Genomic DNA, 45,926 nt, shown 5'->3' on the forward strand with positions numbered 1-45,926 from the left:
TCAGCTCGATAGGCTTGGCCCCGCTGCGGTAGACCATCCGCGCGTCGGAGGAATAGCGCGCGACGCTGGTGAAGGGCTGGCCGTAGCGAGCGGCGAGCACCTGCGGCCAGCGGTCGGTGACATCGGTGGGGTCGGAGAGACTGTTGCCGATGATCGCGAACGGCTGCTCGAGCGAATAGCTGGGAAAATCCATCCGCCGTGCCTGGCCGTCGAGCGTGATCGCGCGACCGCCCCAGGAGACGACGTGAGACGTCGGCTGCCCCGCCGTTGCCCATTCCACATAGCCACGCGGGTTGGCCGCGCTGGAGAGCGCGACCGCACGCGGCGAGAGGATCTTGACCGCCACGGCTGCGGCATCGGCTTCGCGCAGGGCTTCGAGCGTGCCCGGCAGGCCATAGACCTTATCCTGGGACAAGCCGCCGTGCATCAGGTCGAGGCGGGACAATTCCTCCTCAGTGCGCAGGCCCAGCCATGCGCCGGGCGCGAAGAGGTCGGAGCGCCATTCGAACGTCCGCTCGGCTTCCAGCACATGCACCCGCATGCCCGCGCCACGCTGATCGAGGGGGATCGCCTCGCGTGCGCCATAGGTCGCGACGGAACGGAATCCGGTGCTGGCGATCGCCTCGGTGCGCGTTGCCGCATCGAGCGCGCGTTCGGCCGCTGCAGTGCTGGTCACCAGCATGTCCGAAAGCTCGCCGGCACCATCGATCACCAGCTCGATCACCTCCTGGTCGACGATCGTCACCGTGGCCCCGGCATCGAGCAGGCCGCCGGCGCGCGTCTGCGCCCCGGCCGCCAGCTCACGATCGACAGGCGCGGTGTTGCTGTCGATCGCCGAGCCGAGCACCTCCAGGTCGCCGTGCAGGCGGGTGATGCCGCCCCACTGCAGGCCCCAGGCCATCACCCGCGTCTCGCCCAGTGCGCCGTACGGGAAGGAGCCTGGGTTGATGGTGGTGTCGCGGTCGAAGTGGATCCGCAGCATGCAGGCGGGAGCGCCGCCCACTGGCTCGAGCGGGCTCACCATCAAACCAAGGCGGAAGTCCTCGGACGTCACGACCAGCTCGAGGTTCGGCGTGCCCGGTGCATCGAGCGAATCCCGGATCTGGATGCGCGGCGCGGCCGCGATCAGCGCACCGGCCGACAGACCGATGATGCGGACCAGATAGGTACGCGGCTCATTGCGCCGGAGGCGAAGCCTCAAGCGAGCGTCGATTGCCATAGTGTCTCCTGTGGATCAGCGGGCGCCGCGCCGCGCCGTAGAGGCCGGCATCAGCGGCCCATGTCCTGCTTGATGTACCCGCCGGGCGCGGTGGGCTGCTCGGGATAGGTGCCGTCGGCCGCTTGCGTCGCCAGGTCGTAGAACAGCACCACGAACGCCGGTGAGGCGGTCTCGGCCGTCGCCGGCAGCGGAACCGCCGCCCAGATCTGGTTCGCGATCGAATAGACCAGTCGGTAGCCTGACGCTGGCGCCAACCCGCCGAGCACCGCGCCCGGAAAGGCAATCTGACGCCCATCGTCGATGGTGGCGGTGAAAGGCTGGACCGTGATCGTGTCGGCCGAGCTGGAGGCCGGATAGGCCGGCCCGACGTCGATCGAGCGGATCGTGTGCGAGGACCGGGGAGCTGCTGGCGTCGAGAGGTTGCCCGACGTCACCGGCCCGAGCACCAGGCGCTCGCTGACATTGCCCCGCACCCGGTACGAGATCGCCACCTCGTACCCGGCCTCGGGTGCGATACCCGCGATCTCGCGGACGGTGGTGGTGGGCTGGTCGGTGCCGGCCATGATCCATCCCCCGTCTGCCGCGCCACCGGTGAATTGCCGATATTCGAAGATCACCGCGTCCGCGCTCGCGTTGTTCACGGCGCCCGAGATCCGGAGCGCCGGCGTTGCAGCGCCGGCCGTCCCAAGCGAGACGCCGGCGACGCTCCAATCGCCCACCGCCGGCGCAGCGGCCGACGGATCATAGACGATGTTCGCGGTCGGCGGCGCGACCCCGGTCTGTCCGAGCGCATAGGGGTGCTTGCTGTCGGTCTCGGTGCGGACTTCGTACGTCACCACGCCGCTTGCCGGCTCTATGCCCCGCCCGGTGATCATCACCTTGGTTGACCAGCCCGGCTCAGGCTGGAACGTCACGCAATCGCCCAGCTTGTAGTTGAGCCACCACGGACCGAGCGGGATCGATCCCGGGCCCGCTTCGCGTGCGTCCAGGATCTCGTACGCCGCGAGCTGCGCGACCTGGTCGACGTCCTGGACCAGCGGGAAGGCGATCTCGCGCGTACGCTCGTCGCCGTCGAGGGCCACAGCTTCGGCGATCCGCACCACCTTCGCCGGTACCATCTCCCAATCGTGAGCCTCGGAACGATAGCTCGGGATCACCCCGTTGATCCGGTTTCGGCGCATCTGCGTGCCGGAAAAGGTGCTCTTGCCGCGAATGTCGGCCGCGGTGATCGTCGCCAGGCTAACCCGGGGCGCCTGGTTGATGCAGGAGAACTGGCCACCGGTGATCACCGGCTTTGCGCCTCCCGCCTGCAGCATGGCCTTCATGCTGTTCCAGGCGGTGTCGGGCCGCGTGACCACCTGCCCGCCGAGGGTCCAGCCCCGGACCTTGTTGAGGTTGCGCCCTTCCACGAACGCGGCGACGTCGATCTGCGCCAGCGGTGCGCCGATGCCGGCGACGCGCTTGCCGTTCATCCAGCGGCCCAGGCACCAGGTCAGCGCATGCAGGTGGGGATCGTCCGACCAGACATAGGTCTCTTCCTGCAGCGCGCGGCACGGCCCCGATCCGCCCGGATAGGTATCGTCCTGCACCGGATCCCAGACCAGCGCCCAATGCCCGATCCACCCCATCTTGGGCTCGGTGGTAAGCTGGCCCTTGCCCTTGTTGTCGTAGACCAGCGTGTTCATCACCGCGGGCAGGCCGGACAGCTTGTGCTGCGGCGTCCAGCCCGGGGGTGCGCCGAGCGGCGGTACCAGAGCAGTGGGTTCAGGGCAGCGGCCGAGCTGATGCCGCTGGTAGATCAGGTTGCGATAGGTGCCGATCGCGTTGCCGGCGCCGTCGAAGGATACCGTCGTGCGGTTGGCAAACGTCGCGTCGATCGACGCGGCCCTCGTCAGCGCAAGCACGGTGACGATCGTCTGGTACTTGTTGTTTTCGCCGCCGTGGCCGCGGCGATAGACGATGTTGCCCGACACCAGGGTCCGGCCCATCGGGTACGGCAGGCCGGCGTAAGGATCCGCCTTCCACTTCGTCTGCGATCCGCCCTCACTCGGCCGCGGCATCACCGCCTGGGCAACCGTGGAGAGCGTGAACAGTGCCGATCCCGCCAGCACGGCGCCGAACGTGCTCGCGCCGATTCCGGTTGCTGCCGCGCCCATTGCCACGGTCGAGCCGAAGGCGCCGGCCAGCGAGGCGCCAGCGGCGAGGCCGATACCGGTGGAGGCGATCGCCACGGCGCCGATCACCAGGGCTGCGGTCGAGAGCGCCTTCACCAGAGCCCTCCGTAGACCCGCCAGCTGGCGAGCACCTCGAGCGGATCCACCACGACCGCGCCGGCGACGCTTTCGTGAAACGCCAGCGCGCGGCCGTTCCCCACGCAGATGCCGATCGCATCGAGCTTGCCGGTTGAAGGCAGCGAGATCACGTCGCCGACGATCGCCTCGGCCGGAGCGATCCGCGGATACCGCTGGTCCAGTGCTTCGGCCAGGCTGGCGACGCCCATGCGCCGGAGCGCGCGCGTGGCGCCGATCGCCGTCTTGTAGCTTCCCAGCTTTGCCAGGCGCAGCTCGTGGCCGAGCTGGCGAAGGTGGAAGGCCAGCATCTTGCCACAGTCGGCCTTACCCCAGGCGAACGGCACGTCGACGAATCGGTCAAGGGTCGCCTGCGCAGCATCGCGCAGGACGACCAGCGGCGCGCTTGCGCCGGCATCAATCTGCATCAGGTGCGATCCCGGGTGATGCGGCCCAGGGCCGCGTTATTGGTGCGGGTCTCGACCGCGGTCAGGTCGATCTTCTGGCCCCAGGGCACATAGGTCTCGACCTCGCTGACAAACTCGAGCCCCAGCTCGCCTGGCCACACGCTTTGGTGCCACGCCAGGCACAAGCGCAGAGCTTCCTCGACCGCGAACAGCCGCTCGGCCACGCTGCCGATCCGATACTCGAGCCGCCGATCGCGGGCGTCCCAGGTGATGGTCGGCACGTCGAGCTCGCCGGCGAACAGGACATAGGCATGCGGCACCGCGAGCCCGGTCACCATGTCGACGCACCCGATCGAGATCGTCACCGGCGATCCCTGGACGGCCGGATCGACCAGTGCCGCCAGCGCGGTCGCGCTCGAGGGGATCAGCCCCAGCGAGACGACCGGCGCCTTCTCGCCGACGCTGTCGGTCAGGCCCTTGATGGTGTCGAGCGCGCCATAGACAGGATCTCGGCCGACGAACTTGCGGTTGCCGATCATCAGCTCGGCCGCACCGTCGACCAGCAGCAGGTCGTGCCCGGGCAGGTTGATCTCGACCGATCCGTACAGCAGCGGGCGCTCGCCGCGGAGAGCCGCGGCGAGTTGCGGGGACAACTGGCTCATACGCTATGCGTCTTCGGTGATGGTGATGGTGCCGAAGTCGAACATGCCGTCCTTGGAGCGATCCCAGGCCACCTCATTGCCCGACAGGCTGCCCTCGATCTTCAGCTTCTCGGCGAACTCGATCACGTCGCCGTCGTCGGGAATGACGCGCAGCATGGGAAAGATCGACAGGACGCCGGCGCCGGTCAGCAGGGTTTGCGGCTCGGCGACGAAGTGCAGATATCGGCGTCCGCGATGGACCAGGCTGATTGCCTCGCCCTCGCCGAAGTGGGCGCGGATGCCGGCACCGCGGACCGCAAGCAACGAGCCTGCCTGGCCCGCGCCGTTCACGACGGGCGAGCCGTGGATCCGGGAGGTGAAACCATCCTGGGTGAAGCGGACCAGCGCCCCTGCGAGCTTGGCTTGGCGCAGTCGCGAGGACCAGATGCGCCCGTGCGGCTCCGCCCGCATCGCCGGCGGCGTAATGTCCAGCGCGTGGCGCGTGCCGAGCCGAAGCAGCGTGAGTGTTGGCCCGCCGTTGGGCGCCTCGAGCCGGCCGCCCCAATCGAGCATGCGCAGCCGATCGCTCCGGAGCGCGGGCTTGTTCGGCAGCAGAATGGGCCCGCTCATTGCGGGATCGCCTGCATGCGATCGTCGGCCAGCTCGGCCTGCGCCATTTGGCTGCCGGTGACGATCGCCACCTGGGAATGTCGGGCCATCAGGGCGTTCACCTGCTGCATGAACTCGGCAGTCGTGATGGACTCGCGGAGATCGAACGTGATCGAGGAGCCACCTGCGCGAACGGGCGCGACGGAGTGTGGCGCCGGTGGCGCGCGGCGGTAGATACGCTCTGGTGAGACCAGGCCGCCGGCGGCGAAGCCGGGAAGCCGGCCCTTGTTCATGGCGTCGATCAGCGGCCAGTAGCGACGGGTCGCCTCGGCCGTGTTGATCGATTCCCCGTTCGACACCGCGATCGGCTCGTTCCCGCCCACCATCGCGAGGATGCTGTCCGAGGTGCCGGTGCCCGGGCCCGAGATCATGCGTCCGCCGGTGGCGAAGCCGCGGATCTTGCCGCCGCGCGCAAACCCGAGCGGCATCCCGATCATGGTGAGGATCCCGCGCTGCAGTGCCAGGCGCGCGAGATCCGCAAGCACCGACTTCACCATCTTCCCGACGGCGCCGGCGACGCTCTCCGTCCCGTCGAGGATCCCGAGCAACCCTTCCTGGAGCCCGTCGAGCGCGTTGACCTCGATATCGCCCAGCGCCGCGTTGAGATCGCCGACGTTGTCCTGAAGCCGCTCCCGATAGTCCTCCATCGGGTCGCGATCGCGCGTCTGCCGCTCGATCTGCCCGACGCGGTAGGGATGCTCCTCGTCGATCTGGCGCAGCTGGGCTTCGCCCTCTGCCCAGCTCGCGGGATCGTCGGTCTCGATCAGGCGGATTGCCCGGTTGCGTGCCTCTGCCTCCTCGTTGGCGAGGATCTGCAGCGCGATCCGCCGGCGCTCGGCCGCAGTGGTCGCGACGTCCGCCTGCAGCTGCAGGATGGTCGTCGATCGGCGCAGATGCGCGTCATCGGCCGCGAGCTGCTGGTCGAGCAGCTGCACGGCCTCTTCCTGCCGAATGGCGGCCATCTGTGCGGCCGCGTTCGAGCGGTAGATCTGCTGCACGACGTTCGCCTGCGCCTGGCTCCAGCGCTTCTGCTCGACCCCGGTCTGCGCCTCGGCGATCAGTCGATCGCGCGCCAGCTCGACGCCTTGCACGTCGAGGTCGGCCGCGGCGGCGATATCGGTGGTGCGGTCGCGGGTCAGCTGCAGCTGTTCCTGCTGCGCCTTCGTCAGCAGGTCCGCGTACGCCTCGCGGTTGCGGATCCGCTCCTGGTCCTTGGCCTCCTGCTTGCGCTGGATGCTCTCGGCCGACGGACCCTTGCCGCCCCAGGCGACGTGGAAGTGCTTCCCTTCATCGAGCAGCTCGGAAATCTCGACGCCCTGGTCGGTGAAGGCCTTGCGGATCTTCGCCAGCGTCATGCCGCGCGTTTTGGCGATGTCGATCGCCTGGCCGCGCTCATGGTTGCTGGTGCCGGGTGCCGCGGCGAGCGGCCCCTTCCCAGCGAGATAGGCGTCGTACAGCTCCTGCTGCTTCTCGCGGCTGCGCGTGGTGCTAGTGACGGTGCCGCCGATCCCGCGCGCAATCCCGACCGCGTCGTCGACGCTGATCTTGCGCCCGGTCTGCCGGTTCGGGTTCGACGTGCTGGAAGCTGCCGATTGGCGCTTCCGCTCCTTCTCGAGATCGGCTTCCCGCTGGCGCTCGATCGCGCCGAGCTGTCGGGTAAGCGCGGTCGTGACGGTCGCCCCGCCCTTCGCCGCTTCGCGCGCAGCGTTCCGCGCTGCCAGCGCCTGGTCGTCATAGAGCTTGTTGATGCGCGCGATCGGGTCGGCCATCCGCCTGGCGGCGTCCTGCGCGAGATCCACACGCGACTTGTTGATAGCGCGCTCGGCCGCTTCGACCTCGGTCTGCGCCTTCGCCAGTTCCACCTGAAGCCCGGCGACATCCTCGTCCCGAACGCGGCGCGCTACGGCGGCGCTGCGGGGATCCATGTTCGCGAAAGCGCTGTCGCCCAGCGCCTTCTGTGCCGCCAGCGCCTCGTCGAGCCTGGCCTTGATCGCCTCCCGAATGGCGAGAACCTCGTCCCGCTTGTTCCTGGCGGCGATGTTCGATCGCTCGGCCGCCGCGCGCTCTTGCTCCGCGGATTCGTCCAGCGCCTTGTTCTGGTCGGCGATCGCCGCGCTCAACCCGTCCAGCGTGTGCGCAAACGCATCTTTGGCATCAGCCGCGCGCTTGGTGTCGATGCCGTCCTGGCGCAGCTTCTCGATCGAGCCGTCCAGCCCCTCGTTCTGCTCGAAAACCTTCGCCACGAACGGCGTCAGCGCGACCATGCCGACCGTGAGCGCCACGCCCAGGCCACCGCTCAGGAACGAGCCGACAGCGCCCAGCTTGCCCTCGAACCCGGCAAGCGCACCGGCGGCCTGCGGCATCTGCTGCGCAAATGCGACGAACGCGCTTTGGCCGCTCACCACCTGGACGGTGAAGTCCTGGAACTGGAAACCCAGGTTCTGCATCGCCGCGCGCTGCTGCCCGGAAACCGCCGTGTGGCGCACCTGGGCCACGCCCAGCTCGCCCAACTCACGCTGCACGTTATCCAGTACCAGCGCCTGGGAGCGCAGCGCCTCGGCCTCATGCAGCGCGCCCTGCGCGGCTGCCTCGGCGGCGACGGCGTAGACCTGCGCAGCGGCAGTGTCGCCCTTGGTGGCAGCGGCTGCTCGAGCAGCTGCGTCCGCGACCAGGCGCAGGCCGTGCGCACGCGCCTCGGCCGCCGCGGCCGCTTCGCCGGCGGCGCTGGCGTTGATGACCTGGAACGCCGCGGATCCGTTCGGCGCATCGAGCACCGCACGCGCATTCTCGCGGATCTTCTGGAACGTGGCGGCGTAGGCGCGTTCCATCGCCTTGGCCGATGAGGGCGCACCCGCGCCCATGTCCTTCAGCGCCTTTTCCACCTCGGCCGCGGTGTCGTTCGCCGCGGTGCCGAAGGTGTTGAGCACCGAACGGCCGGCCTTCATGGCGGCCTCGAGCCCGGTGACGCTGCCGTTGACCGAGAGGAACAGATCGCGGCGGTTTGCTTTCGCTGCCATGCACGCCTCCTCTCAAACGCGAGAGGGCGACCCGCAGGCCGCCCTCTTCGCTTCTTCTACTGCCCGGCGGCGATCCGCCGGTTCGCTTCCTGGCGGGCTTCGATGACGGCCCAGACTTCGTGCGGCGTGGCGGACCAGTATTGGTCCGCCGACCACCCGAAGCTGTCCATCATGATCCCCATCATGCGGCGGTGGTGTCGGTCTCCGTCGTCGTCACCGCCGCTTTCGCTTCCCCCGACGCGGTGCGCCCGCCCGTCGCCGCATCGAGTAGGCAGATCGTCAGCCGAGCGCTGGCCGTGGCCGAGCCCTCTTCGAAGATCAGCTCGCCCAGGCGATCGGCACTGACCGCGCGGGTCATCGCATCCTGCGCGCCGGCGCGGATCAGCTCGGCCGCGATGATGCCCATCTGCTCGTTGGTCAGCTCGCCGGCGTTGCCGAGGCGGACCAGCGCCAGGTTGGAGCGGCCGGTCTTCTTCTCGATCGCCTTCAGCGCCGGGTGCGACGGCCGCAGGCAATAGGTGACGCCGCCGAGCGTGAGTTCGTGCTCGCCGCGGTCGGCGATCGCGACCGGCTGTTCGGCCGGCAGTTCCTGCGGCGCTCCCGCGCCAGCGGTCTTGCGGATCCGCTTCACGCGCCGGCGCCCGCACCGCCAGCAGCCACGCCGGTCAGGTTGTCGATTTCGGGGGTGTCGGCGTTCTTCATATCGGCGCTCCAGGTCGCGACGCCGACCGGAAACTCCGCACTGAAGTTGCCGACCGCTACGAGGCCCTGGAAGCGCGTGACGCCGCCCTTGGAGATCTCGACCTCCACTTCCGGCGGGTTCGCCTTCGACGCCGCCTCGAGCGCGACCAGGCCGGGATCCGGCAGCTTCAGATTGCCCGAGACCGAGATGCTGATGTTGGTCTGGCCGTACGTGCCCTTGCCACCATCCTTGTCGGAAGTGTCGAGGTCGGCCGAGTTGCGCTTGTAGCTGAAGGTGGTCTCGCCACCGATCGGCACGAACGCCGCGCCCGACTTGATCTTGACGCGGGTGTCGCGCCCCTGTTCGGTTGCCATGTTGCTTCTCCTTGTTCCGGCTCAGGCCGGCTCTGCTGTGAGGGTGAAGGTCTGCACGCCGGCGAAGGTGACGCCGTCCGGCCCCGCCCCGCTCACGGATCCGCTGACCAGGCGGGGCCGACTGAACACGACGCCGTCGGCCACTAGCTCGGCGCCGCTAAGGGCGCCGCCAGCGGCACCCATCATTGCGATCAGCTGGGCGCGATCCTTGCCGCGGTAGACGGTGATCAGCTCCAGCGTGATATCGAGCAGCGGATCTTCCTTGCTGCCCTCGTTCTCGAAATCGATATCGCCGAGCATCGTGAACGGCGGCTGCGTATCCTGGCGCACGAAGTCGAGGACATCGGGCACCGCGGCCGCGATCGCTTCGAAGGCAGCGCCCCGGGTCGCTTCGACCAGGTCCATCTCGGTCATGCAGCACCTCCCGCTGTCGAGATCGTCGCGCTCCAAAAGTTCGCCAGGCGCTGGGCCACGTCGATCTCGGGGCGCTCCTTCCGGACGAACGGCCGCTCGGCCATAGCGCGCACCCGCATCTTGTACGGACTGCCGACCGGCGTGCCGGCGTTCGGCCCCCGGCGCCGCATGCGCTTGCTCTCGCCCAGGTACTGGACCGTTCGCTTGCTGGTGCGGCCGTTGCCGCGGATCTTCCGCTTCAGATTGCGCGTGACCAGGACCGTCTGGCCGCGACGCCCGAACTCGATGATGCGGCCGTAGAACAGCTTCGATCGACCGCGCCGCAGGTTCAGCAAGCCGACCCGCACCCGAAGCTCGTCCATCTGCAGCTGGAGTTGCAGGCCGGCCTCTAGCTTCCCGGTACCGTTCGGCGCATCGCGCTTCTGCGCCGCGAGGATATCGCGGCTGATAATCGCCAGCTCGACGCCCAGCTGCTCGCGTGCCGCCTGGGGAACCTCGCCGAGCATCGCATAGGATGCGGCGAGACCCTTCACCCGGTCGGTCACGGTAGCTTCTGCACGCTTTCGGTGCTGGCCGTGATCACCAGCTCCTTGCGCAACCCGTCCGGATCGACAGGGGGCGCGGTGATGTTGAGGATCCTGCCACTCCAGCGCAGCTGATCCGACGCGAGCACGTCGTCCCGGAAGCGTATCGTGATCTTGTAGACCGCGATCCCCTGCAGTGCCTGCTCGAGCACGGCTTCGCGCCCGGGTTGTCCAAGGATCTCTGCCCGCGTGGCCGCGATCATCTGCCAGTCGTCGGTAAAACCGCCCCGGCCGTTCTTCGTCTCGACGGATCGCCAGATCTCGATGCGCTGGCGAAGCCGGCCGGCGCCGAGCCGCTTGCGGCCCGCCATCAGCCGATGCTCACCCGAACGTGCCGGCCGACCAGGACACGTACGACGCTAAGGTCGATCTGCACCAGCTCGCGGTTGAGAAAGAACTCGCCCAGGACGAGCTTGATGGCGTGGATGACGTTCGCCGGAACGTCTGCTGCGGTGGACCAGCCATCCTCGCCGAGCAGGGAACGGCCGAGCACGTCCTCAACCGTTGCCTGAGCGGCCAGGATCAGGTCGGAGAGGTGACCTTCCTCCCCTTCATTCTGCTCGAGCCCGAGGTGCTCTTTCGCAGCGTCGATCGTCACCAGAAGCATGGCGCACCTCCATCGGCGTTGGGGAAGAGCCCGGGTCGGCGCGCGGCCGACCCGGACAGGATCAGGCGGCGGACTTGTCTTCCGCCTTCGCCTTCACTGGTTCGGCGAACTTCTGGTCAACCAGGCGCTTCTCGGTGGCGGCATCGAACGAGGCGATCTCGTCCTTGTTGTAGAGGGTGCCCTGCTGGCACTGACGGAGGAACTTCACGGCCATTTTCGGCTCTCCAGATGCGCGAAGGGCGCCCCGTAGGACGCCCTGGCGCGGGTTGTGGTCGTGGTGTCAGCGGAGCCTTACGGCTTCCACTTCACCCCGGTCAGGACCGCAAAGGCGCTGTCATAGCGCAGCTGCGTGTCGTGCTCCTGGATCAGCCGGATCAGCGTCTCGTCCTGCGAGAATGCCGACTTCACCTGGCCGTCTTCGACGTAGGCCGCCTCGGTCGAGGCAGCGAGCGTCACCTGGAACGTGTCGCCGATCAGGAACTGCTCGAAATCGCCGAAGTAGATCTCCGACTCGTCGCCGGCAGCGCCTAGATTGTCCGGTACCGACGTGGTGATGCCGATCGGATAGATCCCGAGCCGCCCTTCGGCTACCTCCGGAAACGCCTTGTTGCCGTTGCCATCGCGCAGGTTCTCCAGGAACATCGCGACCGTGGGGCTCATGATGTAGCCGCACTTGGCCATTGGCACGTTCGCGTTGATCACCTTCAGCCGCAGGCGGCCGAGGTCGGAGGTGACCGACTCCAGCGACGTGTCTGCGGTGATCGTGAGCTTGTTGCCGGCCGGGATCAGCGAGCTCAGGCCCGCCGGCGCCGTGGTCGAGCCGGCACCGCGGAGGAACTGCTGGTCCTCCTTGATCGCGGCGCTGGTGACCAGGTCGTCACGCACCATCGCGTCGACGCCAAAGCTGGCGCGACGGATCAGCTGATTGGTGATCGGCACGATCGCGCGGAGCGTCTTGGCCGACATCTTCAGCTCGCCGACCGGGAAGCCGGTCGTCGGTGCGGGCTCACGCTCGCCGACATAGCCGGCCTGGCTGGTCCCGGTCTGCTTGCGCATGCTCAGGTTGCCGTCCGGCATCGGCACGGATCGCGCGCCCATGTTCCGGATGGTCACGCGCGGGCGCAACAGGCCGATGAAGTCGCGGCTGTAGGCGGTGTCGACCAGGTAGCCGCCCTTGGTAGCAGTGGACTGCTCCATGTTGGCGACGATCTGGCCGGTCTGGTCGCCCCAGATCCCCTGGGCATGGGCGGCCATCGCGCGCTGGTCCTGGCCGCCGGTCGCGGCGATCGCGATCGCTACGCGGCCGACCATTGCACCGGGCTCGATCTTCTCGGCGACGGCAGCCGGCACGGTACCGGGCTGGCCTGCGGTGGTGGTGCCGCCGGGTACGGTCACCGGGGTTGCGGCCGACGCCTTGAGGGCGAGCAGCTGCTCTTCCGTGGCGATCTTGGCCTGCAGGCCCTTCGCCTCTTCGGCCTTCGCGTCGAAGGCGGTCTGCTCTTCGGCGGTGAGGTCGCGGCCGTTATCGTTGGCGGCTGCCTCGAGCATGCCGTCCATCGATGCAACGACGGCCGCCAGGCTGGTCTTGAGCGCGGTAATGCGCATGGACACGTCTCCTTGGTGGGTTAGCTCGCGCGGAGCTGCGCGAGCGTCAGGGTGTTCGCCGCGGCCGTCCGCCGTGGCGCTGCCGGTCCGGCCTTGGCGAGCCGGCGGATCGCACCGTCGAGGCCATCAGCCTCGATCCGGTCGACCATACCGGCAGCCTTGGCCGCCTTTCCGGTGAGGGTGCCGCCCTTGCCGAACTCGCTGCGCACCGTTGCTTCGGTCACGCCGCGGCCGCGGGCCACAGTCTGGATGAAGATGTCCTCGATTCCGTCGAGCATCTGCCGGACGACTGCCTGCCCTTCGGGCGTGGACAGGTCCGGACGCTTGTTCGGCGCGTTGGTGCTCGCGATCTCAAGGTCGCGGCGGCCGTTCGCGTCGGGATCGACCTGGTAGGAGGTGGAGATCAGCACGCCGATCGAGCCGACCACGCCGGTCGGATCGAGGCTGATCCCGCCGGCGGCCGCGCTGCCGATCCAGTAGGCGGCCGAGCAGCACAGGCCGGTTACGTGAACCGAAATGGGCTTGGGCGATGCTGCGACCAGGCGCGCGAAGTCGTTGACCTGGGCGACCGCGCCGCCCGGGCTGTCGATCACCATCAGGATCTGGCGCACCTCGGGCGATGCCTGCAGCGCGCGCAGATCGGCGGCGGCGATATCGAGCGACGCGGCGCCCGAGTATTCCGTCATGATGTTCGACCGCGGGAATACCGGGCCCAGCAACGGCAGCATGCCGATACCGTCGCGGAGCATTGCCTTGCGGGTACCAGGCGCGCGCTCGCCCATTGCGGCGACCGCGGAAAGCTGGCGCTCCTGGTGGCCATCGTCCTTCAGCGCCAGCACCGCCGGGTCGTCCAGGACGCGCAGCGCGATCGCTTCGATCGCCTCGAGATAGCCGGGCATGATGGCCCACGGCTGCGACCGGATCGCAGCGAGAACATGCTGGTTCATTCGTCTTCCTCGGACTCGCGCGCGGGCTCGGCCGGGCGGCTTGCGGGGGTGGAGGGCGCAGCGCCCTCGAGCGTGGAGCCGGATCCGACGCGATACTTGTCGCCGCCGGGCCGCTTGTTGCGGTTCTCCATGTCCCGGACCTCGTCCGGGTTCAGGATCCCCTTGTCGATGCCGATCGCATAGGCCTCGTATCGGCTCTTGAGGTCGCCCTTCAGCATCGCCTCGGGCATGAACTCGAAATAGCACCCGGGCTCGGCGAACTGGTGGTTCAGGTGGGCCGCCGCCCGTTCGAAGTGCGCCAGCATCGAGTGCAGGTACAGCTCGAGGCTCTGGTGCTCGATGTTGGTGAAGGTCGCGCGGCTCAGCTCGAACAGGACGTGGGGCGGAACCCCGAAGGCGCGCGCCACCTCCACAACAGAGAAGGTGCGCGTCTCGATGTATTGCGCGTCCTTGTTGTTGTGGGAGAGGAACTCGGCCTTCATCTCCTGGTCGAGCACCGCCGTTGCGCCGGCGTTACGCGGGCCCGAAAAGCGCTGCTGCCAGTCGTTGCGGATCCGCTGCTTCTCGTCCCGGTCGACCTTCGCCTTGGTCGTCAGCACCGTCGACGGCTGCGCGTTGTTGTCCCAGAACCGGGCCGCAAACTCGTTGGTCGCTGCCGCACCCTCGAACGCATCGGCGAGCAGCTGCAGGCGGTTCACGCCGACCAGGCCGTCGCGGCTGAAGCCCGGCACATACCAGATCTCGTTGCGGGTCAGGCGCCGGCGCGATCCGTCCGGCAGCTGCGCGTCGTAGAACATCTCCAGGCCGTCGGTTTCGTCCCAATGCTGGACGGGCTCGAGGCCCTCCGGGATCAACCGGCTAAGCGCCTTGGGCCGGTAGAGCTGGTCCCGGTGAATGTACGCACCGAAGCGGCCGCGCATCAGCAGGTCGCCCATCATCAGCTCTTTGAGCAGGAACGCGGGCTGAACCGCGTTCGCGCTGGTGAGCATCATCTGTGCCTGGGGCGCATCGTCGACGCGAACCTTCCCCTCGGCCGTCCGCCGGTAATAGTGGCACGGCGTCATCGCGTAGAGGCCGCACAGCACCTCGAGCGCGCGCAGCACCGCCGGTACGGTAAGCGCCCGGCTTTCGCCCATCGGTGCATGGCCACGCTTCCCGCCGAGCAGGTTCAGCACGGTCATGCCGCCCGGGTCGTTCAGGCCATCGGCCTCGCTGACGATCGTCGTGCCGGTGCCGGCGGTCGAAGCCCGCCACGCCTGAACGGCCGCGCGAGCACGGTCCATCATTCCCATGCTCAAATCCCCGTATATTCGAAGCCCTCTTCGGCCTCGCCGGACAGCGCCACCGCCAAAGCGGCGATCAGCGCGACCGGGTTGTCGATCTTCGCCTCGGCCCGCGGTTTGCGCGGGTAGACGTTGTCCTTGGCGTCGAGCTGGGCGACGACGTTTGCGACTTCCCATTCCATCACCGGACAGCCGGCGTGGGCGATCAGCTCGGCCCGCATGAAGGCGTCGAGCTGCTTCATCGGGTCGGAGAAAGTGACGACGGTCGGCCGCACCTCGAGAACCGGCGCACCCTTCTTCATAAGGCGGGTGACCAGCATCGTGGCCTGGGCGGGATCGTAGGCGATCGTCTCCACGTCGAAGCGCTCCCGCGCCTCGTCGATCGCCAGCTCGATCTCCTCGTAATCGGTGATGTTGCCGGGCGAGACGTCGAGCAGGCCCTGCGCATGCCAGCCCTGGTAGGCGCTCACATCTTCCACGGTTCGCTCGGGCAGGAAGTACCTGCCCAGGCGAACATAGGGATCCTCTTTCGTCGGTCTGTCGCCCAGCGGCGGGAACAGATACTCGAGCGCGGCGATATCGAGTTTACTGGCGAGATCGAGGCTCAGGATGCAGCGGCGCCCCGCGAAGCGCTCGAGATGCTCGGCGTCGATGAAGCGCACCGGAATGTCCGGATCCGCGCACCGCCGCCATGCCTCGATGTCGAAATAGGCGCTCTTTGCCGCCACCCATTGGTTGAGGTGCTTCGTCTTGAAGACGCCCCGCTTGCGTGGCCGCTCGACCGCGTCGCGCTGCTGGGCGAGCAGATACTCCAGCTTGACCGAGATCCCGACGTTCGGGTTGGCCTTCGCCAGCGTCTCTGGCGACTTCCAATCGTCGCCTTCGTCTGCCGCATATTCGGCGAAGAAGGTCGCATCCTCCAGCGGCGGGCCGCCGCTATGCCCGATCCCGGCGAGCTTCTCACGCTCCTCCAGGACCATCGCGTAGCAGGGCCCGGCCAGGTTCTCGCCGGCAGTCGTGATCAGCAGCTGCAGCGGCTGCGATCGCGCGCCCATGCCGGTGATCATGGTGTCGACCTGGCCGTCGTCGACGTGCTCGTGATACTCGTCGTGGATCGAGCAGCTCGGCGATTGCCCGTCCCCCGGGTCGCCGATGATCGTCTCCATCTTGGAGCCGTCATCGGGCCGGTGCAGCATCTTCGCCAGCAGCTCGATCTGAAACCGCTTCCGGAGCGGCTCGAGCCGCTGGACCATCAGCCAGGCGGGTTTGAACACCTCCCATGCCTGCTTTTCGTTCGTCGCGCCCGAATAGACCTCGGCACCGAACTCGTCGTCGGCGCACAGCATGTAGAGCCCGACGCCCGCTGCCAGGGCCGACTTGCCATTCTTGCGCGGCACCACCAGCAGCCACCGGCGGAACCGCCGGCATTCCTTCTCCGGGCCGGCCTTGTGAAGCCACCCGAACACCACGCACAGATTCCAGATCTGCCAGGGCTCGAGCGTCAGCCGCTTCTTCAGCCGTGCCCATTCGCCCTTGGTGTGGGGCAGCTTCTCGATAAACCGGCACGGCTTGGCCGCGCGCGCCTCGTCGAACCGGTACGGGAACAGCGCCGTCTCGGACAGCTTCAGCTCGTCCAGGAACCGCTTGCACTGCAGGCGAATGAACTTGCCCGCAGGGATCGTCCCCGCGACCACGTCGGCCGCATACTTGCGCGCGATCGCCGGATAGTCGCGCTGGGACGGCTGCGCCGCCGGGGCACGGACCATCTTAGAAGTCGTCGAACTCGCCGGCGCCTTCCGCCTTGCCCGACGCGATCTTGAGCGCGGCCGAAGGGTTCAGCATCAGCTCGCCCAGCAGCGATTGCGCCTGGCGCATCGCGTCGGACAGCATCGCCACTTCGGGCCGAGCGCGGATCATCTCCTGCACCACCGGCTCGCCGTCGACCTTGCGCACCGACCGGCTTGTGCAGGTGTCGCCCGCGGTTTCGAGCACCGCCTGGAAGCGCTGGACCTGCTCGAGCCGGATCGCCAGCAGCGCGACGTGCTGCGCGAAGCGCGGCTCGGCGCGGCCTTCCGCATGCAACAGGCCGGCGACCTCGTTGAACAGCAACTGCGCCAGATCCGACAGGTGGATCGGCGGAACCATGCCACCGACCGTCGCAGGCAGTTTCGCCCGCTCTGCTGCTGTCATCGCCAGCGCCGGCGACTTGCGTTTGCGCCCGGCTCCGGGGCGCGATCCACCGCTCCCCATCCCCGAACCTCCGTACAAAAAGGGTTTTGATTTCGCCCGCGTAGAAAGAAGCCTGACAAGCGGTGTCCGGCCTCGGGCCGCCCCAGGGATCCGACCCACCCCCCCTGCCCGGCGACGCCAGCGGGTCCGGCCGGCTCGGCCGAGGGGCTGGCCTCGCCTGCCGCCCAGGGCGGCCTAGGAGGCCCTCAGAGCGCCTCGCCGGCGGTCAGGCGCCCAGCGCCCGCTCTCGCTCCGACTTCGCCTTGTGGCACGGCTCGCACACGCCCTGCAGGTTCGCCCTCGCGTTCGACCCGCCGCGGCTCAGCGGCACGATGTGGTCGATCTCTTGTGTCGCCCTGGTCCGGCCGTTCTCGAGGCAGGTCCGACAGAGCGGCTCCTCCTCGCGAACCTGCTTGCGCAGCTTCACGCCGGCGCGGCCGCGGATCCGCTTGTGCTTGTACGGCCCGCTCGGCGTCCACGCTTTGCGCGGCTGCGATCGCTTCGCTCCGAACTTCGGCGGCTGCACCGCCATGCGTTAGCTCGCGGCGCTGCCGACCGTGCCGGCCTGGGCCACACGCTCGAGGAAGAACACGGGTTGGCCGTCCTGCTTGGAGAAGCCCAGCTCGCTGAGCTGCTTGGCGTGCGGCCCGTCGAGCGCCTTCAACGCCGCGGCCTTGTCGATCGCGTGCGTGGTTCGAACGTAGGGCTTTGCCCAGCGAGCGGCCTGCAGCTTGGTAAGCACGGCTTCCACCTCGCCGGCGATCGCCAGCGTCGTGCGGCCGGTGCGGGTGCCGAGCATGCAGCCGCCCAGCTCGGCCGACTTGCGCTTGCCCTTGGTGATCTCGGCCTCGGCCGTCTTCCACCAGGCGGCGATCGCAGCCTCGATCTTCGCCAGCTCGGCGACGATCGGCGCGGCCAGGACGTCCGCCGCGGCGTTGATCTTCGCGATCTCGGCATTCCGGTCGCCGTTGGTCTTCTCGAGCGCGGTGCTGAGGGAGGCGAACCGATCGAGCAGCTCGGTCGCCTTGGCAACCGTGCGGGGAGTCTTGATGGCGGGTGCCAACGTCATGCCGCTTCTCCTGCGGCTTGCGCCGGCGTGTTCATGTTGTGGTGGCGGACGCGCTCGACCGGGAGGGTGGCGAGGATCTCGCGGACCAGGCTGACCGGCAGGCCGATCAGCGCGTCGTCCGGATGGCCCTGGACGGCGCGCTGCATGGCTTCACGGGGAATGCCCATCACCAAGTGCCCTTCGTGCCGTCAGCGCTGAGGTGGAGCGGCGCGGCGACAGGGCGCGCGCCGCGTCCGCGGAACGGCGCGACCAGTTCGCGGGCGATCGCCTGCGCCTCTTCCTCGAGATCATTGAAGTCGGATTGTGAGAGGTTGCCCAGCCGCGCCCGCTGGGTCAGCGCGTCGAACCGCGGTGTGATGCGTTCGAGCTGATCGGCCAGGCTCGGGCGCGGCTGGGCAGTGGCCACGGTCAGAAGCTGCCGCAAAGGCCGAGCTGCGCCTTACGGTGCAGTCGGCGGGGCAACTTGGAACCGCGGACCAACTTCCGCAGCTGCAGGGCAGCGCAGCGGAGGAGCGGCTGATCCCGGGTCAGCTCCACGATTGTTTTGCGGCGGTAGGCGCTGAGCTTCAGCGCGGTAGTCCGAAACGGGTCGGCAGCGTTCACGGTCACATGGGCTCTCCCCGATAGCACGGCGCCCGCGCACCCGGGGCGGGTGGCGGGCGCTGGATGCAGCTGTGGCGGGGTCGACTTGCCGGTTACGTGACCGCTTTTCGCCGTGCCCTTTGGGGCACTGTCCACAAGGGCACGTCTAGCGGTGCCAGCGCTGCAGGCCGGTGACCAGGATCGTGCGGGCCCGACGATTGGACATGCGCCAGCGCCGCGCGGCCGCCGTCACGCCGAGGTCGTCGACGATGATCGCCAGCAGCATCGGGGCGTGGGGATGCATCGCTTCGCGCCACCGCGTGTAGGCACGCTCCCGGATCACTGCCGAGATCCGCTCGGCCGCAGCCGCGTCGGGCCCGCCGCTGCCGCGTGGCTCCAGCTTGGCGGTCCGGACCGACACGTCCGCGACGATCGAGCGGTGCGCCTCCTGAATCTCCTGCGCGGCCGCGAGCTGGTGCAGATCGATCGCGCCGGTCTGCACCAGGCGGGCGAGCGCGCCCTCTCGACTTGCTTCGGCGGCCGCGTGTTCATGCGTCTCCGGCGTGCCTTGCGCCTTGCGCGACCACCGCTCGCGCAGCGCAACGCGCTCCTCGATGCCGGGCGCGAGCGGGATCACTGCCGGCGCCTTGCCCTTGCGGACCCGGTTGGCGCCCGCCTTGGGACGTGGCGCACCCATGACCAGGTGCGCGACGCGTTGCCGCTCCCGCTCGTCAGCAGTGAAGGCCGGCGCGAGCGCCGCGCTAGGCATCAGGGGCTTCGGCATCTGGATCCTCACTTGCTACATCAGCCACATGGTCGATGACGGCGACCAGCGGCAGATGCCCTTGTGGGAACGGGAGGCGAGCCTCCTTGATCTCCTCGTCGATGACGTAGCCGGCCCTGCGCAGCTCCTCGAGCGCGAGCTGACGCGCGTACCCGGGCACGACAATGCCGCGCTGCGCGCCCGGGGTGCGCTCGATCATCTGATCCACCGCAAGTTGGTGGACCAGCGCCTTCGCCCTGGTACGGCTGACGTCCAGGCCGCGCGCGATCTCCACGATCGACGGGCTATGCCCGGCGCGCTTCATGAAGTCGGTGATGAACTGGTACGCTTGGTCTTTGCGGCTCACTCGAACTACCGGCGCCGCAGCTACGGACGCCTGCATCGGTCCACCCATGCTTTCCCCTCAGTCCCCCCGAAGAGAACATAGGGCGAATACATGGTTCTCGCTACTCAGTTACCCCGGCGTCACGTCGGGCAACTGGTGCGCGCAACTCTCCACGGCCTGGGCTACCAATTGCACTCGCTTCTTTAATCCGTCGATCCTGACCGGCTCCACCGACTGCGCGATGCGGGAGAGAGAAACGGTCTTGGCAGTGACGGGCAGATCGCTCGCTGCAATGACGTAGAAGTCCCACTGCGTTGCGTCGCGGTGATCGGTCGTATCGTCATACCCCTCATGCCGCGCTAACACGTAAAGTTGCGCAGCTCTCCCGCTCAGCGGGGACCAACCGTCGTCGCCATAACTCCAGGATCGTGCGGCAACGTCGAATATGGCCTTGCTGGGTTTGATCGTCTTCCACGTCTGCTTGGCGGAAGACTGCTTTACCTCGAGCTTCAGCCCGTCTGCCCGTTCGAAGTCCCAAGACTTGTAATCAGCGCCGCACCAATCCCACTCCGGGGCAAGAGCCGTGGCGACCATCGCCTCAACCAACTGTCCGCGCCAGACGTTCGTCACGACCGGGCTCCCGTATGCTGCCCTCACCGCCTTGAGGACGATCTCCTCAACTGCAAACGGGTTGCTCTGCTGACCCGGTGTATCGAACGGCATTCTTCACTCCGTACAGTGGTAAGATCAGGCGGCTTAGCGACGAACACGGCGGAGGGGCCCTCCGCCGTGGTCCAGCAGACACTGCGGATATCGTGGGATCAAGGGCCTTCGACGCTCATCGGTACCCCCGCCGTACCCCCGAACGGCAACGGCAGGAGTCGCCCGAATGCCCGTCATCCAGAGCGCTGCTATAGCGACCGAAAGCCGTCGTTCGTTCATGGCCGTAAGCCCCGCTTGCGGAGGTTCGTCGGCTGTGAAATCATCGGGTGATGCGGCGTTGCACAATTCAACTAGCGAAGGGCATGGCGGCCTTACTCGTTGTGGCGATTGCTGGAAGTTGCAGCAGCACTGTTAAGCGGTTGGATGCCTCAGAAAGCCGCACCTGCGTCGCCCAAGGCGGATATGAAAGTCGCAGCGCCTTCGGCTTTCCGATATGCCAATACCGGTATCGAGATGGCGGAAACTCTTGCTCCGACAAGGCAGATTGTCAGGGTCAGTGTCGCTTGAGTGTCGACGGATCGCCGCAGGTTTCTATTCCCCGTGCGGGCGAGATGGCGAAAGGATTGTGCCAAGCAGAACGATACAGCCCCGGATGCTTTGCCACCATCGAGGGTGGTAAGATAACGGCAGAAGGCGCGGTGTGCGAAGATTGACATTCTGTCCGCGCGACAATTTCGCCGTCTGGAAGCGGACGGCCACTTCCCACCCAGACTGCGACGTTCCGGACCCGCAAAGCGGACCCTAAGAGCTGACCTTCCGCTTGCGCCCCACTTACGGACATACCGATCGCAGTCGGTTGATCCTGATTGCGGACGTTCGTCGATCCGGTAGGTTCAACTGATGCGTATCCGTATGATATTCTACTTGACCGTCCTCCCCGGCCTTTCGGCATGCGGACGATGGCACCAGACAGACCAAAAAACGTCGCCTGACGGTCGCGCAGTGGCCACTGTAGAGGTACAATTGCGGGGCGCATCAAGCTCTAACACCACGCGGATCAGCGTCGAGAATGGCAACGGAGGAAAGCTGATCTCGCCGGGAGAAATCGTCTCTGCTGACGCCGCTATTGTGGATGCGACACGCGTGACATGGGCAAGTCCAAACGATCTGCGGGTGATCTTGTGCGAGGCAACAGCTTATCGGGTTCGCGCTCGTCTTCTGCGCGACCCTGTGACGCTCCAAGATGGCTCTGAAAACGCTGTCTCAGTAGCAATTGAGAACTGGCGCTATTCAGAACAGAAGAAAAGGTGCGTGCGGAGCTAAGGCCCGCTTGGCGGCGTTCCAGCCCGAAACCGGACTGTCTCATAACCACCCACTTCCAGCCGTTCGCGGCGGAGACACCCTCCGCCACGATCCAGCGGCCACCGCAGAAAAGCGAGGTCCAACTGCCGCTGACGCGGCGTCATACCCCAACGGCACCCCCCGGCGCGAATGGCAGCTGGCGCCCCGATTGTGTTGAAGAAGTCGGTGGTGGGTAGGGATCAGGGCTGTCGCTAACTGGCGCTGAGGAAGCGCTGATCGGCTCAAGCGGGTAGCGGCGGCTGCTGCACCGGGATCAGCTTGGCGAGCTTGCGCAGGTTCTGGGCGGTGGCGGCGAGGAGGAACTCGTCTTTGGCGCCGTTTGGTCCTCGCAGGCGCAAGCGGTCGAGCTTGAGGATGCGTTTGAGGTGCGCGAACAGCATCTCGACTTTCTTCCGCTGGCGGCGTGAGGTGACGTAGGCATCGGTGGTGGCGATGTCTCGGGCGAGGTCACGTGCGCCCTCGTGGATCGAGCGGGTGACCTTGCGCGCTGGCATGTTGGGCGTGCAGCGTTGCCGCAGTTCGCAGCCGGCGCAGTCCTGCTGGCGGGCGCGGTAGCGGATGAAGCCGTCCTGGCCGACATCGCTGCGCGGGTTGGCGAAGTTGCGGTTCCTCGGCCGCAGGCGCTTGCTGCCGGGGCAGACGTAGCTGTCGTCGTCAGGATCGTAGGTGAAGGCGCTGCGCTCGAAGGTGCCGTCGCGCCGCGCCGACTTGTCGAACACCGGGATGTGCGGATGGATGTCGCGCTCGTGAACCAGCCAGGCCAGGTTCGGCGCATCGCCATAGCCGGCGTCTGCCACCAGCCGCTCGGGCCACAGGCCGAAGCGCTCGTGTGCGCGCTCGATCATCCGGCGCTGCGCGGTGACCTCGGCCTGACGCACCGCCGTGGTCGCCTCCACGTCGACAATCACGGCATAGTCGAGGTCGATCAGATAGTTGGTCGAATAGGCGAAGAACGCCCGCTCGCGTGACGCGGCGGTCCAGCGCGCGGCCGGATCGGCGACCGCCAGCTGCTTGGGCGTGACCGGCGTCGCAGCCCCGAACGCGGCATCGTCAAGGACAGCGAGATAATCGCGGACCGCGTGGCTGCCGCTTCCCGGCGGCAGATCGTCGTGGCTATCAACCGTGTGCTGCCGGCTGACATCGGCCCGGATCAGGCTGGCATCGACTGCGAAGCCTTCCCCGCCGACCAGGCCTTCGGCCATGCAGCGCGCCACCGTGGTCTCGAACAGCCGGCGCAGCAGGTCGCAGTCGCGGAAGCGACCGTGCCGGTTTTTGGAGAAGGTCGAATGGTCGGGCACGTCGCCCTCCAGCCCCAACCGACAGAACCAGCGATAGGCGAGGTTGAGATGTACCTCGTCGCACAGCCGGCGCTCGGAGCGAATGCCCATGCAATAGCCGATGATCAGCATCCGGATCATCAGTTCCGGGTCAATCGAGGGCCGCCCCGTCTCGCTGTAGAAGGGCCGCAGCTGCTCGCGGATATCCGACAGATCCACGAAACGGTCGATCGAGCGCAGCAGATGATCCGTCGGCACATGCCGCTCCAGACTGAAGCTGTAGAACAGCGCCTCCTGCGCCAACGTCCGCTCGCCCATCATCGGCTCGTCTCCAGCACCTGCGGAAACATTGAATCAGCAGTCGACGACTACTTCAACCCTGCCTTTTTCAACACAATCGCCCCATTTCCGGACACTCGAAATCAGTTTATGATCGGGTTATGGAGCCGAGAAAATATCGCCGCTTGCGGTTCAATCATCCCGGTGATTGGTTTGTAGAAGGGCGCGGAAAGCCATATTTCCCAGCGACATGGGAAGGTTGGGTCATCTTCCTTGGTTTACTGCTTGGCCCGTTCATCGCCACCGCGTTTAGTTTAGGCGGCTAACGGCAGCTTTCCACCAGACTGCGACGTCCCAGGCCCGCGAAGCGGAGCCTCAGAGCTGCCCTTCCGTTTCGGCCCCATTAGGTAACGCTCGCGGGCTATTTGACGCGCACCCGGACAAAGCCTTGTTCATGAAAGAGACGGTGAACGTCGTCGAAGTCGTGCGGTGCCCGAGGCTCCCCGACGATTGTCACGTCTATAGTTGGGAAGAACCGAAGCCATCGACTGCGCCCTTCGAGCTGCCGGATCAGATCACCCGCGAACGATGCTGCGCCTTTCTTATCGGCTATTATCTGATCTTCTGACGAAAAAGGCTTGGATGCTGCTCGCGCGAGAGTCTCGCCCGTCGACATATTGATCAGGCAGATATGATTGCGCGAAATCGCGGCGCTGTAGCGGACAGTAAACATCGGTAGTCAACACTACACGAGCGAATGTCTGCTTCCCACCACTTCCGGCATAACGCGGCGGAGAGACCCTCCGCCGTGCTCGAGCAGCACCCCAGCCGCCGTGTGATGTATTCTGCGCGGGTCGTACCCCCCATCTACCCCGGCAAATCCTATAACTCGGGAGTGCATGGAGCCCGCGCGTCACAGGCTGACTGAATGATGGCGCACTGATGCGCACTTGCGTCAGTTTGAGGGCCTTGCTGCGCGCGCGCCTACAAGGTCAATTTGCGCTTCGTAGCCATGCCGCTGAAGCAGATGCAGAAGGTTAGCCCCATTTAGGAGGGTGAGCGGCTTGTCGCTCGCGAACCGGTAGGCATCAGGGCCATAGTCGGCAGTCGTGACCAGAATTCCTTTAGACGCGCCTTCATTCATGACTGTGCCGTAAAGATCTCGCACAGCTGCGACTCCAACCGTTCTGGTGTAGCGTTTAGCCTGGATCACAATCTTCCCGCCACTGATAGGATCGGGATCGAAAGCAATCGCGTCCACACCGCCATCGCTACTAGATTGGGTCACTTTCACCTCGCCGCCTCGGGTCAAAAATTCCTTCTCGAACAACTCTCGGACGAGATGCTCGAAGTCCTCCCAAGAAATCGACGCCAAATTCGTGGTATGGTCGAGCGTCGAACCGACGTCGCGAGCGTCAATGAAACGACGGTCTTCACGATCCATCTCAACGACCGGGGGCACTGGCGCCAGTGCAGCGAGGCTGGCCGCGGACACTCCCTTCAGTGCTTTGAAGCAGACCTTAGGATCGACGCGGCCGAGATCGATGCGGCAGAAGTCATCACGCTTCGCGAGAACCGACATAATGCAGGAGCGTCGCTCCAAGCCGGTTGCCGGATCGACTGCCTCTACAATCCCGTTAAACAATATCGCATCGAGGTTCGCGTTAACGTCCGCCTCAAACAGTTCATGCAGCGTTCTGAGGCATATTTGATAGCAAGCTGATTCAAAATTGTTTTTGCGGTCTCGCTCGGAGATCTTTGTCTCGACCAGCTCTCCCGTCGCTTTGACATACCTAACCGCCTTTGTCTGCGGAAGGCGGTCAGGAGCGGGAAGACCATAGGCAAGGAGAAGTAACCGGGCTTCCGGACGATACTGAACCTCAAACGACTTCTCGAACAACCCTCCGTAATCCGAGTTCTCCAGAACCAATGATGCATGCTCGATCACGGCATCAGGCTGGCCTTGTGCGACTGCGTCACGCAAAGCATCAACTTTCTCGTGGGAAGCAGCTTGCTCGGCCTCGAAGGCGGCTTTCTTCCCGTGATGCTCAGCCCAAAACTGCGCCTCCCGTTCTTCCCAGTTTTCAACCTGAGCGGCATGGGCTGCCTTCCGGAGGATCTCCGACTGCCGCCAAGCCGCAACCGCTTGGGCGTTCCGACTCTCAGCTTCTTCGATAAGGGCACGCTTGCGCCCCAGGAGCACGTCCCAGAGGCCGACCGCAGGCTCTTCGTACATTGGCTCTGGGACAGACTCTGTAGTCGGTCGCGCCACCGGGAACGCTCGGGGCATTGGGTAGCTGCTGCCGTCCTTTAAAGATTCCCAGTTGATCGAATCGTCGACGTGAAGCGTGTGAGTCAAAATATTGGCTAGCTGCTCCTGGCTCCTGATAGCTTCGGCCGTCAAATCTTCTGCCGCACCTTTGCCGGTCTGGAACAGCCGTTTAGTTTCGAACGCAATCAACTTAGCGTCCCAATCAGCCAGTAGGGCGTCAACCTTACTTTGAAGGATGAACAGCTCTGGCGCGCCAAGTTCACGGTGCAGGTTCATGGTCCTGTGCCGAATATCAATGTAGTAGCGGAGAATCCGGTCACCCCGAGCACTCCATTTCACGCTAAGCGGCCCCGCGTCGATCTTATCTAGATTGGCGGACCTTAAGTTGATGCTTCTCATGCTGCCTCTGCCCCCCGTTTGGTGCTAACGGCGCCAAACAAGCGATATTCAGCACGCGATTACCGCGTGTGCAACTCCGCCAGTGTCAACGGAGTACTTCTGGCCCTTCGACATCTCGGGCCGGTCGCGGCGGACAGGCCCTCCGCCGCGCCCTGACGGACGCCGCGGAAATCCTCGGGCTTCCAAGTCGCGTGACAGCGCGATACCCCGCCAAAACCCCCGCTTAAAGCGCCGCGGGCGGCCCGGCACAGAGCCGGCCACCCACTGCCCTCGGCACCATTACACGAGCTGAATTTCAAGAATGCGGTTTCCGATGTCCTCAACTGAAGAAAACGTCGTCAAACGCAGCTCCTCCTGATCCGCCTGCTGCTCAAGCTCCCGCCGCGCTTCCTCTACATTCCGTAGTTGAAGATCGGAGAATTGTGGATCGCCGAAATTAGGAACCTGTACGAGTAGCTCGTATTTGCGGTTGAACATTGCCGCCCGATCTCGATCGACCCTCAGATCCCAGAGGCGGTTTTTGATAAGCCGCACTGACGGAGCAAGCTTTCCCGCCTGCAAGGTTCCAAAATTAGCCGCTACGTTCCCACTCGCGAAGTCGATGGTAACTTCGTAGCTACGCCGCTTCCGTGCTGAATGCCCTCGAAGGTCAGGTCTGAAGTAAGACGCTAACCCTGGCGCCTGCTTCAGGATGTAATCGTATACGAGAATAGGTAGGCGATCCGCAAACGCGGCGGAAACTTCGGCGGGGTGGATGACTTCCACAACCTCGCCGTCGCCATGCAACGCCCGTGCGCGCTCGCTATCATAAAGCGAAGAGATCGCTCCCATCCAGGAGGAACCAATTGCAGAGAGGGTAGCACCCTCTCCCTTCCTCAACCCTCCGGCAGCCGCACCCTCCAAGGGAGGGTCGAAGTCAGTTAGCGCTTCGGCGCCGCGTGAAGCGATGTCGCCTTCTAGCTGCGCTAGGATAAGAGTGGCCGCATGCCGCACTATCTGCGCCTGAGCACCATAGAGACAATCTAGCTTCTCGAGAGCATTGGCCCGTTCGACATGATGGCCTTCGTCAGACACGACGGCAACGCCGATGACGAGACGCTCCTCCGATCCGGGGATAGGCTCCAAGTAAATGGGGCACCAAGAAGCGATCGCACGACTTGCGAGACGAGGAAAACTAGCTGTGCTAAATCCTGAGCCGCTCATACAATCCGAGCCTCTCCGAGCGCCTTGCTCGCGTAATATCCTGTAAAAATCAGCCGGCCGGCCAGGAAGTCACGGGCAGCTTCAACATCCCCGGTCGGGAGGATCGATGCGATGTGGCTCGCGGCAATGACCGCGTCTACGTCCACATGAGCGAGTGCGTGCTCAAGCTTGTACGCCTCACTGATGGCTCGCGTCACCTGATCTCGGGACAAAAACGGTGTCAACCACTCTCCTAGGCGGTGTGGGTATTCTCCGTTGGCGCTTAGGCCGGCAGGCGTCCAGGCAGGGGAGCCGAGAATTTGGCCATGATCGATCAGCCATGCCTCTTCAGGCCCGCCGTAAAGAAGATTACCGGCATTGCGGTCAACATTGGCAATCCAACTATCGAACGCGTAGTACCGACCAATCATCGGCAGCGCGGCAACTGCAGAAACAAGAAACCTTTGCCGCTCCGGATCAGCTCCCAGGTACTGAAAGCGGACGCTCGGAACACTCATGTCCGAACTCGCAAAAACCAGCCGTTCACCTTCTACGCTCACAGGCGCCTTCGTGGCGGTAAACGCGTCCGGAGGAACAGCGGTCAGGTAGGCGGCTGGGCAGGGAAGCTCAAGGGCGCGCGCGAGACTGGCGCCTAGCAACTCATTCGCCAGCTCCCGTGCATCAAGATCTTTCAGCACCGCGGTCGTGGTTGATCCGGCATCATCCAAGAGGATCAGGCCGCGAAAAGTGGCATTCATATTATCTTGAGTAAATGGCTTAGCTCCGGCGAGCGCGCGCGCGAAACCGATCGGCTCAATCATTGATGTTACCGGTCCAAGCCCTGTGCACAAAATTCCTCATTGCCCCTCCGTTTGCGATGCAACGCCTCCCCCCCACCGCCCCTCAGTGTGGACTGCCGCCCGTTGGTACTGCGCTACCACCGCCCGAAGCTTTGCGGTCCTGGCTCGTTCCTCTGCCAGCTGCCCTTCCAGGATTTTGATTTGCGCTGTCGCGTTCATCAGATCCTCCGACAGGTCTGGGTGGCACGCACCAAGGAGCCAGCGCCGTGATTGCGGGTGCTCGAAGCGCCAACTTGCTGATTTTCTTCCCTCTGTCGTTGGGCTCCGAAGTATCTTTGGGAGCAAAGAAAACCGTGACTGTGCCCGTTTTCCGTTCGACGCCTGGTTGCCGAAAAGAATGTGTCCCCTGCGAAGTAATGTGCGCCGTTCTCACTGCGGTTCAGGAACAGGCTTGGGGCGAGGTTCGGGAGGCGTGGGATCTGCCGCAGTCATCGGAGCGGGCAGCAGATCTCGCAGCTGCGACAGGCCGATGGGCAGACGTCGCGCGAGCAGCAGAGCTTGTTCGTCCAGCGGAAGAGACCGATCCATCGCCCTCAGCAAACCCTCGAACATTCGAGCCAAGGCCGCCTCGCCTGGCAACAGGACCTGCAGGTTGATCGTCTGGTACGGGGACGGGGGCACCGGCGGTGGCGCGTCCTGGTCGGGATCGTCCGTCTCGCCGCTGAGGTACGCCGGCGTGGTGCCCAGTTCCCGCGCGATGCGATGAAGGTGGACGGAACCCTTCTTATTGCTGTGGATCAGCTTGAAGATTGTCGGCTGGGCAACACCCACCCGCCGAGCGAGTTCGGCTTGGCTGAGGCCTGCTGCCTCCATGCGCTCGCGAACTCGTTCTCCAAGGATCATGAAGCCTTTCTATTCCCTTGGGTATTGACGGCGAGAAACTTGTGAGTATTGATTAGCCTATACCTCTGGGTATTGGAGCGAATCGTGTTGGCCATAACCAGGAAGGCAGCGGACCTGCCCACCTCCCCGGATGCGGCGCTGCGGCAAGCAGTGGCTGCGATAGGTTCGCAAGCAGCGATGGCGCGCCTTCTGGGCATCGCCCAGCCTTCGGTGTGGAAGTGGCTTCAGGCCGAAAAGCCCCTGCCTGCTGAGCACGTCCTGAAAGTCGAGGAAGCAACCGGCATCTCTCGCCACGACCTTCGCCCCGACATCTACCCCCGTGATCGCTCAGCCGACCGGGCGCTTGTGCAGAACGGAGGCGGACAAGCATGATTGCGTTCTCCCTTCCTTCAACCTTTTTCCCTTTCGGCCGCTGGCAGACCGGCCGGAACCCGCGCGGTCCAACCCTCCCGACGCCGCGCGGTAATCGACCTTGTCTGCCGTCTTCTCGTACCTTGGCCGGCGCCGATCCTCTTGCCCAATCGGCGCCGGCTTTTCGGGTGACCTCGGCATGACGAAGCTCCGCGAGCCCGTGTCGATCGAGAATGCATTGATGTCCGTGCTCGGTCGCATGACGATCGAGCGCGCCGCCGAGGTGACGGGGCGCGAGGTTCATTACCTTTACGCGCTCGCGGATCCGGACAAGCCGACCGTTCTCAACGTGGCCGATCTGGAGGCGCTCGACCTGGAGGCACACGCCAGCTGGGGCGAAGGCTTCCCGCTGTACGAGGCGCTCGGCCGCCGCCTGAACAGCTCCAAGGCGGAGCGCTTCACAGATCAGGTCGAGATCAGCCGGGTCGCCGCGATCCACGCAAAGGAGGCGGGTGAAGCAAGCGCTGCGATGATCCTCGCCACCATGTCGAGTGATCCGCGCGTGCTTCGCGAAGCACTCCGCCAGGCAGAGGAAAGCGATGCGGCCGCGGATGCCGCCGTGACCGTCCTGCGCGATGCCCTGCGCCGCGCGACCGAGGGCCCCAGCTGACCCACCTGCACGACTGACCCAACGCCACCACGAACCCGCTGCCGCTCGTGAACACCGTTTCGCGAGGCGGTGAACTGCTGCCCGGAGACATCGCGTGCCCCTCACCCCCGGCGCCTACATCAAGCGAAAGCGCGAAGCGGCCGGTCTCTCGATCGCTGACGTCGCCGCGCGCCTAGCGACCGAACCGCGCACCGCCGAACACGCCCGGGCGGAGTGGATCGAGTTGATCGAGGCCGACGAGACCCCGCTCCTTTTCATGACGGTGGTCGCGCTGAGCACCGCCTTCCCCATCGATATGCGCGAGCTGGTTCGGTTGGTGACGGCGCAGCTTCGGGACGGACCCGCGTCAGTCCGCGAGGCGCGCTGATGAATCGCCCCCCGCGTCGTTCCCCGGCTGTCCGCCGTCTCATCGTCGCCGCCACTCTGTTGAACGGCGCCGGCCTCCTCACCGCCCTCATCGGTCGCCCGCAAGTGGCCGTCGTCCTCGTCTCGATCGCGACGATCGCCGTCCTGGCGGTGCTTCGCCACCTCACTCGCTTGGAGGAATGCTGATGTCTCGTCCTGCTGACACCACTCCGCTTTGGCACACGCTGAACTGCAGCTGCAGGACGTGCTGGCCCGACGCGCCCAGCGTCGCGCCAGTAGAGGCATCGCTGACGGAAGTGGTCATGATCACCGTCGTCGGCATGGCGATCGGCTGGGCCATCGTCTTCGTCCTGGACCGTCTGACCGACGGCCCGGGCATGCTGGTGGGCTTCGGCCTGTGAGCGACAACATCTCCGCCGAGCAGCTGCGGCTGCTGATCGAGCGCATCGAGCGCCTCGAGGAAGAGAAGAAGGGCATCTCCGACGACATCAAGGATGTCTATGCGGAAGCGAAGTCGACTGGCTTCGACATCAAGACGATGCGGACAATCATCCGCCTGCGTCGGCAGAAGAAGCATCACCGCGACGAAGCGGACATGCTGCTCGAGACGTACAAGCAAGCGCTCGGGATATGACACGGGCGACCGCCACCAGCCGCGATCTTCGCGCGGGGTGCTTCACCTGCCACGGCAGCGAGGCGCAATGGCACGGCGGTAACGTCCAGGGCATCGCCGCGCGTCATCACGACCTGACCGGCCATGCGACCTGGTGCGACGTCTACATGAGCGTCCGGTACGGCACCCATACGCCCGACAATCGCCAGATCGACATCGAGGACGCGATCGGCGCGTCCGCCGCTCCCGAAGGGCAACACCCATGACCCCCCTCATCGTGCGCCTGGATCAGCGCCTCAGCAGAGCTGTGGCCACAGGCAAGGGCATTCGGCTCGAACCCCAGGATCTCGACCTGCTCGCCAGCCTCGGAATGTTCCGGGACATCCACAAAGCCAAAGCAGAATATATCGAGGAACAGACACGATGCCGGATCGCCCGCCGCAACTCTATCGCCGCGGAAAATACTGGGTCGACAAGCTCCGGAGCGGCGACGGGACCGAGCGGTCGCCGCGTTGGTACATCTTCTGGTACGATCCCGACACGCAGCGCCGAGAGTGCGTCTCAACGGGCACTGCGGACGACGAGCAAGCCATCCTAGCTTGTGATCGCCGGTACCTGGCCGATCGGGGCGAGGCGGTCGCCTTCTGTCATGCTTGCGGGCAGTCGCTCGCATCCGCCGACGCTTACCTGCTGACGGACGCTATCGCCGACTACCTGCTTGAGCGGGGCGAGCTCCAGCCGTCAGCCGACTCGATCCGCGCGCGTCTGAAGCACGTCGTCGACTTCATTCACGCGGAGCAGGCCAGCGGCGGCATGTTCGGGATCGAGACGAGCTGCGCCGTCGCCTGCGGCGTTCCGTTCGCAACAGCGCTCCGCGCCTGGTCGAAGGAGCAGCCCGTCGTGTGGCGGAACAAGGCGGGGGTGATCACCACCTCGCGTCCACGCTCCGCGGCCAGCACTGAGGAATCGGTGCTGCAGCTGATCGCCGCGCTCAACCACGCGGCCGAATCGGATCCGCCCCGATCGGAACGACGACCCGCTTATAAGCCGCTGCCCCGCAAGCAGGTGTCACGTCCCCGCCGTCACCGAGTCGAGGTACCGGTGCTGGCTCAGATGCTGCGCTATGCGTCGGAAGCCGGACAGCGGCGTGCGTCCCTGCACGCATTCCTGGTGGCCTCGATCTGCACCCTCGCACGACCGGACGCGGTCGTAGACATCTGCGTCGCGCCGGAGCGCGAGCAGTGGTTTCCCGGCTCTCCGACCCTTGATCTGAACCCGTTTGGCCGCGCTCAGACGCGCAAGTATCGGCCGACCGTACCGGTCGTTCCGATCTTAGCCGAATGGCTGGAGGCCGAGTTAGCTAGATACCAGCGACTCGATCGGGAGAAGCGCCGGGGCGCCGGGTACCTGGTCAACTACTACGGTCGGCCGATCCAGGACGTGGATCGGTCGTGGAGCACCATGCTGGTGGAGTTGGGTCTCCCGACGGGTCGCGAGTGGAAGCCATACCTGCTTCGCCACAGCCTCGCGACGATCCTGCGGAACCGCGGAGTGGCGAAGTGGGATCTGCAAGGCTTCATGGGCCACGCCCGGAGCACGACCGAGACCTACGCCATCGGCCGATTCGAGACGGTTCGCGCGGCGGTTGAAGAGATCATCGGGGAGATTGAAGCGGCGGCGCCAGGAGCGACCCGCGCAACTTCCGCGAAAACGCTGTTATCCGGCCCCTCAACCGGGAGGTCAAAAATGACCGGATAACAACATCTTAGCTGGTGGGCGCGGCTGGGATTGAACCAGCGACCCCTGCGGTGTGAACACAGTGCTCTACCACTGAGCTACGCGCCCGTGCGCCTTTCGGCGAAACGGGAAGCGGGCCTTTAGGCGGTGGAAATCGGCCTGTCCAGACCCATCTCCAAAAACCCGCCCGAAAACCCGCGAACGTCGATTAGTTGACGGAGTCCTTCAGGCCCTTGCCCGCCTTGAACTTGGGCTGCGAGGAGGCCTTGATCGTCATCGGCTCTCCGGTGCGCGGATTGCGACCGGTGGACGCCTTGCGCTTGCTGACCGAGAAGGTGCCGAAGCCGACGAGGCGAACCTCATCCCCCTTCTTGAGCGCGGTCGAGATCGACTCGAACACCGCCTCGACCGCCTTCGTCGCATCACCGCGGCCCAGCCCCGAAAGATCGGCGACCTGACCAATCAGCTCCTGCTTGTTCATTCGTAAACCCCTTTATGTCGTAGGGGAGCAGGGCACGGAGCTACCGGCCGAACCGCCCCCCCGGCAGCGCGGGCAGTTAATGCGCCTCGCGCCGATACTGTCAAAGCAAAATCGCCAGCACCCTGTCCCGGTGTTGCGCCATTCGAGCGCATGCCGAGGGGACGGGCGGGCACATTGCTGCCACCCGCCCGCCCCTTATGCAGGCATGATCAGTGGTGGCGAACCTCGCCGATGCCCGGAACGGCCGCCGGCGGCTGCACCGCCAGTTCGTCCGCATCCGTCCAGTCGATCGCCTCCAGCGGCCCGGTGAGCGCGAGGCGCAGCACCTCGTCCACATGGCTGACCGGCACGATCTCCAGGTTCTCGCGGATGTTCGCCGGAATTTCGGCGAGATCCTTCTCGTTCTCCTGCGGGATCAGCACCGTCTTGATGCCCCCGCGCAATGCGGCGAGCAGCTTTTCCTTGAGCCCGCCGATCGGCAACACGCGGCCGCGCAGCGTGACTTCGCCGGTCATCGCCACCTCGCGCCGCACCGGCACGCCGGTCAGCGTCGAGACGATCGAGGTCACCAGGCCGATGCCAGCCGAGGGCCCGTCCTTGGGCACCGCACCTTCGGGCAGGTGGACGTGGACGTCCTTGCGCGCAAACAGGCTAGGCTTGATCCCATAGGTCGGCGCGCGCGCCTTCACGAAGCTCATCGCGGCCTCGACGGACTCCTTCATGACCTCGCCGAGCTTGCCGGTGGTCTTGATGGCGCCCTTGCCGGGGACGGTGACGGATTCGATCGTGAGCAGTTCGCCGCCCACTTCCGTCCAGGCTAGGCCGGTCACGGCACCGATCTGGTGCTCCTCCTCGCCCACGCCGAAGCGGTACTTCTGGACACCCGCGAACTCGTGCAGGTTCTCGGGCGTGACGGTGACGCTCTCCGCCTTGCCCTCCAGGATACGGCGCAGCGCCTTGCGGGCGAGCTTGGCGATCTCGCGCTCCAGCGTACGCACACCCGCTTCCCGCGTGTAATAGCGGATAAGGTCGCGCAGGCCTTCGTGGGTGAGCGTGAACTCCCCTTCCTTCAGCCCATGCGCCTCGATCTGCTTCGCGATCAAATGGCGCTCGGCGATCTCGACCTTCTCGTCCTCGGTGTACCCCTCCAGCCGGATGATCTCCATGCGGTCGAGGAGCGGCTGCGGCAGGTTGAGCGAGTTGGCCGTGCACACGAACATCACGTCCGAAAGATCGATGTCGATCTCCAGATAATGGTCGTTGAACTTCGCGTTCTGCTCCGGATCGAGCACTTCCAGCAACGCCGAGGCCGGATCACCACGGAAATCCTGGCCGAGCTTGTCGATCTCGTCGAGCAGGAACAGCGGATTGGACGCCCCCGCCTTGCGCAGGTTGGTCACGATCTTGCCCGGCAGCGAGCCGATGTAGGTGCGGCGATGGCCGCGGATCTCGGCCTCGTCGCGCACCCCGCCCAGCGACTGGCGGATGAACTCGCGTCCCGTCGCCTTCGCGATCGACTTGCCGAGCGAGGTCTTGCCTACGCCCGGAGGGCCGACGAGGCACAGGATCGGCCCCTTCAGCTTATTGGTGCGCGCCTGGACCGCGAGATACTCGATGATCCGGTCTTTGACCTTTTCCAGGGCATAATGGTCCTGGTCGAGCACGGCCTGTGCGGTCGGCAGGTCCCTCTTGAGCTTCGAGCGCTTGCCCCACGGCAGGCCCAGCAGCACGTCCAGGTAATTGCGGACGACTGTCGCCTCGGCGCTCATCGGCGCCATCGTCTTGAGCTTCTTGAGCTCGGCGGTCGCCTTGGTACGCGCTTCCTTCGACAGCTTCAGCGTCGCGATCTTCTGGGTCAGCTCGGCGATCTCGTCGCCTTCGCCTTCCTCACCCTCGTTGCCGAGCTCGCGCTGGATCGCCTTCAACTGCTCGTTGAGGTAATATTCGCGCTGGGTCTTCTCCATCTGCCGCTTCACGCGGCTGCGGATCTTCTTCTCCACCTGGAGCACGCCCAGCTCGCCTTCCATGAAGGCGAACACCATCTCCAGCCGCTTGATCGGGTCGCTCTCGACCAGCAGCGACTGCTTGTCGGCGACCTTGACCGCGATGTTGCCCGCGACCGCATCGGCCAGGCGCGACGGATCCTCCAGCTCGCCCAGCTGACCCGCCGTCTCGGACGGCAGCTTGCGGTTGAGCTTGGCATAGTTCTCGAACTGGTCGACCACCGACCGCATCAGCGCCTGGACCTCGGCACCTTCGGCTTCGACGTCGCTGACGGGGGAAATCTCCGCGGTGAGGTAGCCGTCCGTCTCCTCAAGCGAAGCAAGCGAGGCGCGCTCCTTGCCGGAGACGAGCACGCGCACCGTACCGTCCGGCAGCTTCAACAGCTGCAGTACTTCGGCAGTGACGCCCATGTCGTACAGGTCGTCGCGGGTGGGATCGTCCTGGGAAGGATCGAGCTGGGCGACGAGGAAGATCTCCTTGTCGGCCGCCATCGCCGCTTCCAGCGCCGCGACCGACTTGTCGCGGCCAACGAACAGCGGGACGATCATGTGCGGAAAGACGACGATGTCGCGCAGCGGCAGGACGGGATAGGATTTGTTCATGCAAACTCCGGCGGCACCGCACATCGGCGCCATTGCATTATATATGGGGATGTGGCGCGGCAGCATCAATCGCCGTTCATCCGGTTGCAATCACCACCGGCTCGCTTGTCCGGCACGGGCGCCTCGCCCATGAAGGCGCGATGCTGAAGATTGCCGCGCCGCTCCTCCCCTTCCTCCTCCCCCTCGCCGCCCATGCCCAGTTGCTCGAAAAGGGCATGCCGCCGATCAGCGCCCAGACCCAGCGTTCGGGCGGGCCGCTCAGCCCCGAGCGTGCAGCGCTGCGCCTGAAGAGCGCGGACCTCGCGATCGAGGTAGTGCCCGCGCGGCAGCAGCTGTCCGGCATCGCGACGCTCGGGTTGCACACGCTCGCAGCCGTGCCCCGGCTCGTGATCGACCTCGACACGAACCTGCCCGCCTCTGCGGTGGAGCTCGATGGGCGGAAGCTGCCGCGCAGCGCATGGCGCCATGCCGACGGCGTGCTCACCGTCACCCCCGACCGCACGGTCGCGGCAGGGGAGAACCCCGTGCTGCGCATCACCTATGCCGGGACCCCGCACGTGGCCGTGCGTGCGCCCTGGGACGACGGCATGGTGTGGTCACAGGCGGCAGGCGGTGCGCCCTGGGCCGCGACGACCGCGCAGGGCTATGGCTGCGACCTGTTCTGGCCGTGCCTGGACTTCCCGCAGGGTGAGCCCGCCGTGGTGACCCTCCACATCACCGTGCCAAAGGGGTTGAAGGCGCCTTCCAACGGCGTGCTGCTCGGCATCGACACGCTGCGCGATGGGCGCACCACCTGGCATTGGCGCGCAAAGGCGATCAACCCGTACAATGTCGCCATTAACATCGGCCCCTATGCCGAGCTTTCGGGCACCTACCGCAGCCGCTTCGGCAACAACATCCAGCTCTACTACTGGCACCTGCCCGGAAAGGATGCGCAGGCGAAGCGCCTGTTTGCGGAGTTCGCGCCGACGCTCGACTTCTTCGAGGCGCTGATCGGCCCCTTCCCCTTCGGCGCCGAAAAGCTCGGCGTCGTCGAGACGCCGCACATGGGCATGGAGCACCAGACCATCAACGCCTATGGCAACAACTATGCCCAGGCGCCCGAGGGTTTCGACTGGCTGTTCCAGCACGAGCTGAGCCACGAATGGTTCGGCAACCAGATGACTGCCGCCGACTGGGACGACTTCTGGCTCCACGAGGGGTTCGGCCAGTATATGCAGCCGCTCTATGGCCGCTGGCGGGAGGGGGAAGCCCGCTATGCCGCCATGATGGCGCAGCAGCGCCTGCGCATCTTCAACAAGGCACCCCTAGTTTCCGGCACCTCGCGCACCAGCGAGGAAGTCTATGAGGACAGCAAGGGCGGCCCCGGCGGCGACATCTATTTCAAGGGCGCCTGGGTGCTCCACACCCTTCGCAACCTGGTCGGCGACAAGGCCTTTTTCGATGCGACGCGCCGGCTGGTCTACGGCCGCCCCGACCCGCGCCCGGGAAATTTCGAGCCGCGCTTCGCCACGACGCCGGAGTTCGAAAAGCTCGCGGCCGAGGCAGCGGGTCGGGATCTCGGCTGGTTCTTCAACATCTATCTGCACGAAGCGGCGCTGCCGGAGCTCGTCCAGACGCGCGAGGGCGACCGGTTGCAGCTGCGGTGGAAGACGCCGAACGATCGCCCCTTCCCGATGCCGGTCGAGGTCCAGGTCGATGATCGCGTCGTGACGGTGGCGATGGCGGGGAACCAGGGCAGCCTGACCGTGCCGGCGCAGGCGCATGTCGTGATCGATCCGATGGCGCGCATCCTGCGCCGGTCGGAGGCGGTGGAGCGCTATCAGGCGGCGCAGGCGAAGAAGTAGCCGCGGGCGTCAGCGGCCGCGGGTAACCAGCGCCTCCAGCGCGTCCAGCGGCAGCGGCTCGGCACACAGATAACCCTGGAAGAACTGACAGCCCTCCTTGGCAAGCAGGTCGAGCTGTTCTTCGGTCTCCACCCCCTCGGCGATCACCGACAGGCCCAGCGAGCGCGCCATGTCGATCACGCCGCGCACGACAATGCGGTCGCGCGGCGAGCCGGTGATGTCCTGCGTCAGGCGCTTATCGATCTTGAGATAGTCGAGCGGCAGCGCCTTCAGATAGGCGAGGCTCGAATAGCCGGTGCCGAAATCGTCGATGGCGACACGGCAGCCGCCGGTGCGCAGTTCGGCTAGCAGCCGGGCGGCATCGCCCAGGTCCTCGATCAACCCGTTCTCGGTGATCTCGATGGTCAGGCGACGGCGGGGGAAGCCGCTCGTATCGATCCGGTCGAGCAGCAGATCTGCAAAGCCAGGCCGGGCCACGTCCGCCGCGGTCACGTTGATCGACAGGCGCAGCTTGGCAAGGCTGCGCGGCCATAGCGCCGCGCGGCGCAGCGCACACCGCTGAACATGTTCGGAAAGCTGCACCGTCAGCCGCGCCCGCTCCGCCGCGCCGAACAGCGCCTCCGCGCCGATCTCCCCGCGCGTCGGGTGCCGCCAGCGTGCCAGGGCTTCGACCCCGACAATCTTGCCGCCGCCGATCGCGACCTGCGGCTGGAACAGGACCTCGACTTCATCCTGTTCGATCGCGCGTGCGACCTCGAGCGCGAGTCCGTCGAGCTCCTCGCGCCCGCGCCGCTCACCGTCGGCGATGTCGAGCGCCAGCCGGGCGCGCTGGATCAGCTGCGCGGCACTATCCCCGTCCAGGCCCTCGACACGGCCGATCCGGATGGAAAGCCGCGCAACCTGCTCCCCTGCCACAAAGGACCGACCCAGCGACTGGCGCACTGCTGCATCGGCGAGTTCCACCTGCGCAGCAGCGGGGCCGGAGGCCGCGATCAGGAATTCCGCACCTTCGCCCCGCGCGATCATCGCGTCGTTGCCGAGCGGCTCGCGAACGGCAGCCTCGATCCGGCGAAGCGCCGCGCGCAACAGCCAGTCGCCGGCCTCCCGCCCCAGCTCGCGGTTGATCGCCTCCACTCCGCCGAGCGATACCAGCGACACCGAAACCGGGTGCCCGCCGGCGAGGCGGTCGTCGATCCATGCGGTTGTTCCGGCCAGATCGCGCACCTCTGGCCCGCCACCCGCTTTGCCGCCCGCGCTGCCTGCGACCAGCGGCTCGACCAGTCCGTGCGACCGTCCGCCGTGCGGATCGCGCTGCATATGCACGACCACGCGACCCAGCTCCGGCGCGTCGTGCGCGAACGCTACCGCCCGCCTGCCCGTGGCCAGGCTTCGGCGGGCGTCGCGCAGGCTCTTGCGCGCAGGTCCCGGCAATGCCGCCAGCAGGGTTCGCGTCGCCGGAGCAACGTCGACCTGAAGCATTGCCGCAAGTGCAGGCGAAAGCCGGAAGCCATCCTGTACGGAATCATGCGACCAAACGAGCGCGCTGGCACCCGCATGCAGGTCACGCCACCCCCCGCCCAGTCGTTCGACATGGCGCATCGCGAAGCGCACGGCCTGCGCAAGCTCGACCTCCGTCACCGGGCTCACCAGGAAATGGGTGGCGCCTGCCGCAAGCACGTCGTCCAACCGGTCTGCATCACCTTTCGACAGCAGCGCCACGAGCGCGCCCGGCGCTTCGGCTACCGGTGTCGCAAGATCGGTGAGCGCGGCAATCCCATCTTCCAGAGCGCCGCGCGCGTCGACTACAGCGATATGGGCGCCGCTGGTGCGGAACCGCTGGGCCGCGGCGTCGCGCCTGCGGGCGGCGACCACCTGCCAGCCGGCATGCGCGTACAGGTTCGACAGTTCGTCCCGCTGCCGGAAAGAGAGCAGAAACAGCATCGGGTTCGTGATGCCTTGCCCCGTGCCGATTACGCCCATTTGCCCCATGAACCGACCGTAGCGGTGCCGCAGGCATTCGCCAATCCGCCTTGCTCTTGTTTGAACTACGGAGAAGCCTTAGCTCCACACTATGCCCAGCGCCTCCGCCCTGATCGACGCGCACGGCCGCACCATCCGATACTTGCGCATATCTGTCACGGATCGCTGCGACCTGCGCTGCCGCTATTGCATGTCGGAGACGATGCAATTCCTGCCCCGCGACCGGCTGATGAGCGTGGACGAGATGGCAGCGCTGGCCGAGTGTTTCATTGCCCGGGGCGTGAACAAGATCCGGCTTTCCGGCGGTGAACCGCTGATGCGGGGCGATACGGTGGCGCTGGCGGAGCGGCTGGGAACGCACCTGGGCCGTGGGCTGGACGAGCTGACCATGACCACCAACGCCACGCGGCTCGCGCGACATGCCGGCGCACTGGCTGCGGCAGGCATCCGCCGCATCAACGTCAGCCTCGACAGCCGCGACCCCGACACGTTCCGCCACATCACGCGCACCGGCGATCTCGACCGCGTGCTGGAGGGGATTGCGGCGGCTCGGTCCGCGGGCATCGCCATCAAGATCAACATGGTCGCCCTGAAGGGCCTCAACGAGCATGAGATCGCGCCGATGCTCGCGTGGTGCGCGGAGCAAGGCTTCGACCTGTCGCTCATCGAAACCATGCCACTGGGCGCGATCGACGAGGATCGCACCGATCGCTTCCTGCCGCTGACACAGGTGTTCGCGGATCTTTCCGAGCGCTTCACGCTGGAGCGCGACACCTTCAAGACGGGAGGGCCGGCGCGCTACTGGAAGCTTGCCGACAGCAGCATCCGGCTTGGCCTGATCTCGCCCCTTACCGCCAACTTCTGTGACGGGTGCAATCGCGTGCGAATGACGACCGAAGGACTGCTTTATCTCTGCCTGGGCCAGGATGCCCATGTCGACCTGCGGAGCGCCCTGCGCGAAGGTGGTCCCGCGGCCGTCGATGCTGCCATCGATGCCGGCATGATGCGCAAGCCGGCCGCCCATGCGTTCAACATCGCCCCCGGGGCCGCCCCGGCAGTCTCCCGCCACATGAGCGTGACCGGCGGATGAGCGCGTCCTTGCGCCGCGCGCTGCTCGCTTCCCCGACCCCGCCCGCCCAAACCGCCGAGCGCGAGCTGCGCGAGCAATATGACTGGGTACCCCTGGAAGAGGCGGAGCTCGTCGTCGCGCTCGGCGGCGACGGCTTCCTGCTCCAGGTGCTTCACCAGCTGCTCGAGCGCCGCTCGACGCTGCCGGTGTTCGGGATGAACCTGGGCACCGTCGGCTTCCTGATGAACGAGTGGCATCTTCGCGGCCTCGACGAGCGCCTGGCGCGGACGCGGCCGTTCAAGGTCTCACCCCTGGAGATGATCGCGGAGACGATCGACGGAGAGGTTCGGCGGCTCCCGGCGATCAACGAGGTGTCGTTGCTGCGGGAGACGCGGCAGACCGCGAAGATCGAAGTGAGCGTCAACGATCGCGTCGTGATGCCGGAACTGGTCTGCGACGGCATCCTCGCGGCCACGCCGGCCGGATCGACCGCCTACAACCTGTCGGCCAACGGCCCGATCCTGCCGCTGGGTTCGGCAATGCTGGCGCTGACCCCGATCAGCCCGTTTCGCCCCCGGCGCTGGCGCGGCGCGATCCTGCCCGACCGGGCGCGCGTCACGCTGCGCATCCTGGAGGCGGAGAAACGGCCGGTCAGCGCCGTCGCCGATCAGCGAGAGGTGCGCGACGTCGCGCGGGTGGACATCGAGATCGACCGCATGCGCGACCTCACCCTGCTGTTCGACCCGGAGCATGCGCTGGACGACCGAATCACGATGGAGCAGTTCATCGCCTAGGCGCGTTGCGGAATCGCCCTAACTTCCGTTGGTTTTCAAGAGCTTGTGGCATATTGGCAAAAAAGCCTCCCCCGGCGCTTGCCAGATCCGAAAACCCGCTGCTATAGGCGCGCCTCCGCAGTGTTCCCCGGTAGCTCAGCGGTAGAGCGTTCGACTGTTAATCGAATGGTCGCCTGTTCGAATCAGGCCCGGGGAGCCACGGACTTCCAGCATAACAACGCCCTTCGCGGCGTTTCGGCTGAGCGACAGCGACGCGGTTCACCCCGCGTCGCTGCTCTCGCAACGGCGGCAAGACTGCTGCCGCTAAATCCCTGATCCCCAAATACTTTCGCTGTGTTCGATAGATGCTGTTCAGCAGCGGCTAACCTACGAAGTTGCACAACTCATCGTAGCGGGTCAAAGAACCCAAACGCCCCGACGATCGTTCCTCAGGTTGTGCCGCCACCCCTTCGTCGGCGAGAAAAGGGCGGCAGTGGAGAAACTTGATGTTGTCATCCAGATCCGGTCGCAAGCGGTTCGCCAGCCTTGGCACTGCGATCGTTGGTGCGCTGGTGCTTGCCGCCTGCGCAACCCCTACTCCGTACCGTCCTGCCACCGGCAACGGCTTCGCGCGCACCGGCTATTCCGACGAGCAGATCGAGCCCAATCGCTTCCAGGTCAGCTTCTCCGGCAACACGCTTACTTCGCGTGAAACGGTCGAGCGCTATCTTCTCTTCCGCGCCGCGCAGCTCACCCTTGAGCAGGGGTACGACTATTTCATCCTGGTCGACCGGGACACCGAGCGGCGGTCGCGTACCTATGCCACGCCCGATCCCTATTGGGGCGGCGGCTTTGGCGGGTTCGGTGGCTGGAGCCCCTATTGGCGTTTCCACGGTCCCCGCTACGGCTGGGGCGGCTGGGGTCCCTATGGCGGCGGCAGCCCGTTCTTCAACAACGACATCCGCACCGTCGACAAATATGAGGCGGTGGCAGAGATCATCGTCGGCCGTGGCCCCAAGCCTGCCGACAATATCCGCGCCTTCGACGCGCGTGCCGTAGTCGAGAACCTCGGCCCGCGGGTCCAGATGCCCGAAACGCGCTAAGCGTTCGGCCAATCAAAAAGGGGTCGCTGCCAATCCGGCAGCGACCCCTTTTTTGTGCGCTCCGGCGGCCGTCGAGCCACCGCTGCAGGAGCAGGCGGGATTGCCCCCGCCCCTCCCGCGGGCCAGCCTTACAGCTGTCCGTGGCAGTGCTTGTACTTCAGGCCCGATCCGCAGGGGCACGGCGCGTTACGGCTGACGCGGCCCACCCATTCGGCCGGATCCTCGCCCATCGCCTCAGCGCTCGGCTGCGGGGACTGCAACGGCGGCATGCGGGTGGTGAGATAGCCGCTGCCGGCATCCTGGTCCCAGGTATCGTCATCGCCCGTCAGCGGGTCGAAATGGCTGGTCAGGAAGTCCGGGAGCTCGGGAAGCGGCGGCGGCGCGAAGTTGAAGTTCGCGACTGCCAGCGTGCGGGTCACATCCTCGCGAATGCTGCCCAGCATGCGCTCGAACAGGCCGAACGCCTCCTGCTTATACTCGTTGATCGGCGTCTTCTGTGCATAGGCCCGCAGGTGGATGACCGCCCGCAGCGCGTCGAGCATCGCCAGATGCTCCTTCCAATGGTGGTCGAGGTTCTGGAGCAGGATCGACTTCTCGATCTGCGTCCAGGCGCTCGGCTCCAGCTGCGCCGCCTTGGACTCGATCAGCTCGTCCGCCATCTTGCGGATGCGCTCCTCGAGCATGTCCGGCTCGAGGCCGTCCTCCTCGGCGATCCACTTTGCGACGGGCACGTCGACGCCCAGCACCTCGGCCGCGCGCTCAGTAAGCCCAGCGACGTCCCATTGCTCCGGATAGGAGTTGGGCGGCACCGCCGCGCCGACGATCGCATTGACCGTCTCGGCGCGCATGTCGGCGACCACCTCACCCACGGTGTCGGCGTCCATGATGTCCGCGCGCTGCTCGTACACGACCTTGCGCTGGTCGTTCATGACGTCGTCGTATTCGACGACCTGCTTGCGCACGTCATAGTTGCGCGCCTCGACCTTCTTCTGCGCGGTCTCGATCGCCTTCGACAGCCACTTGGAGCCGATCGCCTCGCCGTCGGCGATGTTGGAGCGCATCATCTTGGCGAACAGCGTGTCCGGCCCGAAAATGCGCAGCAGGTCGTCGTCCAGGCTGAGGTAGAAGCGCGACAGGCCCGGATCGCCCTGGCGTCCCGAACGACCCCGCAGCTGATTATCGATGCGACGGCTCTCGTGCCGCTCCGTGCCCAGCACGAACAGGCCGCCGGCTGCGAGCACGGCCTGCTTTTCCGCGATGATCTCGGCGCGAATACGCTCTGCCGCCGCCTCATATTCCGGGGTGCCGGCTTCCAGCTCCGGATGCTCGTCGAGCATGCGGAATTCCAGGTTGCCGCCCAGCTGAATGTCGGTACCGCGACCCGCCATGTTGGTGGCGATGGTCACCGCCCCCAGCCGACCAGCCTGGGCAACGATGTGCGCTTCCATCTCGTGATAGCGCGCGTTCAGGACCTTGTGGGGTACCTTCTCCTGGGTCAGGAACTCGGAAAGCATCTCCGACTTCTCGATCGAGACGGTGCCGACCAGCACCGGCTGTCCGCGCTCCGCATGCTCGCGGATCTTGCTCGCGATCGCCAGGAACTTGTCGTGCGTCGTCTTGTAGAACTCGTCCTCCTCGTCGACGCGCTGCACCGGCACGTTCGTCGGGATCGAGACGACGTTCATCTTGTAGATGTCGAAGAACTCGGCAGCCTCGGTGGCGGCGGTGCCGGTCATGCCCGACAGCTTGGGGTACATGCGGAAATAGTTCTGGAAGGTGATCGAGGCGAGCGTCTGGTTCTCCGGCTCGATCGTCACGCCTTCCTTCGCCTCGGTCGCCTGGTGCAGGCCGTCCGACCAGCGGCGCCCGTCCATCATGCGGCCCGTGAACTCGTCAATGATGACGACCTTGCCGTCCTTTACCAGGTAATCGACGTCGCGCTTGAACATCTTGTTCGCGCGGAGCGCCTGGTTGAGGTGGTGGACGACCTGCGTATTCTCGAAGTCGTAGAGGTTCGCGCCTTCCAGCAAGCCGGCAGCTTCGAGCAGCCGCTCGGCCTTCTCGGTGCCTTCCTCGGTCAGGATGACGCTCTTCTGCTTCTCATCCTTTTCATAGTCCGCATCATCGAGCTGCTTCACGATCGCGTCGACCGAGATATAGAGGTCGGACTTGTCGTCGGTCGGGCCCGAGATGATGAGCGGGGTCCGCGCCTCGTCGATCAGGATCGAGTCCACCTCATCGACGATCGCGAAGTTGAACGGCCGCTGGACCATCGATTCGCGATCATATTTCATGTTGTCGCGCAGATAATCGAAGCCGAACTCGTTGTTCGTGCCGTAGGTGATGTCCGCCAGATAGGCGTCGCGCCGTTCGCTGTCGGTCACGTTCGGGACGATGACGCCGGTGGTGAGCCCCAGGAAGCTGTAGATGCGCCCCATCTGCTCGGCGTCGCGCCGCGCGAGGTAATCGTTGACGGTGATGACGTGCACGCCCTCACCCGGGAGCGCGTTCAGATAGGTGGCGAGCGTCGCCACCAGCGTCTTGCCCTCACCCGTGCGCATCTCGGCAATTTCGCCGCGATGCAGGACGATACCGCCGATCATCTGCACGTCGAAATGGCGCATGCCCAGCACGCGCTTCGATGCCTCGCGCACCGTCGCAAACGCTTCGGGCAGCAGGGAATCGAGCTTCTCGCCGTTCGCCAGCCGCTCGCGGAAGCGCGCGGTCTGCTGCGCGAGCGTGGCGTCGTCCATCGCCTGGATCGCGGTCTCGAAGCCGTTGATCTTGTTGACGATGGTACCCAGCGACTTGACGTAACGATCGTTGGAAGAACCGAAGAGAGACTTGGCAAGGCCGCCGAACATGGCTGTTCCTTCATAAGGGGGAAGCGGAGCCGCGACCGACGCGCAGCATCCCGAGAGGCGCGCCTTTCAGAAGGCGCGGCGAAACTGGGGTGGAGGACGCCCGCACGAGCGGGCGCAACGCTTACTCGAGCGCGCTGTCGACCCTGGAGCGAACGTCTACGGGCGGTACCGCATAGGGCGCCGGTACCGGGGACAGCAGGGCACCGTCGAGCGCGCCACTGGCGTGGCGGACGAGCGGCGCATGATCTGCCACGTCTGCCGTCACTTCCGCTGCGATGCGGCCGGCGACCTGCTCCACCTGCCGGGCCTCGACCGGAGTCGCGCCGACCAGGGCCCCGGTGAGGCCGGTCAGCAGCGCGGAAAGGAACAGCAGGAGACGCAAGCGACAATCCATCGGCGAAGAGCTAGCCCGTGCCGCAACGGCGCCGGACAGCGTGGAGATAATGGCCGCACAGCCATCCGTCCACCCGAAAGCCGGCCGGCTTCATCCCGCCGGCCCGACATCGGCGGCGCCCACCGCATTTCCGCGCGAAAATCTCTCGACGGCCGGCACGCGGGGACGCATGGACCTGGGACATGACTCTCACCCGCTCCCCCCTCGCC

48 protein-coding genes and 2 tRNA genes are annotated in these 45,926 nt (G+C 65.9%); 14 read left to right on the plus strand and 36 right to left on the minus strand.

Annotated features, from left to right (window positions below; all coding sequences use genetic code 11):
* The 26 genes from QP045_RS18850 to QP045_RS18975 form a co-directional block, all read right to left on the minus strand.
* A partial coding sequence (locus tag QP045_RS18850; protein WP_422516550.1) for a hypothetical protein occupies positions 1-1,219 on the minus strand: 1,219 nt, incomplete at its 3' end.
* 50 nt (positions 1,220-1,269) lie between these two features.
* Positions 1,270-3,489 (minus strand): phage tail protein, encoded by a 2,220-nt coding sequence (locus QP045_RS18855; protein ID WP_422516551.1) that lies wholly within the window; start codon positions 3,487-3,489, stop codon positions 1,270-1,272.
* Positions 3,486-3,935 carry a DUF6950 family protein gene (locus tag QP045_RS18860; RefSeq protein WP_422516552.1) on the minus strand — a complete coding sequence of 150 codons (450 nt, stop codon included), beginning with the start codon at positions 3,933-3,935 and terminating at the stop codon, positions 3,486-3,488. The genes QP045_RS18855 and QP045_RS18860 overlap by 4 nt, the downstream gene beginning before the upstream one ends.
* On the minus strand, positions 3,935-4,576 hold the full coding sequence (locus QP045_RS18865; protein ID WP_422516553.1) for a hypothetical protein: 642 nt from the start codon (positions 4,574-4,576) through the stop codon (positions 3,935-3,937). The genes QP045_RS18860 and QP045_RS18865 overlap by 1 nt, the downstream gene beginning before the upstream one ends.
* A gap of 3 nt (positions 4,577-4,579) precedes the next feature.
* Entirely contained in the window at positions 4,580-5,185 is a 606-nt protein-coding gene (locus QP045_RS18870; RefSeq protein ID WP_422516554.1) for a hypothetical protein, read from the minus strand.
* A complete protein-coding gene (locus QP045_RS18875) occupies positions 5,182-8,241 on the minus strand; it encodes a hypothetical protein (protein ID WP_422516555.1) in 3,060 nt (1,019 codons plus the stop codon). Before QP045_RS18875 ends, QP045_RS18870 begins: the two co-directional genes overlap by 4 nt.
* Positions 8,242-8,422: 181 nt before the next feature.
* The gene (locus QP045_RS18880; protein WP_422516556.1) at positions 8,423-8,872 is read right to left on the minus strand and encodes a GTA-gp10 family protein; all 450 of its coding nucleotides are present in this window, start codon (positions 8,870-8,872) and stop codon (positions 8,423-8,425) included.
* Positions 8,869-9,297, minus strand: a complete 429-nt coding sequence (locus tag QP045_RS18885) for a phage tail tube protein (RefSeq protein ID WP_422516557.1) — start codon at positions 9,295-9,297, stop codon at positions 8,869-8,871. Before QP045_RS18885 ends, QP045_RS18880 begins: the two co-directional genes overlap by 4 nt.
* 21 nt (positions 9,298-9,318) lie before the next feature.
* The gene (gene gp17, locus QP045_RS18890) at positions 9,319-9,711 is read right to left on the minus strand and encodes a tail completion protein gp17 (RefSeq protein ID WP_422516558.1); all 393 of its coding nucleotides are present in this window, start codon (positions 9,709-9,711) and stop codon (positions 9,319-9,321) included.
* Entirely contained in the window at positions 9,708-10,256 is a 549-nt protein-coding gene (locus QP045_RS18895; RefSeq protein WP_422516559.1) for a hypothetical protein, read from the minus strand. Before QP045_RS18895 ends, gp17 begins: the two co-directional genes overlap by 4 nt.
* Positions 10,253-10,606: a phage head closure protein gene (locus QP045_RS18900; protein WP_422516560.1), complete on the minus strand. Its 354-nt coding sequence runs from the start codon at positions 10,604-10,606 to the stop codon at positions 10,253-10,255. The genes QP045_RS18895 and QP045_RS18900 overlap by 4 nt, the downstream gene beginning before the upstream one ends.
* The gene (locus tag QP045_RS18905) at positions 10,606-10,902 is read right to left on the minus strand and encodes a head-tail connector protein (RefSeq protein ID WP_422516561.1); all 297 of its coding nucleotides are present in this window, start codon (positions 10,900-10,902) and stop codon (positions 10,606-10,608) included. Before QP045_RS18905 ends, QP045_RS18900 begins: the two co-directional genes overlap by 1 nt.
* A 61-nt stretch (positions 10,903-10,963) precedes the next feature.
* Positions 10,964-11,116: a hypothetical protein gene (locus tag QP045_RS18910; protein WP_422516562.1), complete on the minus strand. Its 153-nt coding sequence runs from the start codon at positions 11,114-11,116 to the stop codon at positions 10,964-10,966.
* A 77-nt stretch (positions 11,117-11,193) separates the two neighbouring features.
* Positions 11,194-12,507: a phage major capsid protein gene (locus QP045_RS18915; RefSeq protein ID WP_422516563.1), complete on the minus strand. Its 1,314-nt coding sequence runs from the start codon at positions 12,505-12,507 to the stop codon at positions 11,194-11,196.
* Between the two features lie 20 nt (positions 12,508-12,527).
* On the minus strand, positions 12,528-13,454 hold the full coding sequence (locus tag QP045_RS18920) for a S49 family peptidase (RefSeq protein ID WP_422516564.1): 927 nt from the start codon (positions 13,452-13,454) through the stop codon (positions 12,528-12,530).
* Entirely contained in the window at positions 13,451-14,746 is a 1,296-nt protein-coding gene (locus QP045_RS18925; RefSeq protein WP_422516565.1) for a phage portal protein, read from the minus strand. Before QP045_RS18925 ends, QP045_RS18920 begins: the two co-directional genes overlap by 4 nt.
* Before the next feature lie 2 nt (positions 14,747-14,748).
* Entirely contained in the window at positions 14,749-16,503 is a 1,755-nt protein-coding gene (locus QP045_RS18930; RefSeq protein ID WP_422516566.1) for a terminase large subunit, read from the minus strand.
* 1 nt (position 16,504) lies between these two features.
* Positions 16,505-16,882 (minus strand): P27 family phage terminase small subunit, encoded by a 378-nt coding sequence (locus QP045_RS18935; RefSeq protein ID WP_422516567.1) that lies wholly within the window; start codon positions 16,880-16,882, stop codon positions 16,505-16,507.
* A gap of 310 nt (positions 16,883-17,192) precedes the next feature.
* Positions 17,193-17,498, minus strand: a complete 306-nt coding sequence (locus QP045_RS18940; protein WP_422516568.1) for an HNH endonuclease — start codon at positions 17,496-17,498, stop codon at positions 17,193-17,195.
* A gap of 3 nt (positions 17,499-17,501) precedes the next feature.
* The gene (locus QP045_RS18945; protein ID WP_422516569.1) at positions 17,502-18,035 is read right to left on the minus strand and encodes a host-nuclease inhibitor Gam family protein; all 534 of its coding nucleotides are present in this window, start codon (positions 18,033-18,035) and stop codon (positions 17,502-17,504) included.
* A complete protein-coding gene (locus tag QP045_RS18950) occupies positions 18,032-18,202 on the minus strand; it encodes a hypothetical protein (protein WP_422516570.1) in 171 nt (56 codons plus the stop codon). The genes QP045_RS18945 and QP045_RS18950 overlap by 4 nt, the downstream gene beginning before the upstream one ends.
* Positions 18,202-18,459 (minus strand): hypothetical protein, encoded by a 258-nt coding sequence (locus QP045_RS18955; protein WP_422516571.1) that lies wholly within the window; start codon positions 18,457-18,459, stop codon positions 18,202-18,204. Before QP045_RS18955 ends, QP045_RS18950 begins: the two co-directional genes overlap by 1 nt.
* Before the next feature lie 324 nt (positions 18,460-18,783).
* On the minus strand, positions 18,784-19,401 hold the full coding sequence (locus tag QP045_RS18960) for a hypothetical protein (protein WP_422516572.1): 618 nt from the start codon (positions 19,399-19,401) through the stop codon (positions 18,784-18,786).
* Positions 19,379-19,747, minus strand: coding sequence for a hypothetical protein (locus tag QP045_RS18965; RefSeq protein WP_422516573.1), 369 nt, complete (start codon positions 19,745-19,747; stop codon positions 19,379-19,381). The genes QP045_RS18960 and QP045_RS18965 overlap by 23 nt, the downstream gene beginning before the upstream one ends.
* A 108-nt stretch (positions 19,748-19,855) precedes the next feature.
* Entirely contained in the window at positions 19,856-20,449 is a 594-nt protein-coding gene (locus QP045_RS18970; protein ID WP_422516574.1) for a hypothetical protein, read from the minus strand.
* 1,523 nt (positions 20,450-21,972) lie between these two features.
* Positions 21,973-23,349, minus strand: a complete 1,377-nt coding sequence (locus tag QP045_RS18975) for a transposase (protein ID WP_422516575.1) — start codon at positions 23,347-23,349, stop codon at positions 21,973-21,975.
* A gap of 412 nt (positions 23,350-23,761) precedes the next feature.
* Between QP045_RS18975 and QP045_RS18980 the strand changes: the two genes are divergently transcribed.
* A complete protein-coding gene (locus QP045_RS18980; protein WP_422516576.1) occupies positions 23,762-23,935 on the plus strand; it encodes a hypothetical protein in 174 nt (57 codons plus the stop codon).
* 327 nt (positions 23,936-24,262) lie between these two features.
* Here the strand turns inward: QP045_RS18980 and QP045_RS18985 are convergent, their stop codons facing one another.
* The 4 genes from QP045_RS18985 to QP045_RS19000 form a co-directional block, all read right to left on the minus strand.
* Positions 24,263-25,978 carry a restriction endonuclease gene (locus tag QP045_RS18985; protein ID WP_422516577.1) on the minus strand — a complete coding sequence of 572 codons (1,716 nt, stop codon included), beginning with the start codon at positions 25,976-25,978 and terminating at the stop codon, positions 24,263-24,265.
* Between the two features lie 279 nt (positions 25,979-26,257).
* Entirely contained in the window at positions 26,258-27,052 is a 795-nt protein-coding gene (locus tag QP045_RS18990) for a hypothetical protein (RefSeq protein ID WP_422516578.1), read from the minus strand.
* A gap of 125 nt (positions 27,053-27,177) precedes the next feature.
* Positions 27,178-27,981, minus strand: a complete 804-nt coding sequence (locus QP045_RS18995) for a HipA family kinase (RefSeq protein WP_422516579.1) — start codon at positions 27,979-27,981, stop codon at positions 27,178-27,180.
* A 408-nt stretch (positions 27,982-28,389) separates the two neighbouring features.
* The gene (locus QP045_RS19000; RefSeq protein ID WP_422516580.1) at positions 28,390-28,863 is read right to left on the minus strand and encodes a helix-turn-helix domain-containing protein; all 474 of its coding nucleotides are present in this window, start codon (positions 28,861-28,863) and stop codon (positions 28,390-28,392) included.
* A 150-nt stretch (positions 28,864-29,013) separates the two neighbouring features.
* Here QP045_RS19000 and QP045_RS19005 point away from each other — a divergent pair, with 150 nt between their 5' ends.
* The 8 genes from QP045_RS19005 (at position 29,014) to QP045_RS19040 (ending at position 32,621) form a co-directional block, all read left to right on the plus strand.
* Positions 29,014-29,235, plus strand: coding sequence for a transcriptional regulator (locus tag QP045_RS19005; RefSeq protein WP_422516597.1), 222 nt, complete (start codon positions 29,014-29,016; stop codon positions 29,233-29,235).
* Between the two features lie 178 nt (positions 29,236-29,413).
* On the plus strand, positions 29,414-29,884 hold the full coding sequence (locus QP045_RS19010; protein WP_422516581.1) for a hypothetical protein: 471 nt from the start codon (positions 29,414-29,416) through the stop codon (positions 29,882-29,884).
* A 94-nt stretch (positions 29,885-29,978) separates the two neighbouring features.
* Positions 29,979-30,251 carry a helix-turn-helix domain-containing protein gene (locus tag QP045_RS19015; RefSeq protein ID WP_422516582.1) on the plus strand — a complete coding sequence of 91 codons (273 nt, stop codon included), beginning with the start codon at positions 29,979-29,981 and terminating at the stop codon, positions 30,249-30,251.
* Positions 30,251-30,436 carry a hypothetical protein gene (locus QP045_RS19020; RefSeq protein ID WP_422516583.1) on the plus strand — a complete coding sequence of 62 codons (186 nt, stop codon included), beginning with the start codon at positions 30,251-30,253 and terminating at the stop codon, positions 30,434-30,436. The genes QP045_RS19015 and QP045_RS19020 overlap by 1 nt, the downstream gene beginning before the upstream one ends.
* Entirely contained in the window at positions 30,436-30,651 is a 216-nt protein-coding gene (locus tag QP045_RS19025; RefSeq protein WP_422516584.1) for a hypothetical protein, read from the plus strand. The genes QP045_RS19020 and QP045_RS19025 overlap by 1 nt, the downstream gene beginning before the upstream one ends.
* On the plus strand, positions 30,648-30,884 hold the full coding sequence (locus QP045_RS19030; protein WP_422516585.1) for a DUF2312 domain-containing protein: 237 nt from the start codon (positions 30,648-30,650) through the stop codon (positions 30,882-30,884). The genes QP045_RS19025 and QP045_RS19030 overlap by 4 nt, the downstream gene beginning before the upstream one ends.
* Positions 30,881-31,129, plus strand: a complete 249-nt coding sequence (locus tag QP045_RS19035) for a hypothetical protein (protein WP_422516586.1) — start codon at positions 30,881-30,883, stop codon at positions 31,127-31,129. Before QP045_RS19030 ends, QP045_RS19035 begins: the two co-directional genes overlap by 4 nt.
* Positions 31,130-31,286: 157 nt before the next feature.
* Positions 31,287-32,621 carry a hypothetical protein gene (locus tag QP045_RS19040; protein WP_422516587.1) on the plus strand — a complete coding sequence of 445 codons (1,335 nt, stop codon included), beginning with the start codon at positions 31,287-31,289 and terminating at the stop codon, positions 32,619-32,621.
* A gap of 12 nt (positions 32,622-32,633) precedes the next feature.
* Here QP045_RS19040 and QP045_RS19045 read toward each other — a convergent pair.
* The 3 genes from QP045_RS19045 to lon form a co-directional block, all read right to left on the minus strand.
* Positions 32,634-32,708: transfer RNA gene (locus tag QP045_RS19045), tRNA-Val, on the minus strand.
* Between the two features lie 100 nt (positions 32,709-32,808).
* Complete coding sequence (locus QP045_RS19050) at positions 32,809-33,081, minus strand: HU family DNA-binding protein (protein WP_422516588.1); 273 nt, start codon at positions 33,079-33,081, stop codon at positions 32,809-32,811.
* Positions 33,082-33,290: 209 nt separating this feature from the next.
* Entirely contained in the window at positions 33,291-35,687 is a 2,397-nt protein-coding gene (gene lon / locus QP045_RS19055; protein ID WP_422516589.1) for an endopeptidase La, read from the minus strand.
* Positions 35,688-35,827: 140 nt separating this feature from the next.
* Here lon and QP045_RS19060 point away from each other — a divergent pair, with 140 nt between their 5' ends.
* Positions 35,828-37,534, plus strand: a complete 1,707-nt coding sequence (locus tag QP045_RS19060; RefSeq protein ID WP_422516590.1) for a M1 family metallopeptidase — start codon at positions 35,828-35,830, stop codon at positions 37,532-37,534.
* Positions 37,535-37,543: 9 nt separating this feature from the next.
* On the opposite strand, the gene QP045_RS19065 is transcribed toward QP045_RS19060, so the two are convergent.
* Positions 37,544-39,523, minus strand: a complete 1,980-nt coding sequence (locus QP045_RS19065; RefSeq protein ID WP_422516591.1) for a putative bifunctional diguanylate cyclase/phosphodiesterase — start codon at positions 39,521-39,523, stop codon at positions 37,544-37,546.
* 82 nt (positions 39,524-39,605) lie between these two features.
* Here QP045_RS19065 and moaA point away from each other — a divergent pair, with 82 nt between their 5' ends.
* From moaA to QP045_RS19085, 4 genes are all read left to right on the plus strand, one after another.
* A complete protein-coding gene (gene moaA / locus QP045_RS19070; RefSeq protein ID WP_422516592.1) occupies positions 39,606-40,604 on the plus strand; it encodes a GTP 3',8-cyclase MoaA in 999 nt (332 codons plus the stop codon).
* Positions 40,601-41,377: an NAD kinase gene (locus QP045_RS19075; RefSeq protein ID WP_422516593.1), complete on the plus strand. Its 777-nt coding sequence runs from the start codon at positions 40,601-40,603 to the stop codon at positions 41,375-41,377. Before moaA ends, QP045_RS19075 begins: the two co-directional genes overlap by 4 nt.
* A 124-nt stretch (positions 41,378-41,501) precedes the next feature.
* Positions 41,502-41,576, plus strand: a tRNA-Asn gene (locus tag QP045_RS19080).
* A 286-nt stretch (positions 41,577-41,862) separates the two neighbouring features.
* On the plus strand, positions 41,863-42,459 hold the full coding sequence (locus QP045_RS19085; protein WP_422516594.1) for a CC0125/CC1285 family lipoprotein: 597 nt from the start codon (positions 41,863-41,865) through the stop codon (positions 42,457-42,459).
* 128 nt (positions 42,460-42,587) lie between these two features.
* Here QP045_RS19085 and secA read toward each other — a convergent pair whose 3' ends face one another.
* Entirely contained in the window at positions 42,588-45,323 is a 2,736-nt protein-coding gene (gene secA, locus QP045_RS19090) for a preprotein translocase subunit SecA (RefSeq protein WP_422516595.1), read from the minus strand.
* A gap of 121 nt (positions 45,324-45,444) precedes the next feature.
* Positions 45,445-45,705 carry a hypothetical protein gene (locus QP045_RS19095; RefSeq protein WP_422516596.1) on the minus strand — a complete coding sequence of 87 codons (261 nt, stop codon included), beginning with the start codon at positions 45,703-45,705 and terminating at the stop codon, positions 45,445-45,447.
* Positions 45,706-45,926 lie beyond the last annotated feature (221 nt).

It is taken from the genome of Sphingomonas sp. 3-13AW (assembly GCF_049311085.1).
In the GTDB taxonomy this organism is placed as follows: Bacteria; Pseudomonadota; Alphaproteobacteria; order Sphingomonadales; family Sphingomonadaceae; genus Sphingomonas.

Excerpts from the sequence above, each read along its gene's own strand:
- QP045_RS19085 (WP_422516594.1), top strand. The coding sequence starts at position 41,863 with ATGTTGTCATCCAGATCCGGTCGCAAGCGGTTCGCCAGCCTTGGCACT.
- QP045_RS18865 (WP_422516553.1), bottom strand. The coding sequence starts at position 4,576 with ATGAGCCAGTTGTCCCCGCAACTCGCCGCGGCTCTCCGCGGCGAGCGC.
- QP045_RS18915 (WP_422516563.1), bottom strand. The coding sequence starts at position 12,507 with ATGCGCATTACCGCGCTCAAGACCAGCCTGGCGGCCGTCGTTGCATCG.
- QP045_RS19075 (WP_422516593.1), top strand. The coding sequence starts at position 40,601 with ATGAGCGCGTCCTTGCGCCGCGCGCTGCTCGCTTCCCCGACCCCGCCC.
- QP045_RS18925 (WP_422516565.1), bottom strand. The coding sequence starts at position 14,746 with ATGGGAATGATGGACCGTGCTCGCGCGGCCGTTCAGGCGTGGCGGGCT.
- QP045_RS19060 (WP_422516590.1), top strand. The coding sequence starts at position 35,828 with ATGCTGAAGATTGCCGCGCCGCTCCTCCCCTTCCTCCTCCCCCTCGCC.
- QP045_RS19035 (WP_422516586.1), top strand. The coding sequence starts at position 30,881 with ATGACACGGGCGACCGCCACCAGCCGCGATCTTCGCGCGGGGTGCTTC.
- QP045_RS18875 (WP_422516555.1), bottom strand. The coding sequence starts at position 8,241 with ATGGCAGCGAAAGCAAACCGCCGCGATCTGTTCCTCTCGGTCAACGGC.
- QP045_RS18905 (WP_422516561.1), bottom strand. The coding sequence starts at position 10,902 with ATGCTTCTGGTGACGATCGACGCTGCGAAAGAGCACCTCGGGCTCGAG.
- QP045_RS18975 (WP_422516575.1), bottom strand. The coding sequence starts at position 23,349 with ATGATGGGCGAGCGGACGTTGGCGCAGGAGGCGCTGTTCTACAGCTTC.
- QP045_RS18995 (WP_422516579.1), bottom strand. The coding sequence starts at position 27,981 with ATGATTGAGCCGATCGGTTTCGCGCGCGCGCTCGCCGGAGCTAAGCCA.
- QP045_RS18935 (WP_422516567.1), bottom strand. The coding sequence starts at position 16,882 with ATGGTTCCGCCGATCCACCTGTCGGATCTGGCGCAGTTGCTGTTCAAC.
- QP045_RS18870 (WP_422516554.1), bottom strand. The coding sequence starts at position 5,185 with ATGAGCGGGCCCATTCTGCTGCCGAACAAGCCCGCGCTCCGGAGCGAT.
- QP045_RS18860 (WP_422516552.1), bottom strand. The coding sequence starts at position 3,935 with ATGCAGATTGATGCCGGCGCAAGCGCGCCGCTGGTCGTCCTGCGCGAT.
- QP045_RS18885 (WP_422516557.1), bottom strand. The coding sequence starts at position 9,297 with ATGGCAACCGAACAGGGGCGCGACACCCGCGTCAAGATCAAGTCGGGC.
- QP045_RS18985 (WP_422516577.1), bottom strand. The coding sequence starts at position 25,978 with ATGAGAAGCATCAACTTAAGGTCCGCCAATCTAGATAAGATCGACGCG.
- QP045_RS19000 (WP_422516580.1), bottom strand. The coding sequence starts at position 28,863 with ATGATCCTTGGAGAACGAGTTCGCGAGCGCATGGAGGCAGCAGGCCTC.
- QP045_RS18900 (WP_422516560.1), bottom strand. The coding sequence starts at position 10,606 with ATGGCGGGCCGCAAGCGGCTCGGCGCCGGCCGGCTTCGCCAGCGCATC.
- QP045_RS18980 (WP_422516576.1), top strand. The coding sequence starts at position 23,762 with ATGAAAGAGACGGTGAACGTCGTCGAAGTCGTGCGGTGCCCGAGGCTC.
- QP045_RS19040 (WP_422516587.1), top strand. The coding sequence starts at position 31,287 with ATGCCGGATCGCCCGCCGCAACTCTATCGCCGCGGAAAATACTGGGTC.
- lon (WP_422516589.1), bottom strand. The coding sequence starts at position 35,687 with ATGAACAAATCCTATCCCGTCCTGCCGCTGCGCGACATCGTCGTCTTT.
- QP045_RS19065 (WP_422516591.1), bottom strand. The coding sequence starts at position 39,523 with ATGGGGCAAATGGGCGTAATCGGCACGGGGCAAGGCATCACGAACCCG.
- secA (WP_422516595.1), bottom strand. The coding sequence starts at position 45,323 with ATGTTCGGCGGCCTTGCCAAGTCTCTCTTCGGTTCTTCCAACGATCGT.
- QP045_RS18950 (WP_422516570.1), bottom strand. The coding sequence starts at position 18,202 with ATGGGCATTCCCCGTGAAGCCATGCAGCGCGCCGTCCAGGGCCATCCG.
- QP045_RS18930 (WP_422516566.1), bottom strand. The coding sequence starts at position 16,503 with ATGGTCCGTGCCCCGGCGGCGCAGCCGTCCCAGCGCGACTATCCGGCG.
- QP045_RS18945 (WP_422516569.1), bottom strand. The coding sequence starts at position 18,035 with ATGACGTTGGCACCCGCCATCAAGACTCCCCGCACGGTTGCCAAGGCG.
- gp17 (WP_422516558.1), bottom strand. The coding sequence starts at position 9,711 with ATGACCGAGATGGACCTGGTCGAAGCGACCCGGGGCGCTGCCTTCGAA.
- QP045_RS19050 (WP_422516588.1), bottom strand. The coding sequence starts at position 33,081 with ATGAACAAGCAGGAGCTGATTGGTCAGGTCGCCGATCTTTCGGGGCTG.
- QP045_RS18960 (WP_422516572.1), bottom strand. The coding sequence starts at position 19,401 with ATGCCGAAGCCCCTGATGCCTAGCGCGGCGCTCGCGCCGGCCTTCACT.
- QP045_RS19020 (WP_422516583.1), top strand. The coding sequence starts at position 30,251 with ATGAATCGCCCCCCGCGTCGTTCCCCGGCTGTCCGCCGTCTCATCGTC.
- QP045_RS18940 (WP_422516568.1), bottom strand. The coding sequence starts at position 17,498 with ATGGCGGTGCAGCCGCCGAAGTTCGGAGCGAAGCGATCGCAGCCGCGC.
- moaA (WP_422516592.1), top strand. The coding sequence starts at position 39,606 with ATGCCCAGCGCCTCCGCCCTGATCGACGCGCACGGCCGCACCATCCGA.
- QP045_RS19010 (WP_422516581.1), top strand. The coding sequence starts at position 29,414 with ATGACGAAGCTCCGCGAGCCCGTGTCGATCGAGAATGCATTGATGTCC.
- QP045_RS18910 (WP_422516562.1), bottom strand. The coding sequence starts at position 11,116 with ATGGCCGTGAAGTTCCTCCGTCAGTGCCAGCAGGGCACCCTCTACAAC.
- QP045_RS18920 (WP_422516564.1), bottom strand. The coding sequence starts at position 13,454 with ATGAACCAGCATGTTCTCGCTGCGATCCGGTCGCAGCCGTGGGCCATC.
- QP045_RS19025 (WP_422516584.1), top strand. The coding sequence starts at position 30,436 with ATGTCTCGTCCTGCTGACACCACTCCGCTTTGGCACACGCTGAACTGC.
- QP045_RS18970 (WP_422516574.1), bottom strand. The coding sequence starts at position 20,449 with ATGCCGTTCGATACACCGGGTCAGCAGAGCAACCCGTTTGCAGTTGAG.